The organism is Pseudomonas marginalis (assembly GCF_008692035.1).
Taxonomy (GTDB): Bacteria; Pseudomonadota; Gammaproteobacteria; order Pseudomonadales; family Pseudomonadaceae; genus Aquipseudomonas; species Aquipseudomonas marginalis.
On record NZ_VTFG01000001.1, the window covers coordinates 2,731,474 to 2,788,124 of the forward strand.

At 60.9% G+C, this 56,651-nt stretch carries 57 protein-coding genes and 1 tRNA gene (1 of these 58 running past the window's edge); 26 read left to right on the plus strand and 32 right to left on the minus strand.

All coding sequences use genetic code 11. The features are described 5' to 3' along the window. Together FX984_RS32475 and FX984_RS12810 are read left to right on the plus strand one after the other, a co-directional pair. Positions 1 to 174: a hypothetical protein gene (locus tag FX984_RS32475; protein ID WP_162844272.1), complete on the plus strand. Its 174-nt coding sequence runs from the start codon at positions 1 to 3 to the stop codon at positions 172 to 174. Between the two features lie 104 nt (positions 175 to 278). Then, positions 279 to 1,475 carry an MFS transporter gene (locus tag FX984_RS12810; protein WP_092358414.1) on the plus strand — a complete coding sequence of 399 codons (1,197 nt, stop codon included), beginning with the start codon at positions 279 to 281 and terminating at the stop codon, positions 1,473 to 1,475. On the opposite strand, the gene arfB is transcribed toward FX984_RS12810, so the two are convergent. After that, positions 1,472 to 1,885 (minus strand): alternative ribosome rescue aminoacyl-tRNA hydrolase ArfB, encoded by a 414-nt coding sequence (gene arfB / locus FX984_RS12815; RefSeq protein WP_017139168.1) that lies wholly within the window; start codon positions 1,883 to 1,885, stop codon positions 1,472 to 1,474. The genes FX984_RS12810 and arfB overlap by 4 nt on opposite strands. A gap of 70 nt (positions 1,886 to 1,955) precedes the next feature. On the opposite strand from arfB, the gene FX984_RS12820 reads away from it, so the two are divergent. Continuing rightward, the gene (locus FX984_RS12820) at positions 1,956 to 2,330 is read left to right on the plus strand and encodes a cytochrome c (RefSeq protein WP_027605578.1); all 375 of its coding nucleotides are present in this window, start codon (positions 1,956 to 1,958) and stop codon (positions 2,328 to 2,330) included. A 66-nt stretch (positions 2,331 to 2,396) separates the two neighbouring features. On the opposite strand, the gene FX984_RS12825 is transcribed toward FX984_RS12820, so the two are convergent. Further along, on the minus strand, positions 2,397 to 3,818 hold the full coding sequence (locus FX984_RS12825) for an amino acid permease (RefSeq protein WP_146477315.1): 1,422 nt from the start codon (positions 3,816 to 3,818) through the stop codon (positions 2,397 to 2,399). A gap of 638 nt (positions 3,819 to 4,456) precedes the next feature. Here FX984_RS12825 and FX984_RS32480 point away from each other — a divergent pair. Next, a complete protein-coding gene (locus tag FX984_RS32480) occupies positions 4,457 to 4,594 on the plus strand; it encodes a hypothetical protein (RefSeq protein WP_003175756.1) in 138 nt (45 codons plus the stop codon). 73 nt (positions 4,595 to 4,667) lie between these two features. Next, a complete protein-coding gene (locus FX984_RS12830) occupies positions 4,668 to 5,627 on the plus strand; it encodes a CgnE/CgnB domain-containing protein (protein WP_027605575.1) in 960 nt (319 codons plus the stop codon). Between the two features lie 125 nt (positions 5,628 to 5,752). On the opposite strand, the gene rluB is transcribed toward FX984_RS12830, so the two are convergent. From rluB to FX984_RS12855, 5 genes are all read right to left on the minus strand, one after another. Next, complete coding sequence (gene rluB, locus FX984_RS12835) at positions 5,753 to 7,000, minus strand: 23S rRNA pseudouridine(2605) synthase RluB (protein WP_027605574.1); 1,248 nt, start codon at positions 6,998 to 7,000, stop codon at positions 5,753 to 5,755. Positions 7,001 to 7,292: 292 nt separating this feature from the next. Further along, complete coding sequence (gene scpB, locus FX984_RS12840) at positions 7,293 to 8,207, minus strand: SMC-Scp complex subunit ScpB (protein ID WP_146477313.1); 915 nt, start codon at positions 8,205 to 8,207, stop codon at positions 7,293 to 7,295. A 12-nt stretch (positions 8,208 to 8,219) separates the two neighbouring features. Further along, on the minus strand, positions 8,220 to 9,038 hold the full coding sequence (locus tag FX984_RS12845; protein WP_065925916.1) for a segregation and condensation protein A: 819 nt from the start codon (positions 9,036 to 9,038) through the stop codon (positions 8,220 to 8,222). Next, a complete protein-coding gene (locus tag FX984_RS12850) occupies positions 9,039 to 9,668 on the minus strand; it encodes an L-threonylcarbamoyladenylate synthase (RefSeq protein WP_027605571.1) in 630 nt (209 codons plus the stop codon). Positions 9,669 to 9,681: 13 nt separating this feature from the next. Next, entirely contained in the window at positions 9,682 to 10,545 is an 864-nt protein-coding gene (locus FX984_RS12855; protein WP_027605570.1) for a PHP domain-containing protein, read from the minus strand. Between the two features lie 87 nt (positions 10,546 to 10,632). Here FX984_RS12855 and FX984_RS12860 point away from each other — a divergent pair, with 87 nt between their 5' ends. From FX984_RS12860 to FX984_RS12890, 7 genes are all read left to right on the plus strand, one after another. Next, a complete protein-coding gene (locus tag FX984_RS12860) occupies positions 10,633 to 11,229 on the plus strand; it encodes a septation protein A (RefSeq protein ID WP_027605569.1) in 597 nt (198 codons plus the stop codon). A gap of 1 nt (position 11,230) precedes the next feature. After that, complete coding sequence (locus FX984_RS12865) at positions 11,231 to 11,530, plus strand: YciI family protein (protein ID WP_027605568.1); 300 nt, start codon at positions 11,231 to 11,233, stop codon at positions 11,528 to 11,530. 106 nt (positions 11,531 to 11,636) lie between these two features. Then, entirely contained in the window at positions 11,637 to 12,044 is a 408-nt protein-coding gene (locus tag FX984_RS12870) for an SH3 domain-containing protein (RefSeq protein WP_027605567.1), read from the plus strand. Positions 12,045 to 12,051: 7 nt separating this feature from the next. Continuing rightward, positions 12,052 to 12,729 (plus strand): response regulator transcription factor, encoded by a 678-nt coding sequence (locus FX984_RS12875; protein ID WP_027605566.1) that lies wholly within the window; start codon positions 12,052 to 12,054, stop codon positions 12,727 to 12,729. 143 nt (positions 12,730 to 12,872) lie between these two features. After that, positions 12,873 to 13,337 (plus strand): LTXXQ domain protein, encoded by a 465-nt coding sequence (locus tag FX984_RS12880; RefSeq protein WP_027605565.1) that lies wholly within the window; start codon positions 12,873 to 12,875, stop codon positions 13,335 to 13,337. Between the two features lie 68 nt (positions 13,338 to 13,405). After that, on the plus strand, positions 13,406 to 14,749 hold the full coding sequence (locus FX984_RS12885) for a sensor histidine kinase (RefSeq protein ID WP_092358406.1): 1,344 nt from the start codon (positions 13,406 to 13,408) through the stop codon (positions 14,747 to 14,749). 40 nt (positions 14,750 to 14,789) lie between these two features. Further along, the gene (locus FX984_RS12890) at positions 14,790 to 16,139 is read left to right on the plus strand and encodes a CoA transferase (RefSeq protein WP_027605563.1); all 1,350 of its coding nucleotides are present in this window, start codon (positions 14,790 to 14,792) and stop codon (positions 16,137 to 16,139) included. 107 nt (positions 16,140 to 16,246) lie between these two features. Here the strand turns inward: FX984_RS12890 and arcD (FX984_RS12895) are convergent, their stop codons facing one another. Then, complete coding sequence (arcD, locus tag FX984_RS12895; protein ID WP_027605562.1) at positions 16,247 to 17,674, minus strand: arginine-ornithine antiporter; 1,428 nt, start codon at positions 17,672 to 17,674, stop codon at positions 16,247 to 16,249. 442 nt (positions 17,675 to 18,116) lie between these two features. Here arcD (FX984_RS12895) and arcD (FX984_RS12900) point away from each other — a divergent pair, with 442 nt between their 5' ends. From arcD (FX984_RS12900) to FX984_RS12925, 6 genes are all read left to right on the plus strand, one after another. Continuing rightward, on the plus strand, positions 18,117 to 19,544 hold the full coding sequence (gene arcD, locus FX984_RS12900) for an arginine-ornithine antiporter (protein ID WP_027605561.1): 1,428 nt from the start codon (positions 18,117 to 18,119) through the stop codon (positions 19,542 to 19,544). 24 nt (positions 19,545 to 19,568) lie between these two features. Then, positions 19,569 to 20,825, plus strand: coding sequence for an arginine deiminase (gene arcA, locus FX984_RS12905; protein WP_027605560.1), 1,257 nt, complete (start codon positions 19,569 to 19,571; stop codon positions 20,823 to 20,825). Between the two features lie 12 nt (positions 20,826 to 20,837). Further along, positions 20,838 to 21,848 (plus strand): ornithine carbamoyltransferase, encoded by a 1,011-nt coding sequence (locus FX984_RS12910; RefSeq protein ID WP_027605559.1) that lies wholly within the window; start codon positions 20,838 to 20,840, stop codon positions 21,846 to 21,848. 82 nt (positions 21,849 to 21,930) lie between these two features. Next, positions 21,931 to 22,860, plus strand: a complete 930-nt coding sequence (arcC, locus tag FX984_RS12915) for a carbamate kinase (RefSeq protein ID WP_065925908.1) — start codon at positions 21,931 to 21,933, stop codon at positions 22,858 to 22,860. A gap of 18 nt (positions 22,861 to 22,878) precedes the next feature. After that, positions 22,879 to 23,241 (plus strand): DUF5064 family protein, encoded by a 363-nt coding sequence (locus tag FX984_RS12920; protein ID WP_146477311.1) that lies wholly within the window; start codon positions 22,879 to 22,881, stop codon positions 23,239 to 23,241. 119 nt (positions 23,242 to 23,360) lie between these two features. Next, positions 23,361 to 24,869: a sigma-54-dependent transcriptional regulator gene (locus FX984_RS12925; RefSeq protein WP_146477309.1), complete on the plus strand. Its 1,509-nt coding sequence runs from the start codon at positions 23,361 to 23,363 to the stop codon at positions 24,867 to 24,869. An 8-nt stretch (positions 24,870 to 24,877) separates the two neighbouring features. Here the strand turns inward: FX984_RS12925 and FX984_RS12930 are convergent, their stop codons facing one another. Next, entirely contained in the window at positions 24,878 to 29,545 is a 4,668-nt protein-coding gene (locus FX984_RS12930; RefSeq protein ID WP_146477307.1) for a sbcc family protein, read from the minus strand. A gap of 347 nt (positions 29,546 to 29,892) precedes the next feature. On the opposite strand from FX984_RS12930, the gene gcvH reads away from it, so the two are divergent. The 6 genes from gcvH to FX984_RS12960 all read left to right on the plus strand — a co-directional run bounded on the left by gcvH (position 29,893) and on the right by FX984_RS12960 (position 37,034). After that, positions 29,893 to 30,276 (plus strand): glycine cleavage system protein GcvH, encoded by a 384-nt coding sequence (gcvH, locus tag FX984_RS12935; protein ID WP_027605554.1) that lies wholly within the window; start codon positions 29,893 to 29,895, stop codon positions 30,274 to 30,276. 10 nt (positions 30,277 to 30,286) lie between these two features. After that, the gene (gene gcvP, locus FX984_RS12940) at positions 30,287 to 33,127 is read left to right on the plus strand and encodes an aminomethyl-transferring glycine dehydrogenase (RefSeq protein ID WP_108574753.1); all 2,841 of its coding nucleotides are present in this window, start codon (positions 30,287 to 30,289) and stop codon (positions 33,125 to 33,127) included. A gap of 177 nt (positions 33,128 to 33,304) precedes the next feature. Next, complete coding sequence (locus FX984_RS12945) at positions 33,305 to 34,681, plus strand: L-serine ammonia-lyase (protein WP_154905348.1); 1,377 nt, start codon at positions 33,305 to 33,307, stop codon at positions 34,679 to 34,681. 39 nt (positions 34,682 to 34,720) lie between these two features. Next, positions 34,721 to 35,845: a glycine cleavage system aminomethyltransferase GcvT gene (gene gcvT / locus FX984_RS12950; RefSeq protein WP_027605551.1), complete on the plus strand. Its 1,125-nt coding sequence runs from the start codon at positions 34,721 to 34,723 to the stop codon at positions 35,843 to 35,845. A 393-nt stretch (positions 35,846 to 36,238) separates the two neighbouring features. Next, positions 36,239 to 36,451, plus strand: a complete 213-nt coding sequence (locus FX984_RS12955; protein ID WP_014339904.1) for a cold-shock protein — start codon at positions 36,239 to 36,241, stop codon at positions 36,449 to 36,451. 94 nt (positions 36,452 to 36,545) lie between these two features. Further along, a complete protein-coding gene (locus tag FX984_RS12960; RefSeq protein WP_027605550.1) occupies positions 36,546 to 37,034 on the plus strand; it encodes an RDD family protein in 489 nt (162 codons plus the stop codon). 75 nt (positions 37,035 to 37,109) lie between these two features. Here FX984_RS12960 and nadA read toward each other — a convergent pair whose 3' ends face one another. The 21 genes from nadA to FX984_RS13065 all read right to left on the minus strand — a co-directional run bounded on the left by nadA (position 37,110) and on the right by FX984_RS13065 (position 53,514). Continuing rightward, a complete protein-coding gene (nadA, locus tag FX984_RS12965) occupies positions 37,110 to 38,168 on the minus strand; it encodes a quinolinate synthase NadA (protein ID WP_027605549.1) in 1,059 nt (352 codons plus the stop codon). A gap of 281 nt (positions 38,169 to 38,449) precedes the next feature. After that, the gene (locus FX984_RS12970; protein WP_092358396.1) at positions 38,450 to 38,833 is read right to left on the minus strand and encodes a MerR family transcriptional regulator; all 384 of its coding nucleotides are present in this window, start codon (positions 38,831 to 38,833) and stop codon (positions 38,450 to 38,452) included. A gap of 162 nt (positions 38,834 to 38,995) precedes the next feature. After that, complete coding sequence (locus tag FX984_RS12975; protein WP_115487172.1) at positions 38,996 to 39,574, minus strand: NAD(P)H-dependent oxidoreductase; 579 nt, start codon at positions 39,572 to 39,574, stop codon at positions 38,996 to 38,998. A 192-nt stretch (positions 39,575 to 39,766) separates the two neighbouring features. Then, positions 39,767 to 39,842, minus strand: a tRNA-Lys gene (locus FX984_RS12980). 63 nt (positions 39,843 to 39,905) lie between these two features. Next, positions 39,906 to 40,583 carry a 7-cyano-7-deazaguanine synthase QueC gene (queC, locus tag FX984_RS12985; protein WP_098478853.1) on the minus strand — a complete coding sequence of 226 codons (678 nt, stop codon included), beginning with the start codon at positions 40,581 to 40,583 and terminating at the stop codon, positions 39,906 to 39,908. Between the two features lies 1 nt (position 40,584). After that, complete coding sequence (gene queE, locus FX984_RS12990) at positions 40,585 to 41,232, minus strand: 7-carboxy-7-deazaguanine synthase QueE (RefSeq protein ID WP_027605545.1); 648 nt, start codon at positions 41,230 to 41,232, stop codon at positions 40,585 to 40,587. A 163-nt stretch (positions 41,233 to 41,395) separates the two neighbouring features. Then, complete coding sequence (gene ybgF / locus FX984_RS12995) at positions 41,396 to 42,232, minus strand: tol-pal system protein YbgF (RefSeq protein ID WP_027605544.1); 837 nt, start codon at positions 42,230 to 42,232, stop codon at positions 41,396 to 41,398. A 6-nt stretch (positions 42,233 to 42,238) separates the two neighbouring features. Then, positions 42,239 to 42,739 carry a peptidoglycan-associated lipoprotein Pal gene (pal, locus tag FX984_RS13000; RefSeq protein WP_003209827.1) on the minus strand — a complete coding sequence of 167 codons (501 nt, stop codon included), beginning with the start codon at positions 42,737 to 42,739 and terminating at the stop codon, positions 42,239 to 42,241. Positions 42,740 to 42,794: 55 nt separating this feature from the next. Next, complete coding sequence (gene tolB, locus FX984_RS13005) at positions 42,795 to 44,075, minus strand: Tol-Pal system beta propeller repeat protein TolB (protein ID WP_043293513.1); 1,281 nt, start codon at positions 44,073 to 44,075, stop codon at positions 42,795 to 42,797. A 17-nt stretch (positions 44,076 to 44,092) separates the two neighbouring features. Beyond that, the gene (gene tolA / locus FX984_RS13010; protein ID WP_053135848.1) at positions 44,093 to 45,166 is read right to left on the minus strand and encodes a cell envelope integrity protein TolA; all 1,074 of its coding nucleotides are present in this window, start codon (positions 45,164 to 45,166) and stop codon (positions 44,093 to 44,095) included. Continuing rightward, positions 45,166 to 45,618 (minus strand): protein TolR, encoded by a 453-nt coding sequence (gene tolR / locus FX984_RS13015; RefSeq protein ID WP_161793227.1) that lies wholly within the window; start codon positions 45,616 to 45,618, stop codon positions 45,166 to 45,168. Before tolR ends, tolA begins: the two co-directional genes overlap by 1 nt. Positions 45,619 to 45,641: 23 nt before the next feature. Next, positions 45,642 to 46,337, minus strand: coding sequence for a protein TolQ (gene tolQ, locus FX984_RS13020; protein WP_015885609.1), 696 nt, complete (start codon positions 46,335 to 46,337; stop codon positions 45,642 to 45,644). 1 nt (position 46,338) lies between these two features. Continuing rightward, positions 46,339 to 46,794 carry a tol-pal system-associated acyl-CoA thioesterase gene (ybgC, locus tag FX984_RS13025; protein ID WP_032890914.1) on the minus strand — a complete coding sequence of 152 codons (456 nt, stop codon included), beginning with the start codon at positions 46,792 to 46,794 and terminating at the stop codon, positions 46,339 to 46,341. Positions 46,795 to 46,934: 140 nt separating this feature from the next. After that, positions 46,935 to 47,993, minus strand: coding sequence for a Holliday junction branch migration DNA helicase RuvB (gene ruvB / locus FX984_RS13030; protein WP_003175801.1), 1,059 nt, complete (start codon positions 47,991 to 47,993; stop codon positions 46,935 to 46,937). Then, positions 47,994 to 48,605 (minus strand): Holliday junction branch migration protein RuvA, encoded by a 612-nt coding sequence (ruvA, locus tag FX984_RS13035; protein WP_003175802.1) that lies wholly within the window; start codon positions 48,603 to 48,605, stop codon positions 47,994 to 47,996. Between the two features lie 67 nt (positions 48,606 to 48,672). Continuing rightward, positions 48,673 to 49,197 (minus strand): crossover junction endodeoxyribonuclease RuvC, encoded by a 525-nt coding sequence (ruvC, locus tag FX984_RS13040; protein WP_027605540.1) that lies wholly within the window; start codon positions 49,195 to 49,197, stop codon positions 48,673 to 48,675. Between the two features lie 157 nt (positions 49,198 to 49,354). Further along, positions 49,355 to 50,101: a YebC/PmpR family DNA-binding transcriptional regulator gene (locus FX984_RS13045; RefSeq protein WP_027605539.1), complete on the minus strand. Its 747-nt coding sequence runs from the start codon at positions 50,099 to 50,101 to the stop codon at positions 49,355 to 49,357. 135 nt (positions 50,102 to 50,236) lie between these two features. Continuing rightward, positions 50,237 to 52,012: an aspartate--tRNA ligase gene (aspS, locus tag FX984_RS13050; RefSeq protein ID WP_027605538.1), complete on the minus strand. Its 1,776-nt coding sequence runs from the start codon at positions 52,010 to 52,012 to the stop codon at positions 50,237 to 50,239. A 107-nt stretch (positions 52,013 to 52,119) separates the two neighbouring features. Then, positions 52,120 to 52,341: an FmdB family zinc ribbon protein gene (locus FX984_RS13055; protein ID WP_010208103.1), complete on the minus strand. Its 222-nt coding sequence runs from the start codon at positions 52,339 to 52,341 to the stop codon at positions 52,120 to 52,122. A 178-nt stretch (positions 52,342 to 52,519) separates the two neighbouring features. After that, complete coding sequence (locus FX984_RS13060; protein WP_027605537.1) at positions 52,520 to 52,861, minus strand: ribbon-helix-helix domain-containing protein; 342 nt, start codon at positions 52,859 to 52,861, stop codon at positions 52,520 to 52,522. A gap of 179 nt (positions 52,862 to 53,040) precedes the next feature. Continuing rightward, complete coding sequence (locus FX984_RS13065; RefSeq protein WP_027605536.1) at positions 53,041 to 53,514, minus strand: Dps family protein; 474 nt, start codon at positions 53,512 to 53,514, stop codon at positions 53,041 to 53,043. A 428-nt stretch (positions 53,515 to 53,942) separates the two neighbouring features. Between FX984_RS13065 and FX984_RS32955 the strand changes: the two genes are divergently transcribed. Next, a complete protein-coding gene (locus FX984_RS32955) occupies positions 53,943 to 54,545 on the plus strand; it encodes a cold-shock protein (RefSeq protein WP_005790922.1) in 603 nt (200 codons plus the stop codon). A gap of 70 nt (positions 54,546 to 54,615) precedes the next feature. Here FX984_RS32955 and FX984_RS13075 read toward each other — a convergent pair whose 3' ends face one another. Both FX984_RS13075 and FX984_RS13080 read right to left on the minus strand, forming a co-directional pair. Next, the gene (locus FX984_RS13075) at positions 54,616 to 54,822 is read right to left on the minus strand and encodes a SlyX family protein (protein ID WP_027605535.1); all 207 of its coding nucleotides are present in this window, start codon (positions 54,820 to 54,822) and stop codon (positions 54,616 to 54,618) included. 3 nt (positions 54,823 to 54,825) lie between these two features. Further along, positions 54,826 to 55,251, minus strand: a complete 426-nt coding sequence (locus tag FX984_RS13080) for an HIT domain-containing protein (RefSeq protein ID WP_092358470.1) — start codon at positions 55,249 to 55,251, stop codon at positions 54,826 to 54,828. A 745-nt stretch (positions 55,252 to 55,996) separates the two neighbouring features. Between FX984_RS13080 and FX984_RS13085 the strand changes: the two genes are divergently transcribed. After that, positions 55,997 to 56,651 carry the 5' portion of an OprD family porin gene (locus FX984_RS13085; protein WP_027605533.1) on the plus strand. Its footprint extends 638 nt past the window's final position, so the window shows 655 of its 1,293 coding nt (coding positions 1–655); the start codon lies at positions 55,997 to 55,999; its stop codon lies beyond the right edge, outside the window.

Consider the following 56,651-nt stretch of genomic DNA (forward strand, 5'->3'; position numbering starts at 1 on the left):
ATGACAGACACCCTCCCGGACACCGCCGTACTCGACACCGCCCTGCAGATGGTCGACGTGTGGAACCGCCTCAGCGCGGACAAACAAGCCTTGCTGCTCAAGCGCTTCGGCACCCAGGAAAACGCCCTGGCCGCCCTGGTCACCACCCAGTTACTCGCCCCCCTTCAAGCCTGACGTCTTTTTGATCTGACGTTTTTGCGTTTTACCGCCCTGCGCACGCCCAAGCCCCGGTATCATTAGCAGCCTATCTTTACCTGCTGCGACAGTGGACCTCTCCCATGCCAGATACCCAGCGCCCCCTGGCGGTAACGCTGCAAGTTGTTTCCATCGTGTTGTTCACCTTTATCGGCTACCTGAATATCGGCATTCCCCTGGCCGTGTTGCCGGGCTATGTCCACAGTGAACTGGGCTACGGCGCGGTGATCGCCGGCCTGGTGATCAGCGTGCAGTACCTGGCCACGCTGCTGAGCCGCCCGTATGCAGGCAAAATCATCGATAACCTGGGCAGCAAGCGGGCGGTGCTGATCGGCCTGGTGGGCTGCGGCGCGAGTGGCGTGTTCATGTTGCTTGCGGCGTGGTTTTCAAGCGTGCCGGCCGTCAGCCTGGCCAGCCTGCTCATTGGTCGATTGGTACTGGGCAGCGCAGAAAGCCTGGTGGGCTCAGGTGCCATCGGCTGGGGCATCGGCCGGGTGGGCGCGGCCAATACCGCCAAGGTCATTTCGTGGAACGGCATCGCCAGTTACGGCGCGCTGGCGGTCGGTGCGCCGTTGGGTGTGCTGCTGGTGCGGAATTTCGGACTGTGGAGCATGGGTGTCAGCATTATCCTGCTGGCGCTCGTCGGCGTGCTGCTGGCCTGGAACAAAGTGGCCGCCCCCATCGTCGCCGGCGTGCGCCTGCCGTTCATGAACGTACTGGGCCGAGTCCTGCCCCACGGCTGCGCGCTGGCCCTGGGCTCCATCGGCTTTGGCACCATCGCCACCTTTATCACCCTGTATTACACCACCCAGCACTGGGATAACGCGGTGTGGGCATTGAGCCTGTTCGGCGCCAGCTTTATCGGTGCGCGCCTGCTGTTCGGCAACTTGATCAACCGTATCGGCGGCTTTCGCGTGGCGATCGCCTGCCTGTCGGTGGAGATCCTCGGCCTGCTGCTGTTGTGGCTGGCGCCGGATGCCAACCTGGCCCTGGCCGGCGCGGCGTTGAGCGGTTTCGGCTTTTCCCTGGTGTTTCCGGCGCTGGGGGTGGAGGCGGTCAACCTGGTGCCCGCATCCAGCCGTGGTTCGGCGGTGGGCGCCTATTCGCTGTTTATCGACCTGTCGCTGGGCATTACCGGGCCGCTGGCCGGGGCCGTGGCGGCAGGTTTCGGTTTTGCGTCGATCTTCCTGTTCGCCGCCCTCGCCGCCCTCGGTGGGCTGCTGCTGAGTGTCTACCTGTACCGGCAAGCACCCAAGGCCCGCGAAGCGCGCGATGCCTAGAAGTCGACCTTGCCGCGCCCGGCCTTGATGCTGCCGCGCTTGGTCTTGGATTCCAGGCGCCGCTTTTTCGAGCCCAGGGTGGGCTTGGTCGGGCGGCGCTTCTTCTCGACCTTGGTGGCACTGAGGATCAGCTCCACCAGGCGCTCCAGCGCGTCGGCGCGGTTCTGTTCCTGGGTCCGGTACTGCTGGGCCTTGAGCACCAGCACGCCTTCGCTGGTGATACGGCTGTCACGCAGTGCCAGCAGTCGCTCCTTGTAGAACGCCGGCAGCGACGACGCCGGAATATCAAACCGCAGGTGCACCGCGCTCGACACCTTGTTGACGTTCTGCCCGCCGGCGCCCTGGGCGCGAATGGCGGTCAGCTCGATTTCGGCATCGGGCAGGTGCACGTTGTTGGAAATAACCAGCATCACTCAATAAACCCTAGGCAACAGACACACCCAATCAGGACAACAACCTCAACAACAAGGACGCATGACAATGAAAAGACTATTGATCACTTTGCTCGGCACCTTATCACTCATTCAAACGTCACTGTCCTTTGCAGATAACGCCAATGGCAAAAACCTCTATTCACAGCGCTGCGCCATGTGCCACGGGCCGGACCTCAAGGCAACGGGGCCGTTGGCCAATAAAAGCAACCCGCCTACACCTGACCTGACAACCCCAGCCTTCAAAAAACGGCTGGCGGCTTACCCGGGCGTTATTGTGTCGTCGGTCATACTTCGCCCGAATGGAGACCTGATCCCAAAAACGCTGCGCGAGAATGGGGTGAAGGTCGCGCCGCATGCCTGGAACGTTAAGGACTTTCGCGACTTGAATGAATACATGAGCGGTGTGATTTCAAAAAGTTGACGGCTTCAAACCGCAAAAAACCCCGCGCCCTATGCAGGATGCGGGGTTTTCCAGGTAGGCGCCTGTTTACTTCAACGCTGCACTCGCGGTGCTCAACGCCGCTTCAGCACTGCGCTTGTTCTTGATCCAATAACACACAGCCATAAACGCCACCCACAGCGGGATCGCGTACACCGACACCTGGATTCCCGGAATCATCAGCATGATCACCAGGATAAACACCACGAACGCCAGGCACACATAGTTGCCATACGGGTACCACAGCGCCTTGAACAGCGGCACCTGGCCGGTGCGGTTCATGTGCTGGCGGAACTTGAAGTGGGAGAAGCTGATCATCGCCCAGTTGATCACCAGCGTGGCCACCACCAGGGACATCAGCAATTCCAGCGCATGTTGCGGGATGAAGTAGTTCATCAACACCGCCACCAGCGTGACCGCCGCCGAAGCGAGGATCGAACGCACCGGCACGCCGCGCTTGTCGATCTTGGCCAGCGCCTTGGGCGCATCACCCTGCTCAGCCATGCCCAGCAGCATGCGGCTGTTGCAGTAGGTGCCGCTGTTGTACACCGACAACGCCGCCGTCAACACCACGAAGTTGAGGATATGCGCGGCGGTGTTGCTGCCCAGCATGGAGAACACCTGCACGAACGGGCTGCCACTGTAGGCATCGCCGGAGGCGTTGAGGGTGGCCAGCAGGCTGTCCCATGGCGTCAGCGACAGCAACACCACCAGGGCGCCGATGTAGAAGATCAGGATGCGGTAGATCACCTGGTTGATCGCCTTGGGGATCACGGTGCGTGGCTGGTCGGCTTCGGCGGCGGTAAAGCCGAGCATTTCCAGGCCGCCGAAGGAGAACATGATGATCGCCATGGCCATCACCAAGCCGCCCACGCCATGGGGGAAGAAGCCGCCGTGTTCCCACAGGTTGCTCACCGAGGCTTGCGGGCCGCCGCTGCCGCTGACCAGCAGGTAGCTGCCCAGGGCGATCATGCCGACGATGGCCACCACCTTGATGATGGCGAACCAGAACTCCGCTTCACCAAAGACTTTGACGTTGGCCAGGTTGATCAGGTTGATCAGCACGAAAAACGCCGCCGCCGACACCCAGGTCGGGATCTCCGGCCACCAGTAGTGCACGTATTTGCCGACGGCTGTCAGCTCGGACATGCCCACCAGGATGTACAGGATCCAGCAGTTCCAGCCCGACAGGAAGCCGGCGAAACCGCCCCAGTACTTGTGGGCAAAGTGGCTGAAGGAACCGGCGACCGGCTCTTCGACGATCATTTCGCCGAGCTGGCGCATGATCATGAAGGCAATGAAGCCGCAGATGGCATAACCCAGGATCATCGACGGGCCGGCGGATTTGAGCACGCCGGCCGAGCCCAGGAACAGGCCGGTGCCGATGGCGCCACCGAGGGCGATCAACTGGATATGCCGATTTTTCAGGCCGCGTTTCAGCTCGCCTGAAGAGGAATGGGGTTCACTCATGAAAAGGGTCTCACGCAAGGTTTGATAATGTTGAATGCAGGTTGCTGCCTTGAATTACCGACTCAAGCAGCGCCGCTCAAACCCCAGCGCAGGCACCAGGAGTACAGCGTCTTTCTAACCGTCATGCGTCACCTGTTTGTTTTTATCTGTGACGAAATCGAACCCGCCGGGCTCGTGGCCAGGCGGAGTGATCAGGGTGGGTAAACCCTGAGGTCTTGGCCTTTTGCGTGGTTACGCAAGGGGGTCACAGTAAAACGCGGCGCATTGTACACCGCTCGACAGCTTCAAGCCGTACCCGCAGAGCACGTGCGACGATCTGTCAGGTATTCCTTACGGCGGTAAATAGGGCAATCATGCCGCGAGCTACACGTAAATTAATCGTTACAGCCTGGAAAATCGGCGTTACAGCTGTAAGTTTTTGAAAAAATGGCGGTAGGAAAATTCATCACCATTAGCGACGCCAGCTCACTGTATTTGCTGAAGAAAAAAAGCCGGCGAAAAAACAGAAGAAAAAATCCAAATGAGACCGTGTCAATAAATTTTTTGCATTACCAAACACTCTCACCTAGGTTCTTTCACTTGCCCAGCGAAGCCCGCTGGCAAGCCGTTCTCAAACAACGTCCTCTAGGAGATACACCATGCAAGCACTGGAAAACGACCTGGAAACCGAACTGCAACTCGACGATTGGTTTGAAGCGCCGACCCACGAGGCCGCCGTTGAAATGATGCAAGCCGATGCCGTTGTGCCATTTGGCACGGCGATGTGGCCTTTCTGACACCCGGCACGTATTCGGCAGGTGCTGTGCACGGCACCTGCCTCCTTACCCAAGGCACACAAGGACATACGTCATGGACAAGGCCCGCGCCGTTGAACACTTTCTCTACTACCTTGCACACCATCCGGCCCTCGGCGGCCTGAACTGCCCCACCGTGCTGCTGGGCCACACCGAGCGCTACGACGCCATCGCCCAGGCGATCGCCCAGAGCAGCGCTGCCCGTTTCAACTTCCAGGTGCAGCGCCTGGACCTGGCCGACAGCGACAGCCTGGCGCAGGCCATCGAAGCCTGCGACCTGTACCTGTTCCTCTACGATTCCTCCACCCTGCCCAACCCGCGCGCCGAAGGCCCGGACTTTATCCGTGCCCTGCAAGGCGTGATGGCCGAACACTGGAAGAAATCCCTGCTGTTCAAGGATTACGGCGACTATTTCTACGACACCTTCAGCGTCGAGCCGCAGCGCATCGCCGACCTCAACGCCACACTGATCCGGCGCATGTCCCAAGCCGCTGTGCTGAGTTTTACCGACAAACACGGCTCACGCCTGCAGGCGCCCATGAGCAGCATCAAGAAGTGGACCAATATCAACGGCATCGGCAACCACGACCTGGCCCCCGGCGAAATCGCCACCCACAGCGAAGCCATCAATGGCCAGGTGCGGTTTGTCGGCACCTTTCTCAGCACCATCCCCTTCGCGCGCAAGTACGGCGTGCTGCAATCACCGCTGGAACTGTGGATCGAAAACTCGACCATCTGCAGCGTGGCCAGTGACGTGCCGGGGCTGGCCGACGACTTCAATAAATACCTGAATGCCAACCCGTCCAATCGCAGGGTGGAGGAACTGGGGATTGGCACCAATGAAGGGGTGAAGGACCTGTACGCGCGCAATGCCGGGTTCGAGGAGCGCCATTGCGGCTTGCACCTGGGCTTGGGTGGCGGGCAGAAAGGCAGCCATCACCTGGACCTGATCTTTGCCAGTGGGGTATTGGCGCTGGATGACAAACCGGTGTTTGACGGCACTTTTGCGTTCTGAACACCGAGCTTGAAAATGATGGAGATCCAGCGGTGGGAGCAAACCCTTTCCCACATGTTTTACCTCTATTCCAAGGCAAAAAAAAACGCCAACCCTAGGGTTGGCGTTTGTGTGCAGCGGTTACATCACTGCGGCTTCTTGCGACCAAAGCCTGGACGCTGACCCGAACCGGCCGGTGCGCCACGGCGCTTGCCCGATGGCTCGTCCGCCACCAGCTTCAGGCCTGGGCGCTTTTTCGGCGCTGGCTTGGCCGGGCGCTTGGTGTTGGCGCTGTCGGCTGGGTGATCGGATGCCGGAGCACCGCGACCGGCGTCACCACGGTTGCTGCGACCACCGCTTGGCGCGTCACCACGACCGGCTGGGCGTGGGGTGCGTGGCGCACGTTCGCCTTCCTGGCGCGATGGCGCGGTGGGGCGACGCTCGCCTTCGATATGCGGTTGACGCGAGATACGCCCGCCGGTCGCCGGTGCATCCAGCGCCGGGCGCAGGGTGCGGGCAACACGTTCGGTGCGGGCCACGGGGCGCGACGATTTACGCTGCATACGATCGAGCTTGTCTTTGCTCTTGGCGTTCATCTGCGGCATGGCGACCGGCGTCAGGCCGACTTCGGCGCTGAGGATGTCGACTTCGTACTGGCTCATTTCGCGCCAGCGGCCCATCGGCAGGTCGGAGTTGAGAAACACCGGGCCAAAACGAACGCGCTTCAGGCGGCTGACCACCAGGCCCTGGGATTCCCACAGGCGACGCACTTCACGGTTACGGCCTTCCATCACCACGCAGTGGTACCAGTGGTTGAAACCTTCACCGCCCGGCGCCTGCTTGATGTCGGTGAACTTGGCCGGGCCGTCTTCCAGCACCACGCCGGCCTTGAGGCGTTCGATCATCTCGTCATCGACTTCACCACGCACACGCACGGCGTATTCGCGGTCCATCTCGTAGGACGGGTGCATCAGGCGGTTGGCCAGTTCACCGTCGGTGGTGAACATCAGCAAGCCGGTGGTGTTGATGTCGAGACGACCGATGTTGATCCAACGGCCTTCCTTGGGCTTGGGCATCTTGTCGAACACGGTCGGACGGCCTTCCGGGTCGTCACGGGTGCAGATCTCGCCATCGGGCTTGTTGTACATGATCACGCGGCGCACCGATTCGGCGGCCTCTTCACGCTTGATGACCTTGCCATCAATGGTGATTGCATCGTGCAGGTCGACGCGCTGGCCAAGGGTGGCCTCGACGCCGTTGACCTTGATGCGCTTCTGGGTGATCCAGGCTTCGACGTCGCGGCGCGAGCCCACGCCGATACGCGCCAGCACCTTTTGCAGCTTTTCGCCTGCAGGGCCGATTTCCTGGCTGTCGTTCTGGTCTTTATCGTTCATCTTAAGCACCTCCCGGTGGGTCGATTCAGGCGTGGCCTGAAGAGTGTTGAAAGCGGGGCTTTGGCCGAATAGGTCGGCAAAGGGTCGCGAATCATACGCCCATGGCGCGCATTGCGCATCAGAGACTAGTCGATAAGCGCCAGGTCATTGCTTTTTCCGCCGACCGGCGATGCCCAGGGCACCACTGAACCCTTGTGGGAGGGGGCTTGCCCCCGATTGCGGTGTGTCAGTCTCAATCTCTTTAACTGAACCACCGCTATCGGGGGCAAGCCCCCTCCTACATTGGACTGCGTCAGTCTTCGAACTGGCGGCGTTCTGCCTCGATGGCCTCGGCCAGTGCCCGGGCTTCGTTTTCTTCGTCGCTCAGGGGCGGTTGTTCGAGGGCGGCGACGGCGGCCAGGAGTTTTTCGCGGGCTTCGGCCACGCCGAGGATATCGTCCTCAGGTTCAGGCTCGACCTCCACGCTCACCTGGGCGTCCGGCTCGGCCGCACCATCGCGCAGCAAGTCATCAAAGTCGGTCTTGATGCCCTGCTCCATGTCGTCCAGTTCCAGCAACAACGTATGGAAACTGGTTTCGTCCTTGGGCTCTTCCGGCTCGGCGGTGGCGTCGGCCAGTTCCTGCAGGCTCGCCGGGACCGGGGCGTCGTCGAAGTCAAGTACCGGCTCGGCTTCCATCTCGCGCAATTCGGCCAGGGGCGGCAGGTCGTCGAGGTTTTTCAGGTTGAAATGGTCGAGGAACACCTTGGTGGTGGCGAACATCGCCGGTTTGCCGGGCACGTCGCGGTAGCCGACGATGCGGATCCACTCACGCTCCAGCAGCGTCTTGACGATATGGCTGTTGACCGCCACGCCCCGCACGTCCTCGATTTCGCCACGGGTGATGGGCTGGCGATAGGCGATCAGCGCCATGGTCTCCAGCATCGCCCGTGAATAGCGCTGCGGGCGCTCTTCCCAGAGGCGGCCGACCCACGGGGAAAACTTCTCACGGATCTGCAGGCGATAACCCGACGCCACCTCGCGCAGTTCAAAGGCGCGGCCGTCGCAGGATTTGCGCAGGATTTCCAGTGCCTTCTTGAACACCGGCGGTTCAGGGCGCTCGGCTTCCTCAAACAGTTCGAACAGACGCTCCAGGGATTGCGGCTTACCCGAGGCCAGGAGAAAGGCCTCCAGTAACGGGGCCAGTTCGCGGGGTTCAGTCAGATTCATCGTTTCAGCTCTTTATTCGGCTCGCGCCCGCACGTGGATAGCCGCAAAAGGCTCATTCTGGACCAGCTCGACCAAGGACTCCTTGACCAGTTCGAGGACCGCCATAAAGGTCACCACCACTCCCAGGCGCCCTTCTTCCGCCGTGAACAGCTCCACAAACGGCACAAACCCGCCGCCCTTGAGGCGTTCGAGTACATCGCTCATGCGCTCGCGGGTGGACAGGGCCTCGCGGCTGACCTGGTGGTGCTCGAACATATCGCCACGGCGCAGCACCTCGGCCATGGACATCAGCAACTCTTCCAGGCTCACGTCCGGCAGCAGCTTGCGTGCACGGGCCTCGGGGGCGTCGAGCTTGGGTACCACCACGTCGCGACCGACGCGGCTCAGGCCGTCGATACCTTCGGCGGCGGCCTTGAAGCGCTCGTATTCCTGCAGCCGGCGGATCAGTTCGGCGCGCGGGTCGTCCTCTTCGGCCTCGACCGTCTCCGCGCGCGGCAACAGCATGCGCGACTTGATCTCGGCGAGCATGGCGGCCATCACCAGGTACTCGGCAGCCAGTTCCAGGCGTACCGACTGCATCAATTCGACATAGCCCATGTACTGGCGGGTGATTTCCGCCACCGGGATGTCGAGGATGTTGATGTTCTGCTTGCGGATCAGGTACAGCAGCAAGTCCAGCGGGCCCTCGAAAGCCTCAAGGAAGACCTCCAGGGCGTCCGGCGGAATGTACAGGTCCAGCGGCATTTCCAGCACCGCCTGGCCGTAGACCATGGCAAACGGCAGCTCCTGCTGGGCGCCCGCCTGGCTGTCGACGGTTTCCACGGCTGACATTCAGGCCTCGGCCATAAAGGGCGCAGGATCGCCGCAACCGACACGGATCACTTCAGGTTCGCCGTCGGCCAGGTTGATCACGGTGGAGGCCTTGTTGCCGCCGAAACCGCCGTCGATGATCAGGTCGACCTGTTTTTCCAGCAATTGGCGCATTTCGTATGGGTCTTCCAGGGGCTCGGTGTCGCCGGGCATGATCAGCGACACACTCATCAACGGCTCACCCAGCTCGGCCAGCAACGCCAGGGCGATGGGATGCTCCGGCACCCGCAGGCCAATGGTGCGTTTTTTCGGGTGCAGCAGCAGGCGCGGCACTTCGCGGGTCGCGTTGAGGATAAAGGTGTAGGGCCCTGGCGTGTGGGCCTTGAGCAGGCGGAAGGTGCCGGTGTCGACCTTGGCGAACAGGCCCAGCTGGGACAAGTCGCTGCAGATCAGCGCGAAGTTGTGCTTGTCATCCAGCTGGCGCAGACGTCTGACACGCTCGACAGCGCCCTTGTCACCGATCTGGCAACCGATGGCGTAGGACGAATCGGTCGGGTAGATCACCACACCGCCGGCGCGAATGATCTCTACGGCCTGCTTGATCAGGCGCGCCTGGGGGTTTTCCGGATGAATCTGGAAGAATTGACTCACGGGTTCTACCTGTTCAGACGGTGGCAATAATGGGGTCATGCTTGAATCTCCCCCACAACAGCGGCAAATCTTCCGGGACCGCGCGGTACTCGCCGATCTCGGACCAGCCGCCAGGGCCATGAAAGTCACTGCCGGCGCTGACCAGCAGACCAAATTCGCGAGCAAGGATCGACAGGCTGCCCACCTGTTCGGCGGGTTGAAAGCCGTTGACCACTTCAATCGCGTGACCGCCAGCTCCAATATAGTCGCCAATCAGCTTGCGACGCTTGCTGCGGGTGAAATCGTAATGCCAGGGATGGGCCAGGCTGACCCAGGCTCCGGAGGCCCGCAGGGTCTCGACGGTGTCTTCGAGGGTCGGCCAATGTTGCTTCACATCGCCCAACTTGCCGGCGCCCAGCCACTTGCGAAAGGCTTCGGCGCGGTCTTTGACAAAACCCTCACGCACCATCCAGTCGGCAAAGTGCGGACGGGCCGGCGCGTTGCCGCTGTCACCCAGTTCCTGCTGGATGGCGCGGGCGCCGTCGAGGGCGTTGGGCATGCCTTTGAGGCTGAGTTTTCGGCTTATTTCTTCGGACCGCAGCCAGCGGCCATCGTGCAATTGCGCGATAGCCTCCACCAGCGGCGGCGCTTTTTGATCGAAGCCGTAGCCGAGCACATGAATGGTGGCGCCGCCCCAGGTGCAGGACAATTCCACCCCGTTGACCAGCTGCATGCCCAGGGCATGGGCCGTTGTACGGGCTTCGTCGAGGCCTTCGAGGGTGTCGTGGTCGGTCAACGAGAGGACTCGCACGCCTTTTTCAAACGCACGCGCAACCAGTACCGCGGGCGCCAGGGCGCCGTCGGAGGCCGTGCTGTGGCAGTGCAAATCAACATTCACGGGGGGGTGTAACCTCAAGTCAGCTGGCGCTATCGCAACCAAGGATGTTTGTTATTATGCCGCCACATCCAGCTTCTGGCTCTTACTGTGAAACAATTCATCGACTTCATCCCGCTGTTGCTGTTTTTCATCGTTTACAAACTCGACCCCAGGGTCATCGACCTGGCCGGCCATGAGCTGACTGTCGGCGGCATCTACAGTGCCACCGCCGTGCTCATCATCAGCTCTGTGGTGGTCTACGGCGCCATCTTCATTTCCCAGCGCAAACTGGAAAAAAGCCAGTGGCTGACCCTGGTCGCCTGCCTGGTCTTCGGCAGCCTGACCCTGGCCTTCCACAGCGAAACCTTCCTGAAATGGAAAGCGCCGGTGGTGAACTGGCTGTTCGCCCTGGCGTTCATCGGCAGCCACTTCATCGGTGATCGCCTGCTGATCAAGCGGATCATGGGCCACGCGCTGACCCTGCCGGAACCGGTGTGGACACGCTTGAACCTGGCCTGGATCGCGTTTTTCATCTTCTGCGGCGCCGCCAACCTTTTCGTGGCGTTTACCTTCCAGGACTACTGGGTCGACTTCAAAGTGTTCGGCAGCCTGGGCATGACCGTGCTGTTCCTGGTCGCCCAGGGCATCTACCTGTCGCGCCACCTGCATGACACCGAGCCTACTACGCCGAAAACCGAGGACTGACATGCTCTACGCCATCATTGCCACCGACGTCGCCAACTCGCTGGAAAAACGCCTGTCCGTGCGCCCGGCCCACGTCGAGCGCCTGAAAGTCCTTCAAGCCGAAGGCCGCATCGTGCTGGCCGGCCCGCACCCGGCCGTGGACAGCAACGACCCGGGCGACGCCGGTTTTACCGGTAGCCTGATCGTCGCCGAGTTTGCCTCGCTGGCCGATGCCCAGGCCTGGGCCAAGGCCGATCCCTATGTCGCCGCAGGGGTCTACGCCGACGTAGTGATCAAACCCTTCAAGCAAGTCCTGCCCTGATCCCGATTGCGCCGAACCTATTGAGTACGGCGCACTCCTAATTGCTCATTATTTTCGGCAACCTGCCGACAACGTTCTGAATATTCGTGTGGAATCAGGAGTTCCGATGCGCTTACGTCAGTTGTGTCTGTTGGCAGTGTTAATGATCGGGGCTACGGCCCACGCTGAAGAAACCTCGAGCACCGGCAGTTCCACGCCCCTGTCCTTGAGCGCCGGCGCCCAGATCACCGAGTTGCAGCAACGTTTGAAAGAAAGCGAACGGCAACGTGAAGAACTGAGCAAGCAACTGCAAAGCGCGGATGCCACCCGCGAAAGCGCTCAATTGAGTCGCCTTCGCCAGGAGAACCAACGCCTGGCCCAGCAACTCAAAGATGCACAGGGCGGCGCCTTGACCCGCTGGCTGACCGAGCAGCAACAATGGTTCGTCACCGGTGGGGCCGTCGCACTGATCGCCCTGTTGTGCGGGATCTTCGCCAGCGGTGGGCACCGTCGCCGTCGACAATGGCTAAATTGAGTGAGTCATGAGCGAGCTGTTACTGATAGATGATGACCAGGAGCTCTGCGAGCTGCTGAGCAGTTGGCTGAGCCAGGAAGGTTTCCAGGTGCGCGCCTGCCACGACGGCTTGAGCGCACGCAAGGCCTTGGCCGACAGCGCCCCGGCAGCGGTAGTGCTGGATGTGATGCTGCCCGACGGCAGCGGCCTGGAGCTGCTCAAGCAATTGCGCAACGACCACCCGGAGCTGCCGGTGCTGATGCTTTCGGCGCGGGGCGAACCCCTGGACCGCATCCTCGGCCTGGAATTGGGCGCCGACGACTACCTGGCCAAGCCCTGCGACCCGCGCGAACTCACCGCGCGGCTGCGCGCGGTATTGCGCCGCAGCCACCCGGCCGCCGTGTCCAGCCAACTGGAACTGGGCGACCTGTGCTTCAGCCCGGTGCGCGGCGTGGTCAGCATCGATGAGCAGGAGTTCACCCTCACCGTCTCCGAAAGCCGCCTGCTGGAAGCATTATTGCGCCAGCCCGGCGAACCGCTGGACAAGCAGGAACTGGCGCAGATCGCCCTGGGCCGCAAGCTGACCCTTTACGATCGCAGCCTGGACATGCACGTCAGCAACCTGCGCAAGAAGATCGGCCCGCACCCCGATGGCCGGCCACGGATCGTGGCGTTGCGCAGCCGGGGCTACTACTACAGCCTCTAAGTCCCCTTCGCTCCTGCAGGGTTTTGTCAGTTCACAACAAAACCCTCTTTACCCAAGCTTTACCCACACCTGACCGCCGCTGACCTTGATCTCCGTAATCTACTCACATCCGGACTCACCGGAATAGAGACAGGAGAATCACCATGCGCAAGACCCTTATCGCTTTGATGTTCGCCGCCGCCCTGCCGACCGTTGCCATGGCCGCACTGCCTGAAGGCCCGGGCCCGATGGGCGGCCCTGAAGGGCACATGATGGGTGGCCCGGGCCACGGTGGTGAACACGGTCCGCGTGGCAAAGGCGGCCCTTTCAGCCAACTGGACCTGAGCCGCGAACAGCGCGAGCAGATCGGCAAGCTGATGGGTGACCAATGGCACGCTCGCAAAGACCTGGTCAAAAAGTACCTGGACAAGCTCCCGGCCGCCGACCAGAAAGCCATGCAGGATGAAATCGCCGCCGGCAAGCAGAAGACCCAGGCCGATATCCGTGCCGTGCTCAAGCCTGACCAGCAGAAGAAGTTCGACGAGATCGTCAAGAAGCAAGAACAGCGCCGTGCCGAATGGAAGGAATTCCAGGCCTGGAAAGCGCAACAGCCGCAAAAAGCGCAATAATGCCCCCGCGTTAACACTCCCAGCCCAGTGGCCACCGCCACTGGGCTTTTCCTGTTTGAGGGTTTCCTGTGCGTTCATTGTTCTGGCGCATCCTGGCCAGTTTCTGGCTGGCCATCGCCCTGGTTGCCGGGTTGTCGATCCTGCTTGGGCACATGCTTAACCAGGATGCCTGGATTCTCAGCCGCCACCCCGGCCTCAATAACCTCGCGCAAGAGTGGACCCAGCTCTACGAAGCCCAGGGCGAGGATGCTGCCCAGGACCTGCTGCAACAGCGCAAGCGCCAGTACCACATCGACGTGCAAGTGCTCAACGAAAGCGGCGAGCCGGTGGTGCGCGGCACTTTCCCGCGCCGCGCCGCTGCCTTTGAAGCCCGGCAGAACGACAGCAAGGAAGGCCATCTGCCCTGGCGACGCCTGACCGCCGAGTACACCAGCGAGAAGACCGGCGACACCTACCTGTTGATCTACCGCATCCCGCACCCGGAGCTGGACGAGTGGCACCGCAGCAGCCTGGCATGGCCCTTGAGCGCACTGGTGATTGCCCTGGTGGTGCTGACCTTGTTCAGCCTGTTCGTCACCTTGTCCATCACCCGTCCACTGAGCCGCCTGCGCGGCGCGGTGCATGACCTCGGCCAGGCCACCTACCAGCAGAACAGCCTGGCGCAACTGGCCAACCGCCGCGATGAGTTCGGCGTACTCGCCACCGACTTCAACCGCATGGGCGCACGCCTGCAAAGCCTGATCGGCAGTCAACGCCAGCTGCTGCGCGACGTGTCCCATGAGCTGCGCTCGCCCCTCGCGCGCCTGCGCATCGCCCTGGCCCTGGCCGAACGCGCCAGCCCCGAAGAACGGGAAAAACTCTGGCCACGCCTGACCCGCGAATGCGACCGCCTGGAAGCGCTGATCAGCGAGATCCTGGTACTGGCCCGCGTCGATGCCGACAATGCCAGCGCCGAAGACGTCGACCTCATCGCCCTGCTCAAAACCCTGCAAAAGGATGCCCAACTCAGCGCGCCGGACCAGGTGGTGCAACTGAGCACCGACGCCGACCTGCAACTGAAGGGCTGGCCGACCATGATCGAACGGGCTGTGGATAACCTGCTGCGCAATGCCCAGCGCTTCAACCCGCCGGGGCAACCGATCGATTTGCACGCCCAGCTCCAGGGCGAACGTATCCTGATCAGTGTGCGCGACCATGGCCCCGGTGTGGACGCCGAACACCTGAGTCAACTCGGTGAACCGTTCTACCGCGCTCCCGGCCAGACCGCCCAAGGCCACGGCCTGGGCCTGGCGATCGCGCGACGCGCGGCCGAACGCCACGGTGGCAGCCTGATCCTGGCCAATCACCCAGCCGGTGGTTTTATCGCCAGCATCGACCTGCCGTTGGAACCGGGAGTTGTCACGCCGGTGTGATGATCTTCTATAGTGGCCCTTCTCTTACGGAGGGCCTTTGATGACTGACCTGCTGACTCCCATCCAAGCCGCACTCGATCTACCCCACACCCCGCTGACCTTCACCGAGGCTGGCGCCCTGCCCTCGACCTTCGCCGTCACCGAACTGGCCAGTGCCAGCATCGGCGCCGCCGGGCAGGCCGTCGCCCAGTTGATCCGGCAACGGACCGGGCGCCTGCCCGACGTGAGTGTGGACCGGCGTCTCGCCTCTTTCTGGTTCTCGTCCTCGATCCGCCCGCTGGGCTGGCAAGTGCCACCGTTGTGGGATCCGGTGGCCGGCGATTACGCCAGCGCCGATGGCTGGATTCGCCTGCACACCAACGCGCCTCATCACCGTGCCGCCGCCGAACGGGTGCTGGGCACGGTCGCCGACCGCGCCGGAATGGCCGGCAAGGTCGCGGCGTGGAACGCGGCAGAACTGGAACAGGCGATTGTCGACCAAGGTGGCTGCGCCGCGCAGATGCGTGCCTGGCAAGCCTGGCAGCAGCACCCGCAGGGGTTGGCGGTGAACGCCGAGGCGTTGGTCCAACGCCAGACCTTCGAAACCACGACCGACAAACCCTGGCACGGTTCGCTGGCACGCCCGCTGGCCGGCCTCAAGGTGCTGGACCTGACCCGCGTATTGGCCGGCCCGGTGGCCAGTCGTTTCCTTGCCGGCCTCGGCGCGGATGTACTGCGCATCGACTCACCCACCTGGAACGAGCCCGGCGTAGTCCCGGAAATGACCCTGGGCAAACGCTGCGCGCGCCTGGACCTGAAAACGCCCGAAGGTCGGCGGGTTTTCGAGCATTTGCTCAGGGACGCCGACATCCTGTTCCACGGTTACCGCGCTGACGCCCTGGAGCATCTGGGCTACACCGCCCCCGAACTGCAACACCTCGCCCCAGGCCTGATCGACGTCAGCCTCAACGCCTACGGCTGGAGCGGCCCGTGGCGTAATCGCCGGGGCTTCGACAGCCTGGTGCAGATGAGCAGCGGGATCGCCGAGGCCGGCATGCTCTGGAAACACGCGGATAAACCGCTGCCACTGCCGTTGCAGGCGCTGGATCACGCGACCGGGTATCTGATGGCGGCCAGTGCGATTCAGGCGCTGGGCGAACGGTTGCAGTCGGGGCGCGGTGGTTCGGCGCGGTTGTCGTTGGCACGCACCGCAACGTTACTGGTGCAAGCAGGCCAAGTGCCCGACCAACCGGCGTTGCGCGAGGAAGAACCAGGGGATCAAGGCCTGGTCGTCGAACAGACCGCCTGGGGCCAGGCCTATCGGCTGCTGCCCCCGCTGACCATCAGCGGTACGCCATTGCAATGGGATTTGCCGGCGGGAGAATTGGGCTCCCACCGGCCTCAATGGTGACTTGACGGCCGCTATCGGGAGCAAGCCCCCTCCCACACTTTGATGGGTGAACATATTCAAAATGTGGGAGGGGGCTTGCTCCCGATGAGGCCAGTACCGTCATCCCATCACAACGACAACACCCCGCTGTACAACCCATACGCCGCCAGCCCCGCGCCGGCGATCACGCAGCTGAAAATGCCTTTCTCAACGTGGGTGAACAACGGCTGGCCCTGTTCGCGCTTGGCCAGGGCGAACAGGATCACGCCCGGCGCATACAGCAGCGCCGACAGCAGCAGGTATTTAAGGCCCCCGGCGTAGAGCAACCATACGGCGTAACCCAGGGCGATCAACCCCACCAGCAGGTCCTTGATGCGATGGCGGTGGGCACCTTCATAGGTTTCACCACGCCCGCTCAGCAACACCGCGTAGGCCGCCGACCACAGGTAAGGCACGAGGATCATCGACGACGCCAGGTAGATCAGGGTGGTGTAGGTGCTGTGGGAAAACAGCGTGATCACCAGGAAGACCTGGATCATCACATTGGTCAGCCACAAGGCGTTGACCGGCACCTGGTTGGCATTTTCCTTTTTCAGGAAGGCCGGCATGGTCTTGTCATGGGCGGTGGCATAGAGGATCTCGGCACACAGCAGCGCCCAGGACAGCAAGGCGCCCAGCAATGAAACCGCCAGGCCGATACTGATCAGCAACGCGCCCCAGGGCCCGACGATATGCTCGAGCACACCGGCCAGGGACGGGTTTTGCAGGCCGGCCAGCTCCGCCTGGCTCATGATGCCCAGGGACAACACATTCACCAGCACCAACAGCGCCAGCACGCCGAGAAAGCCGATCACCGTGGCCCGCCCTACGTCCGCGCGCTTCTCGGCCCGCGCCGAATACACACTGGCGCCTTCGATGCCGATAAACACAAATACCGTGACCAGCATCATATTGCGCACCTGGTCCACCACACTGCCGAATTGCGGCTTTTCCAGGCCCCAGATGTCAGCCGTGAAGATATCGGCCTTGAACGCCACGGCGGCGATCACCACGAACATCAACAGCGGTACCAGCTTGGCCACGGTGGTGATCTGGTTGATGAACGCGGCTTCCTTGATCCCGCGCATCACCAGGAAATGCACGGCCCACAGCAGCAACGATGCGCAGCCGATGGCCACCGGCGTATTGCCTTGGCCGAATACCGGGAAAAAATAGCCGAGGGTGCTGAACAGCAACACGAAATAACCGACGTTGCCCATCCACGCGCTGATCCAGTAACCCCAGGCCGATGAAAAACCCATGTAGTCGCCGAAACCCGCCTTGGCGTAGGCGTACACCCCGGAATCCAGTTCCGGCTTGCGATTGGCCAGGGTCTGGAAGACAAACGCCAGGGTCAGCATGCCCACGGCGGTGATCGCCCAACCGATCAACACCGCGCCCACCTCCGCGCGCGCGGCCATGTTCTGCGGCAACGAGAAAATCCCCCCGCCGATCATCGAGCCCACCACCAGGGCAATCAGGGCGCCAAGCCGAAGTTTCTGGGCCGGTTGAGACATGCAGACTCCTGAATAAGATTTGAGCGGACAACCGTGCACTCAACTAATTAACTCAGCGAGTGTAGCGTTTATTAAAGACAGCGATAAAACCGCCACGCTCATAACTCAGCGGCATGACAGTTTGCATAGTTTAGGCTTATTTAGATTTTAAATACGCCGAATACTTTGTCGCTTCCAAGCTATTTATTGTCGCCGTTGCGAAAAGTTTGCACATTCGGGAAAACGGGCTAGTTTCAAACGTCCATACGCAGCACTAAATGATTGACCAAACCGCAGAGATCGCTCTGGAAAGCGCCTTTGCGCGGAAAACTATTGCCCACGACTTTCCAGTCTAAGTCATTAATTCACAATGGAATGTGCCAATGAAGTGATCTGAGTCAGCTGTTTGATTAGCGCACGGAATTATTCTGTGGTCTCTCTTCTCCTGCATTGGAGTTATGCGATGTCTGAATCTCCCGGAAAACTTCGATTGGGTGCATTGGTTGCACTTGTCGTCGGCTCAATGATTGGCGGCGGGATCTTCTCTCTGCCGCAAAACATGGCCGCCAGTGCCGATGTTGGCGCGGTATTGATCGGCTGGGTGATCACCGCCGTGGGCATGCTGACCCTGGCGTTTGTCTTCCAGACCCTGGCCAATCGCAAACCTGATCTGGACGGCGGCGTCTACGCCTATGCCAAGGCCGGCTTCGGTGACTACATGGGCTTTTCGTCGGCCTGGGGTTACTGGATCAGCGCCTGGTTGGGCAACGTCGGTTACTTCGTCCTCCTGTTCAGCACCCTCGGTTACTTCTTCCCGATCTTCGGCGAAGGCAATACGCCTGCGGCGGTGATTGGCGCGTCGGTCTTGCTCTGGGCCGTGCACTTTCTGGTACTGCGCGGGATCAAGGAAGCGGCGTTCATCAACCTGGTGACCACCGTCGCCAAGGTGGTGCCCCTGGTGCTGTTCGTGTTGATCGCCGTGTTCGCCTTCAAGCTGGACATCTTCACCGCTGACATCTGGGGCGTGAAGAACCCGGACCTGGGCAGCGTGATGAACCAGGTGCGCAACATGATGCTGGTCACCGTGTGGGTGTTCATCGGCATCGAAGGCGCGAGCATCTTCTCGGCACGCGCCGAAAAACGCAGCGACGTCGGCAAGGCCACCGTGATCGGTTTTATCACCGTGCTGCTGTTCCTGATGCTGGTGAACGTGCTGTCCCTGGGCATCATGACTCAACCGGAGCTGGCCAAGCTGCAGAACCCGTCGATGGCCGCCGTGCTGGAGCATGTGGTGGGCCACTGGGGTGCGGTGCTGATCAGCGTCGGCTTGATCATCTCGTTGCTGGGTGCGCTGCTGTCGTGGGTGCTGCTGTGTGCGGAGATCATGTTCGCCGCCGCCAAGGACCACACCATGCCGGAGTTCCTGCGCAAGGAAAACGCCAACCATGTGCCGGCCAACGCCCTGTGGCTGACCAACGCCATGGTCCAGATATTCCTGGTGATCACGCTGTTTTCCGCCAGTACCTACCTGTCGCTGATCTACCTCGCCACCTCGATGATCCTGGTGCCTTACCTGTGGTCGGCGGCCTACGCGCTGCTACTGGCGGTACGCGGCGAAACCTACGAAAACGCCCTCAAGGAGCGCAGGAAAGACCTGTTTATCGGCGCGATCGCACTGATCTACGCGGTCTGGCTGCTCTATGCCGGCGGCACCAAGTACCTGCTGTTGTCCGCCCTGCTCTATGCCCCCGGCGCGATCCTGTTCGCCAAGGCCAAGCATGAACTGGGCAAACCGATTTTCACCAACGTCGAGAAGCTGATTTTCGCCGCAGTCGTCATTGGCGCCCTGGTGGCTGCCTATGGCCTCTACGACGGCTTCCTGACTCTGTAACTGATGTTCACTGGAGGATCTGTAATGACCACGGAAAAAGTGAAGTACGGTGTACATTCCGAAGCCGGCAAACTGCGCAAAGTCATGGTGTGCTCCCCAGGCTTGGCCCACCAGCGGCTGACCCCTAACAACTGCGATGAACTGCTGTTCGATGACGTGCTCTGGGTAGCCCAGGCCAAGCGCGACCATTTCGACTTCGTGACCAAGATGCGCGAACGGGACATCGATGTGCTGGAAATGCACAACCTGCTGACCGATATCGTTGCCAACCCCGAAGCCCTGGACTGGATCCTGGAACGCAAGATCACCTCCAACACCGTGGGCCTGGGCCTGGTCGAGGAGGTCAGCTCCTGGCTGCGCAGCCTGGAGCCACGCAAGATCGCCGAGTTCCTGATCGGTGGCGTGTCGGCCGATGACCTGCCGAGCAGCTTCGGTGGCAAGACCATCGAGATGTTCCGCGACTTCCTCGGCCACGCCAGTTTTATCCTGCCGCCGCTGCCCAACACCCAGTTCACCCGCGACACCACCTGCTGGATCTACGGCGGCGTGACGCTCAACCCGATGTACTGGCCGGCGCGACGCCAGGAAACCCTGCTGGCCAGCGCCATCTACAAATTCCACCCCGAGTTCACCAACGCGGACTTCCAGATCTGGTACGGCGACCCCGACCAGGAACACGGTGCCGCCACGCTGGAAGGCGGTGACGTCATGCCGATTGGCAATGGCGTGGTGTTGATCGGCATGGGCGAGCGCTCGTCCCACCAGGCCATCGGCCAACTGGCGCGCAACCTGTTCAAGAACAAAGCGGTGGAACGGGTGATCGTTGCCGGCCTGCCGAAATCCCGCGCGGCGATGCACCTGGACACCGTGTTCAGCTTCTGCGACCGCGACCTGGTGACCATCTTCCCCGAAGTGGTCAACCAGATCGTGCCCTTCACCCTGCGCCCTGACGAAAGCAAACCCCACGGCATCGACATTCAGCGGGAGAAAACCAACTTCCTCGAGACCGTGGCCGCCGCGCTCAACCTCAAGGCCCTGCGCGTGGTCGAGACCGGCGGCAACAGCTTCGCCGCCGAACGCGAGCAGTGGGACGACGGCAACAACGTGGTGGCCGTGGAGCCTGGCGTAGTGATCGGCTACGACCGCAACACCTACACCAACACCCTGCTGCGCAAGGCCGGCGTGGAAGTCATCACCATCAGCGCCGGTGAACTCGGCCGTGGCCGTGGCGGCGGCCACTGTATGACCTGCCCGATCATCCGCGACCCTATCGACTATTAAGGAGATCCCATCATGGCTTTCAATATGCGCAACCGCAGCCTACTGTCGCTGATGCACCACACCACCCGCGAGCTGCACTACCTGCTGGACCTGTCCCGCGACCTCAAGCGCGCCAAATACACCGGTACCGAGCGTCCGCACCTGCAAGGCAAGAACATCGCGCTGATCTTCGAAAAAACCTCGACCCGCACCCGTTGCGCCTTCGAAGTGGCGGCCCACGACCAGGGTGCCCACGTCACCTATATCGACCCGGTGTCGTCGCAGATCGGCCACAAAGAAAGCATGAAAGACACCGCCCGCGTGCTCGGCCGCATGTTCGACGCCATTGAATACCGTGGCTTCGAGCAGGAAATCGTCGAAGAACTGGCCAAGTTCGCCGGCGTGCCGGTGTTCAACGGCCTCACCGCCGAGTTCCACCCGACCCAAATGATCGCCGACACCCTGACCATGCGCGAGCACAGCGACAAGCCGCTGCATGACATCAGCTACGCCTACCTGGGCGACGCGCGCTACAACATGGGTAACTCGCTGCTGATGATCGGCGCCAAGCTCGGCATGGACGTGCGCATCGGCGCGCCGAAAGCCCTGTGGCCCCATGAAGACTTCATCAAACAGTGCCAGGCCTTCGCCGAGGAAAGCGGCGCACGCATTACCATCACTGAAGACCCGAAAGAAGCCGTCAAAGGCGTGGACTTCATCCACACCGATATCTGGGTGTCCATGGGTGAGCCGGTGGAAGCGTGGGACGAACGCATCGAGCAACTGCTGCCGTATCAGGTCAACGCCAAGATGATGAAAGCCTCGGGCAACCCTCGGGTGAAATTCATGCACTGCCTGCCGGCGTTCCACAACAGCGAAACCAAGGTCGGCAAGGACATCGCCGCACGTTATCCGAACCTGGCCAATGGTGTGGAAGTGACCGAGGAAGTCTTCGAGTCGCCGGCCAACATCGCCTTTGAGCAGGCGGAAAACCGCATGCACACCATCAAGGCGATCCTGGTGTCGGCACTCGCGGATATCTAAAGGCTACACGGTCAAATGTGGGAGGGGGCTTGCCCCCCTCCCACATTGGCCTCTGTGTTCACACCTATAGAAGGATTGCATTATGCGCATCGTCGTAGCCCTGGGCGGCAACGCCCTCCTGCGCCGTGGTGAACCCATGACCGCAGACAACCAACGCGCCAATATCCGCATTGCCACCGAACAGATCGCCAAGATCCATGCCGGCAACGAACTGGTCATCGCCCACGGCAATGGCCCGCAGGTCGGCCTGCTGTCGTTGCAGGCGGCGGCCTACACCAGCGTTTCGCCGTACCCGCTGGACGTGCTCGGTGCCGAAACCGAAGGCATGATCGGCTACATCATCGAACAGGAACTGGGCAACCTGCTGGACTTCGAAGTGCCGTTCGCCACCCTGCTCACCCAGGTGGAAGTGGATGCCAAGGACCCGGCCTTCCAAAACCCGACCAAGCCCATCGGCCCGGTGTACTCCAAGGCCGAAGCGGAAAAACTCGCCGCCGAGAAAGGCTGGGCCATCGCCCCGGATGGCGATAAATATCGCCGCGTCGTGGCCAGCCCACGGCCCAAACGCATCTTCGAGATTCGCCCGATCAAGTGGCTGCTGGAAAAAAGCGCCATCGTGATCTGCGCCGGTGGTGGCGGTATCCCGACCCTGTACGGTGAAGACGGTAAGCTCAAGGGCATCGAAGCCGTGATCGACAAAGACCTGTGCTCCTCGTTGCTGGCCACGCAACTGGACGCCGATTTGCTGGTGATCGCCACCGACGTCAACGCCGCTTTTATCGACTTCGGCAAGCCGACCCAGAAAGCCATCGGCCAGGCCCACCCCGACGACATGGAAAAACTCGGCTTCGCCGCCGGTTCCATGGGGCCCAAGGTGCAAGCCGCCTGCGAGTTCGCCCGCCAGACTGGCAAAACCGCGGTGATCGGTTCACTCTCGGACATCGAAGCCATCGTCCAGGGCAGCGCCGGCACACGCATCAGCACGGCGACACCTGGCATCACCTATCTGTGAAGTAGAGGAGATACGCCTATGGCCACCTTTGAACCCGGTCACCTGCACATCGAACGTCACGCGCTGAACAAGGACGACTACAGCTACAACCTGTGTATCGACTACGAAGTCAGCCAGGATCCAAAGGAAGGCAAGGGCATGCTGTTCAAGCTGCACGGCTCGGTGCAGGGCAAGGACCTCAAGGAAGAGTTCTTCTTGCCCAAGGACCAGGCATTCGACTTTGCCCGGCATGCGATGAACATCGCGCAGAAGTATGGGATGCCGAAGATTGCGGTGTTGAATGGCTCGATGCACAAACAGTACGACCTGATGTTCGAGGATGTGCGGCATCAACTGGATGTTAAATCCGGGGACCCGATCAAGCCTGAACACCTGGAATAACCCGACGCCCCCGACTCCAACCCTCATATGTGGGAGCAAGCCCGCTCCCACATTTTTGATCTCCATCACCTGTCAGGCATACTGGCCACCCTCAGTACGCCAGAACCAACATTCGCCCCATGCGTATCCACGTCAGCTTTATCGACCGCGTCGGTATCACCCAGGAAGTCCTGGCCTTGCTCGGTGGGCGCAATCTCAACCTGGATGCGGTGGAAATGGTGCCGCCCAACGTCTATATCGATGCGCCGACCCTCAGCGCCGACGTGCTCGAAGAGCTGCGTGACGCGCTGTTCAGCGTGCGCGGCGTACAAGCGGTGACGGTGGTGGACATTCTCCCCGGCCAACGCCGCCACCTGCAACTCGATGCCCTGCTGGCAGCCATGACCGACCCGGTGCTGGCCCTGGACAGTGCGGGCAAGATCCTGCTGGCCAACCCGGCGCTGATCGCGCTGTACGGTCGCGAACCGGCCGGGGAAAGTATCGCCGAGCTGTTCAATGATCCGGCCTTGCTGGACACCTTGCTGGAAAACGGCTTTCGCCTGCCCTTGCGTGAAATCAGCGTCAACGGCCAGACGTTTTTGCTCGACGCCACGCCGATCACCGATGCCGGCGCCCTGCTCACCCTGTACCAACCCAACCGCATCGGCGAACAACTGTCGGCGCTGCACCACGATCATGCCGAAGGCTTTGATGCGCTGCTGGGCGAATCCCCGGTGATCCGCACCCTCAAGGCACGCGCACAACGGGTTGCCGCACTCGATGCGCCGCTGTTGATCCAGGGCGAAACCGGCACCGGCAAGGAGTTGGTGGCGCGGGCCTGCCACGCCATCAGCGCACGTCACAGTGCGCCGTTTTTGGCGCTGAACTGCGCGGCGTTGCCGGAGAATCTCGCCGAGAGTGAATTGTTCGGTTACGCCCCCGGCGCCTTTACCGGTGCCCAACGCGGCGGCAAGCCGGGGCTGATGGAGCTGGCCAACCAGGGCACGGTGTTTCTCGATGAAATCGGCGAAATGTCGCCCTATTTGCAAGCCAAGCTGCTGCGTTTTCTCAACGACGGCAGCTTCCGCCGGGTCGGCGGCGACCGCGAGGTGAAGGTCAATGTGCGCATCCTCAGCGCCACCCACCGCGACCTGGAAAAAATGGTCAGCGAAGGCACCTTCCGCGAAGACCTGTTCTACCGCCTCAACGTGCTCAACGTCGAAGTGCCGCCCCTGCGCGAACGCGGCCAGGACATCCTGTTGCTGGCCCGCTACTTCATGCAGCAGGCCTGTGCGCAGATCCAGCGCCCGGTGTGCCGCCTGGCGCCCGGCACCTATCCGGCGCTGTTGGGCAACCGCTGGCCGGGCAATGTGCGCCAGTTGCAGAATGTGATCTTCCGCGCCGCCGCCATCTGCGAAAGCAGCCTGGTGGACATCGGTGACCTCGACATCGCCGGCACCTCCGTGGCCCGCCAGAACGACGGCGAAGTCAATAGCCTGGAACAGGCCGTCGAGGACTTCGAGCGCAGCCTGCTGGAGAAACTCTACGTCAGTTACCCCTCGACCCGGCAGTTGGCCAGCCGCCTGCAAACCTCACACACCGCCATCGCCCACCGCTTGCGCAAGTACGGCATTCCCGCAAAACCCTAGCGCCTGCCTCACCAGAACGCACGCCGGCCACGATGCTTGATAACGCCGGTGGCGCTGAAAAACAGTTGCGTGGCCATGGGCGGGCTGATGCGCGAATAGTAGATCGCGATGGCCTCGTTGTCGGTTTTGTCGAGCAGGCTGCGAAAACTCATGAAGCGCTGCTCCGGCCTTTTCAGATGGCCGGCGTTGTAGGGTAAATCGGGGTCCGTGGGCGACGAGTAATGAAAGTGCGCATAAGCCAGGACCTTGCCCTGCCTGTCCTTGACCACATACTCCTGCAGGAAATCATCCACCCGCTTGAGCGCAATACGCCCCTCGATGCGCAGTATCTGCACCTGGTCCTGGGCCTGGAGCCAGGCAATCCCATCCTCATCGGGCGGCAAGCGCTTGATCATCTCGATGCGCAACCCTCGCCCCTGCTCCAGAGAGTCGCTGGCGGCCTGTTCCAGTTCATCGAGCAGCGCCTGGGCCGCGGTATCCGGCGTTGACGGCAGCGCCTTGCGGATCTTTTCGGCAACCGCCTTGATGCCCTCGGACTGCCGCGTCAACCGGGCTTCGACGCTGGCCGGCAGCGTGGCACTGCGCGCTTCATCGCGGGCCTGCTGCAGCACCAGCGGTGCCCTGGCCAACAAGCGGCGCGCGTCGGCCTTGAGTTTTTCCAGGGAACGCGTCGGCCGCGGCATCACCGCGCCAGCCTCGGTGATCGCTTCGAACGTATCCGAACCCGGCTGCTGATGCAGGCTGACCACCACGGCCTGGTCAATCGGGTTGATGACATCAACGATGTCTTCGGTCGCTTCCGGCGTGCGGGCGCGAACCCGCCCCAATTGATAGCGCTTTTTCGAATCGCGGATCAGCCGTTGATCAGCTTCAAGGGGCCGTACCCGGCCAGGCTGAGGGTTGCGCTCGTGCTCGCGCAGCAGCTTTGCCAGGGCGATTCTCGACTCCTGTTCCAGGCTGAGGATCGTGGCTTGCACCGGCACCTCGGCATCCCCATGGATCAATTCCGGCGCGGCGGCACGGTATTCATCCAGGAGCGCCAGGGTTTTCGCGTATTCGTGCAGCACCGCCCGGGTGCCGTCGATGCGCTGTTGCACACTCAGCACGCCTGGCTCATCGATGGTTTTCTGGGACTGGGCCGACTGGATCGCCTCATCCATGGCCGCGTCGATCCGACTGTAATCATCCTGTTCTTCAGGCAGGGGCAGCCGGCGCCACAGCTGCTCCTTGAGCACCTGCAACTGCACGGTCCGCCAGTCCAATGGCAGCCCGTATGAGGACGGTTGCAACTCACCGATGTAGGACTTGTAGGCAGGAATGCTGAGCAACCGCTCGTAATTGACCCGCTCCCAGAAGCTCAGGTTGACCATCTTGTCGTGAAACTCGCCGATCCTGCGGCTCTCTTCGGTCAAGGTCCCAATCACCGCCTGGACTGCGGTCGCGTCCTCCCCCGCCACTCGCTCCGACAGTTGCGCGAGATGCGCTGCGGAAAACTGCTCCTCGCGGCGACTGAAGGTCAGCACGAACATCTGCCGGCGCATGTTCAGCACGATATCTTCCAACTGCAGGCACTGTTCCCGTTCAAAGCCGTCCAGGGGCTTGTTGGCGTTTCTGCGCATCAGCACATTGAGTTTTTTCTGTTGCGCATCGGCCTTTTTTTCCAACTCGCGCAGGTAACGCGCCCTGGCATCGCGCCGGTGCTGCTCGGTAAAGGCCGCCTCGGAGGTCAGGTGCGCCTTCTCACACAGGTCTTCGGCCGCGGTCACGACACGCTCGAGGCTCTGTAATTCGCGGCTTGCCGCGCTGTATTCGTGCTCAAGCTCAAGCTTTTGCCGCTCGATGTGGGCACGCCGCTGGGCCACCGTGCTCTTTGGCTGCCCGCCAACCAGGCGCAGGCCCAGGTCGACTTTCCACACCCCATGGGCATCCTTGTCCAGCCACGGGCCGAGACGCTGGGGTTGCCGCAGATCGACGACCCGCCAGCCATCCCTGACCGCCCTCACGCCATAGACTTTGCTGTCTATCAAGGTGTACTGCTCGTGACGGGCCGCGCTGCCGTCGCGCTGGACCAGCACCCGACCACGCACCGGGCTGGCCGCCGAGGCCAGTGTCGGCGAGTCGGGCCAGCGCTCGCCCTGCCTGGGTGACCATTGGAAAGTCTCGAGCTGGACACGCTGCCGGGTCGTAAGCCTGGACCTTGAGTTGGCCCAGGAAAAATCCATTGCCGTGACGTCGGCGAATGAACGCTGCCAGGCAAACGTCGACGCCGAGTGGCGCGTGTGGCTGGCCGGGATCAAGTCATGTGCCTGGGCAGCGCCCGAACTCAAGCGCAGTCGTTGATCCAGCGTGACCACCGGGCTCATCAGCAGGCCGGCCACGCTGCCGATCAGCTCGGCGAAGGCATTGGCGGAATCTTCGCGGCTCGTCTCGGCCGGCAGCGCCAGCACCGCCTGGAATGTCCTGAAGGTCTGGGACAACCAGCCCGCCACCGCCACCGGGCCCCTGACCATCGGCAAAAGCGCATTGAACACTTGCCACAGATCATTCTTGAACAGGGTCCAACGCAGCGCCTCGTTGGAAACCGACTGCTTGACCGCGCGCTGCCACAGGTCTCGGGCGTTTTCATCGAAGACGCTCTCAAGGAACTCGCCACGCACCGGTTCGTCACTCAGCAACGCCGGGCTCGATGCGGGCAGCACGTCGAACTCATCGCCCTGCAGCACACGCTGGACATGGGGACGCAGAAAACCGCCGTTGGCAAACAGGGCACGGCTGTCCTGCGGTAAACGCTGCAGCACCACGGGTTGAAGATCGCTGCCCACCGTTGCGATCGCGTCGAGCAACGCCTGGCGACTGGGGAATTGTTGCAGCATCGCGTCGGTTTGATCCGGCCGATAGAGAATATGCGGCAACGTGCTGTTGTCGCGGGGACCGATGACAAACAGGTTGTGCGCTTGATGAGCCAGCCCGCCTGCATGGGCCAGGAATGCCAGGGGCCTGGCGACGATCACCTCACCGTCGACCCCACGCTGGAGCGGATCTTCCCGCAGCAACGCGTGCACCACCCGAGCGCCGGAGCGGGTAAAGCCGTTGCGTTGGCGCAGGCTGTTTTCAAGGGCGCGCATCGGCAGTTGCAGCGCCATCTGATCGACAAACAAGCGACGCCGCCGTGCAGACTGCGTCGGGTCGGTGATCAGTGCGTGCTCCAGCAATGGCGGATAGTGCTTGCCCACGTCCACCCGTTCGATCAGCCCCTTGAGATAGGCCGGCGTGACCCAGCGCGGTACGTTACCTGGCGTGACCTGGTGGCTGATGTGCACACTGGCATAGGCGGTGGCGAAGGGGTTTTCCAGCGACCACTGGGTCAAGGTCCGGGTGGTCCGTTGCGTCCAGCCAACCGTGCCGCCCTGGGTGCGCTCGAAGGTCAGGAGGCAGTCGTCCGGGTTGATGGGAGCCTGCGCTGGATGATCCAGGCGCATTTGCCGTTGCAGCGCCTTGCGCGCATACACATCGATCGGCTCAAGGCCATCGAGGAACGTTGCACCGCCGGTACTGCGCTGCAGCTGCGCCAGGCGCTCCAGCCACTGCCCGTAAGCCAGGCGATCCGCGCTGCTGGCCCGCTGCAACCAGAGCGGCAGCTGTTCTTCATGGGGCTGTTCGAGAGCGTCCGGGTCGAACCAGGCCAGTGGCGAGGTGAGCGTGGTGAACAGCTGTTCATAGCTGCCGATGTCGGGCAATGCCGACCAGTCAACCCGCCGCACATCGCGAAGTTGGCGTTCGAGCAAGGCCTGGGCCAACGCATCGAACACATCGCCCTCGGGCTCGCGCAGTACCCATTGCAGCGGCGCCCCTGGCCGGTAACGGCCCATATAGCGCGGCAGCAGGTCACCCAAGGCGTCCAGGGACTCGAGCTGCACCAGGTTCATCGCCGGGATATAGACGAGGGTGACCTGTTGCCCCACGACCCGACGCTGCAAGACCAACAGCGGCAGCCATTCGCCCGTTGTCCCGGCCTGGGCCGCATAGACTTGATAGATATGCAGCGCATCGGCGCCACCCAAGGCCTCTCGATCCGCCCGATGCCCCCAAAGCTGCTGTGCCTGCTCATCGCCCAGCCCCAGAAGCAATCGCGCCTGCTCCGGCGTCAATGGCGGGTTCTGCCGCGCCGTGAGCAGGCATGCACGTAACTGGCTGCTGACCGCGTGCCAACGGCTGTCGGCCGAACCGTCCGACACGCGCGCGTTCCAGTATTGCACCAAGCGCTCGGCAAAACCCGCCAGCACATCGGGCGCCAGGGTGTTGAGCATCCACTCGATATCGTCCACGGTGATGGCGCCGCTCGCCGGTTCGAACACCTGCGGTGCAGACTGCACCAACAGCACATGATGGCCTGGCGTGTAGTTCAGCGCGTCACCCTTCATGCAGCGCTGGATCAGTGCGTCGCTCAAGGTCATAAGCGGCATGTGGCGGCGGCCGGTCGAGGTTGGCTGGATCACACCGATCCAGCTGTTACCGGCCTGCAGGCCGGAACCGGCAAACCACTGCCCGATCCATTCCTGGATCATTGCGCGGGCCACTTGGGTCAGGCCCAGGCGCCGGGCGAAGACCTTGGATAAATAGTCGCGAGACGTCCGCGCCTGGGAAATCTCTGGGGGAATAACCTTTGAAGCACTCATGGGGCGCATCCTGATGACGAAGTGCGCGAACGGTAAAACGCCGGCCGGCCTCCCGGACGGTAGATAAATCGCGAAAAACGACGTCCATGCGTACTGAAAGCGCTACAGTGGAACGATATCGCTACAACCTTGTTTTTTGCGCGCCATGCAAGGCTTTGATCCACATAGGCTTTTTTTCGACGGCCGGAGTGTAGCGAAATCGCTACACACAAAGGCGCTATCGTTATAACCGTTTTTATCAAGCCATTGATTAATAAAGGATTAATCACATTGGCCGCGATATTGCTAAGCAACTCCCCATTATTCCAATCCCGCCCACCAGACGATTCTGGCCCTGAGGAGTTTCCATGAGCGAGTTGCGTTTCACTGAAGATCACGAATGGCTGCGCGCCGAAGCTGACGGCAGCGTCACCGTGGGTATCACCGCTTTCGCGCAGAACGCGCTCGGTGATGTGGTGTTCGTGCAACTGCCGGAGTTGCAGGCCTATGACAAGGGCGCAGAAGCGTCCACGGTTGAATCGGTCAAGGCCGCCAGCGGCGTGTACATGCCGTTGGACGGTGAAGTGCTGGAAGTGAACGCCAAGCTCGATGGCAGCCCGGAACTGGTCAACGAAGACCCGCTGGGCGAAGGCTGGTTCTTCCGCTTTAAACCGGCCGATGCCGGGGCAGTCGCTAAACTGTTGGATCAGGACGCGTACGACCGTCTGATCAAAGCCAACGCCGAAGCCTGAGGAGCGCGCCATGACCATCAATCTCAGCACCGCCAATGAGTTCATCGCCCGCCACATCGGCCCGCGCCAGGAAGATGAGCAGCAGATGCTCGCCAGCCTGGGCTTCGATTCCCTGGAAGCCCTGAGCGCCAGCGTGATCCCGGAGAGCATCAAGGGCACCAGCGTGCTCGGCCTGGAAGACGGCCTGGGCGAAGCCGAGGCCCTGGCCAGGATCAAGGCCATCGCCAGCCAGAACCAACTGTTCAAGACCTACATCGGCCAGGGCTACTACAACTGCCATACGCCGTCGCCGATCCTGCGCAACCTTCTGGAAAACCCGGCCTGGTACACCGCCTACACACCTTATCAGCCAGAGATTTCCCAAGGCCGCCTGGAAGCGCTGCTGAACTTCCAGACCCTGATCAGCGACCTCACCGGCCTGCCGATCGCCAACGCCTCGCTGCTCGATGAAGCCACCGCCGCCGCCGAAGCCATGACCTTCTGCAAGCGCCTGAGCAAGAACAAGGGCAGCAACGCCTTCTTCGCCTCGGTCCACAGCCACCCGCAAACCCTCGACGTACTGCGCACCCGTGCCGAGCCGCTGGGCATCGACGTGGTGGTCGGCGATGAGCGCGAACTGACCGATGTCAGCCGGTTCTTCGGCGCCCTGCTGCAATACCCGGCCAGCAACGGTGACGTGTTCGACTACCGCGCGCTGACCGAGCGTTTCCATGCCGCCAACGCCCTGGTGGCCGTGGCTGCCGACCTGCTGGCCCTGACCCTGCTGGCCCCGCCGGGTGAGTTCGGCGCCGACGTGGCCATCGGCAGCGCGCAACGCTTCGGCGTGCCGCTGGGCTTCGGTGGCCCGCACGCGGCGTACTTCTCCACCAAGGATGCGTTCAAGCGCGACATGCCGGGGCGCCTGGTCGGCGTGTCGGTAGACCGCTTCGGCAAGCCGGCCCTGCGCCTGGCCATGCAGACCCGCGAGCAACATATCCGCCGCGAGAAAGCCACCAGCAACATCTGCACCGCGCAAGTGCTGCTCGCCAACATCGCCAGCATGTATGCCGTGTACCACGGGCCCCAGGGCCTGACCCAGATCGCCAAGCGCATTCACCAGCTGACCGCGATGCTCGCCAAGGGCCTGACCGCCCTGGGCCTCAAGGTCGAGCAGGCACACTTCTTCGACACCCTGACCCTGCACACCGGCGCCGACACCGCTGCGCTGCACGACAAGGCCCGCGCCCAGCGCATCAACCTGCGCGTGGTGGACGCCGAGCGGGTTGGGCTGTCGGTCGACGAAACCACCACCCAGGCCGATATCGAAACCCTGTGGGCGATCTTTGCCAATGGCAAAGCCCTGCCGGACGTCAACGCCACGGTGGACAGCCGCCTGCCCGACGCCTTGCTGCGCCAGTCACCGATCCTCAGCCATCCGGTGTTCAACCGTTATCACTCGGAAACCGAGCTGATGCGCTACCTGCGCAAGCTGGCGGACAAGGACCTGGCCCTGGACCGGACCATGATCCCGCTGGGCTCGTGCACCATGAAGCTCAACGCCGCCAGTGAAATGATCCCGGTGACCTGGGCCGAGTTCGGTGCCCTGCACCCGTTCGCCCCGGCCGAGCAAAGCGCCGGCTACCTGCAACTGACCTCCGACCTGGAAGCCATGCTCTGCGCGGCCACCGGGTATGACGCGATCTCCCTGCAGCCGAACGCCGGTTCCCAGGGCGAGTACGCCGGCCTGTTGGCCATCCGTGCCTATCACCAGAGCCGTGGCGAAGCACGTCGTGACATCTGCCTGATCCCATCGTCGGCCCACGGCACCAACCCCGCCACCGCCAACATGGCCGGCATGCGTGTGGTGGTTACCGCCTGCGACGCCCGTGGCAACGTCGACATCGAAGACCTGCGCGCCAAGGCCATCGAGCACCGTGAGCACCTCGCCGCGCTGATGATTACCTACCCGTCCACCCACGGCGTGTTCGAGGAAGGTATCCGCGAAATCTGCGGGATCATCCACGACAACGGCGGCCAGGTGTACATCGACGGCGCCAACATGAACGCGATGGTTGGCCTGTGCGCACCGGGCAAGTTCGGCGGCGATGTGTCCCACCTGAATTTGCACAAGACTTTCTGCATCCCCCATGGCGGTGGCGGCCCGGGTGTTGGCCCGATTGGCGTCAAGTCCCACCTCACGCCCTTCCTGCCCGGCCACGCGGCCATGGCGCGCAAGGAAGGCGCGGTGTGTGCGGCACCGTTCGGCAGTGCAAGCATCCTGCCGATCACCTGGATGTACATCAGCATGATGGGCGGCGCAGGCCTCAAGCGCGCGTCGCAGTTGGCGATACTGAATGCCAACTACATTTCCCGTCGCCTCGAAGAGCACTACCCCGTGCTGTACACCGGCAGCAATGGCCTGGTGGCGCACGAATGCATCCTCGACCTGCGCCCGCTGAAGGACAGCAGCGGCATCAGCGTGGATGACGTGGCCAAGCGCCTGATCGACTTTGGCTTCCACGCCCCGACCATGTCGTTCCCGGTGGCCGGCACGCTGATGATCGAGCCGACCGAAAGCGAGTCCAAGGAAGAACTGGACCGCTTCTGCGACGCGATGATCGCCATCCGCGAAGAAATCCGCGCGGTGGAAAACGGCACCCTGGACAAGGACGACAACCCGCTGAAAAACGCACCGCATACCGCGGCGGAACTGGTTGGCGAATGGAGCCACCCATACAGCCGTGAACAAGCGGTGTACCCGGTCGCTTCGTTGATCGAAGGCAAGTACTGGCCACCGGTTGGCCGGGTCGACAATGTGTTTGGTGATCGCAACCTGGTGTGTGCGTGCCCGTCGATCGAGAGCTACGCATAACCCGACTGGCTGAGCGCGGTCAAAAATGTGGGAGGGGGCTTGCCCCCGATAGCGGTGTGTCAGTCACCAGAACTTTCTACTGACCCACCGCTATCGGGGGCAAGTCGAATCGTCGCACCGCCCCTCCCACATTGACCGAGTACACCCAATACATAACAAGAAACCGGAGAACAACTCATGTCCTTAAGCGTGTTCGACCTGTTCAAGATTGGCATCGGCCCCTCCAGTTCCCACACCGTCGGCCCCATGCGCGCGGCCGCTCGATTCGTCGAAGGCCTCAAGCGTGACAATCTGCTGAGCGCCACCACCGGCATCAAGGTGGAACTCTATGGCTCCCTCGGCGCCACCGGCAAAGGCCACAGCAGCGACAAGGCCGTGCTGCTCGGCCTGGAAGGCGAACACCCGGACACCGTGAACACCGAAACCGTGGCCACGCGCCTGGCGCAGACGCGCGGCGATGGCCGCTTGAACCTGCTCGGCGAACACAGCATTGCGTTCAACGAGAAAGAACACCTGGCGATGATTCGCAAACCCCTGGCCTACCACCCCAACGGCATGATTTTTCGTGCCTTTGATGCGGCGGGCATCCAGATCCGCAGCCGCGAGTACTACTCGGTGGGCGGCGGTTTTGTGGTGGATGAAGACGCCGCCGGCGCCGACCGGATCGTCGAAGACGCCACCCCACTGACGTTCCCGTTCAAGCATGCCAAGGACTTGCTCGGCCATTGCACCACCTACGGTCTGTCCATCAGCCAGGTGATGCTGACCAATGAAAGCGCCTGGCGCCCGGAAGCGGAAACCCGTGCCGGCCTGTTGAAGATCTGGCAGGTGATGCAGGACTGCGTGGCAGCCGGCTGTCGCAACGAAGGCATCTTGCCCGGCGGCCTGAAGGTCAAGCGTCGTGCCGCCGCCTTGCATCGCCAGTTGTGCAAGAACCCGGAGTCGGCCCTGCGCGACCCGCTGTCGGTGCTGGACTGGGTCAACCTGTACGCCCTGGCCGTCAACGAAGAAAACGCCAACGGCGGGCGCGTGGTCACGGCGCCCACCAACGGCGCGGCCGGGATTGTGCCGGCGGTGCTGCATTACTACATGCGCTTTATCCCTGGCGCGAATGAAGACGGCGTGGTGCGCTTCCTGCTCACCGCCGCCGCCATCGGCATTCTCTACAAGGAAAACGCCTCCATCTCCGGTGCCGAAGTCGGTTGCCAGGGTGAAGTCGGCGTGGCCTGTTCCATGGCCGCTGGCGCGTTGTGCGAAGTATTGGGCGGTACGGTTTCCCAGGTGGAAAACGCCGCCGAGATCGGCATGGAACACAACCTCGGCCTGACCTGCGACCCGATTGGCGGCCTGGTGCAGGTGCCCTGCATCGAGCGCAATGCGATGGGCTCGGTGAAGGCCATCAATGCGGTGCGCATGGCCTTGCGTGGCGACGGGCAACACTTCGTCTCGCTGGACAAGGTCATCCGCACCATGCGCCAGACCGGCGCCGACATGAAAAGCAAATACAAGGAAACCGCCCGTGGCGGTTTAGCGGTCAACATTATCGAGTGCTGACGCCTAAAGGCGCGCCGGCACGTTTTTCAGGAGCTGAACATGTCCACCGAAACCCTGTTGAAAACCCCATTGCACGCCCTGCACCTCGAGCTGGGTGCACGCATGGTGCCCTTCGCCGGCTACGACATGCCGGTGCAATACCCACTGGGCGTGATGAAGGAGCACCTGCACACCCGTGAACAGGCCGGGCTGTTCGACGTGTCCCACATGGGCCAGATCCGCCTGACCGGCGCCAATGCCGCAAAGGCCCTGGAAACCCTGGTACCGGTCGACATCATCGACCTGCCGGTCGGCATGCAGCGCTACGCCATGTTCACCAATGACCAGGGCGGCATCCTCGACGACCTGATGGTGGCGAACCTGGGTAACGACGAACTGTTCCTGGTAGTCAACGCGGCCTGCAAGGACCAGGACCTGGCGCACCTGCGCCAGCATATCGGCGAGCAGTGCAGCATCGAGCCGCTGTTCGAAGAACGCGCGCTGCTGGCCCTGCAAGGCCCGGCTGCGGTGAAGGTACTGGCGCGCCTGGCCCCGGAAGTCACCCGGATGACCTTCATGCAATTCGCCCCGGTGCGCCTGCTGGGCGTGGACTGCTACGTCAGCCGCTCGGGCTACACCGGTGAAGACGGTTTTGAAATCTCCGTGCCTGCCGCCAGCGCCGAAAGCCTGGCGCGCAGCCTGCTGGCCGAGGACGAAGTGCAGGCCATCGGCCTGGGCGCCCGTGACTCGCTGCGCCTGGAAGCCGGCCTGTGCCTGTACGGCCACGACATGAACACCGAGACCACCCCGATCGAAGCCAGCCTCCTGTGGGCAATCTCCAAGGCCCGGCGCACCGACGGTGCGCGTGCCGGTGGCTTCCCGGGTGCCGACCGCATCTTCACCCAGCAGCAAACCGGTGTAAGCCGCAAGCGAGTAGGCCTGCTGCCCCAGGAACGCACACCTGTACGTGAAGGCGCAGAGATCGTCGACGAACACGGCAGCGTGATCGGCAGCGTGTGCAGCGGTGGCTTTGGCCCGAGCCTGGGTGGCCCACTGGCCATGGGTTACCTGGACAGCGCATTCACCGCACTGGACACCGAAGTCTCTGCGTTGGTGCGTGGGAAAAAAGTGCCACTTCGTGTAAGCAAAATGCCATTTGTGCCGCAACGTTACTATCGTGGCTGATTGACTGTTCCTATAAGTAACGCGGTTGCGTTAACGTGCACTAATCTGTAACGCAACCGCCATAAAACAGTGCAGCAACGATAGGCATTATTATAGGAATTAACCTATAACAAGTGACCCATTCTATCGAATAAGTCGGTTTCACATTATTCAACGAAGTGTCATGCGGCCGAGCAAAACCTGGGCTTTTGCCAGGGCTTGTTTTTTCTCCATTAGTTGGCGTAGAGTTTGCCCACTGTGTTTGCATGGGTCGCTTGGAACCTGGACCTGGGCAGTAGCTGAAGTAGTTGTGCTACAACCCGTTCGACGTCTCTTACTTTCCTGCAACCCAGCCCAGTACTCTTTCATGTGAAAGGGGCTGTCATTAATTTTTAGCGTCAAGGAAATAAGAAAATGGCTGATCGTCAGAGCGGTACCGTCAAGTGGTTTAACGACGAGAAAGGGTTTGGTTTTATCACTCCAGAAAGCGGTCCGGATCTGTTCGTGCATTTCCGCGCTATTCAAGGCAACGGCTTCAAAAGCCTGAAGGAAGGCCAGAAGGTCACCTTCGTTGCAGTTCAAGGCCAGAAAGGCATGCAGGCTGACGAAGTACAAGCAGAAGGCTGATCCTTCCTGCGACAAAAAGCCCCTGACATGACATCAGGGGCTTTTTTATGGGCGCTATTCCGTAAAATGATTTTTTTCCTCTGAGAGCCCTGCCATGTCCAAACCCTTGCTGAGTCCCCAAGGCGAGTTCCCCGCCGTTGGCCTGGGCCGTCGCCTGGCAGCGATGTTCTATGACTTCCTGTTGTGCACCGCGCTGCTGATCGTCACCGCGTTTATCTACAAGCTGGTGTGGATCGCGTTCGTGGGCGAAGCCAGGATGCGCACCCTCACCGAATCCGGCGCACTGGACGGTGACCCGCTGCTGTCGACGATTCTGTTGTTTGTGCTGTTTGGTTTCTTTGCCAAGTTCTGGACCCATTCCGGGCAAACCCTGGGCATGCAGGTCTGGGGCGTGCGCGTGCAAAACGCCGACGGCTCGCGGATCAGCCTGTGGCAGGCGCTGTTGCGCTTTGTAGTGTCGATTGCGTCGTGGTTATGCGTGGGGCTGGGGTTTGTCTGGTCGTTGTTCGACAAGCACAAACGCAGCTGGCATGACATCTACTCGGATACGCAGTTGGTGCGCATCCCGAAGCAAAAGAAATAAACCGCTGCCTGAACGAAATCAAAATGTGGGAGGGAGCTTGCCCCCTCCCACATTTTCAACCGAGCTCGCCTCGATTCAGGCGTTACCCGCCAGCTTCAGGCGCGCCGCCTGGGTGAAATCCAGCATGCGCTTGAGCGGTCGCACGGCGTGCGGAATCACCGACGGCTCGACGAATATCTCATTACTGCCCTCACGCAGGCACTGCAGCGTACGCTCCAGCGTATTCATTGCCATCCACGGGCAGTGCGCGCAACTGCGGCACGCAGCGCCGTTACCGGCCGTGGGCGCCTCGACGAAGACCTTGTCCGGGCACAGCTGCTGCATCTTGTAGAAGATGCCGCGGTCGGTCGCCACGATGAAGGTCTTGTTCGGCAGCCGCTGTGCCGCCGCAATCAACTGGCTGGTGGAGCCCACCGCGTCGGCCAGTTCGATTACCGAGGTCGGCGATTCCGGGTGCACCAGGATCGCTGCGTCCGGGTACAGCGCCTTCATGTCTTCCAACTGCTTGGACTTGAACTCCTCGTGGACGATGCACGCACCGTCCCACAGCAGCATGTCGGCACCGGTCTGGCGCTGGATGTAGGTACCCAGGTGCTTGTCCGGGCCCCAGATGATGGTCTCGCCGTTGTCCATCAGGCTTTCGACGATTTCCAGCGCACAGCTGGAGGTCACCACCCAATCGGCCCGGGCCTTGACCGCCGCCGAAGTGTTGGCATACACCACCACGGTGCGCTCGGGATGCTGGTCGCAGAACGCCGAAAACTCATCCACCGGACACCCCAGGTCCAGGGAGCACGTGGCTTCCAGGGTCGGCATGAGGATGCGTTTTTCGGGGGTGAGGATTTTGGCGGTCTCGCCCATGAAACGTACACCGGCGACCAGTACGGTCTTGGCCGGGTGGGCTGCGCCGAAGCGGGCCATTTCCAGGGAGTCGGAGACACAGCCGCCGGTTTCTTCGGCCAGGGCCTGGATCACCGGATCGCAATAGAAGTGGGCAACCAGCACCGCGTCCTGAGCCTTGAGCTCGGCAGCAATGGCGGCACGCAGGCTCGCCTCTTCCTCGGCGCTGAGGGCCTTGGGCTGCTTGGCGTCGAGGTGGGCTTGAACCAGTAGGCGTTCGGAAATGTGCGTCATGTTCGCAAGACCTGCAGGCGCAGTAGCGCGAAAGTCGAGTGTACCACCGGCTCTGGAGCCCTTCGGGCGCCGCCGGACGAAGTGATTGTGTTCATCAAGCACGGGTAAAGGTGAAGCTGCGCAAGGCTACAGAATATCCAATGGTTTCAAAAGCCTAATCTGGCTTTGACGCGTGCGCCTGTCGATTAAAAAACCGCAATAGTACCTTGGGTCTCCCCCGCCTTCAGAAATCACCTCAAGCACATAGCCGTCAGCGGGCAGAGTTCATGCAGCAAGTTCGTTCAGACCGTTTTGGAAAGAGGCTCAAACTGGCATTGGTACCGGGCGTCCTTGAGGTTGCTTTCGAACTGTTCAAGACCGTCGTAGATGTTTTGCAGCCCTTCGATCTGGGCTTTCAGCTCGAGCTTTTTATCGGCAATGGCCTGGTTGGCCAAATCCCACGGCAGCTCCAGGCCCCGGTGGTCCTGAAGAATCGCCTGCATTTCCTTAAGCTTGAAACCCAGCTGCTGAGCACACTTGATGAACGTCAACAGCTCAACGCCTTGCTGGTTATAGACCCGATACTTACCTTCGCGTACAGGCGGCGGCAGCAAGCCAATGTCTTCATAGTGGCGGATCGTCTTGACGGTAGTGCCCGATAGCTGGGCGGCTTTGCCGATATACATGAAAAGTCCTTTTTTGGCACAAGAGTGGGGAGAGCACTTTGGCGCGCCGCATCTTCACACATGTCTACGGGGTCGGAAACCCGAAGGTGGCAAAAGGCAGTGTACTTGGCAGGGATAAAGCCGGCATCGCCTGCTGCAAGGCGATGCTGTGCAACGGCTATGTCAGCGGCAAGCGATAGCCTGGGCTTGCTTGAGCCAGGCTTCGCGCTGGGAGTCGCCGGAACCGAGGATCGGCCCGAACGTGAGGGTCTTCAATGGTTTGATGCCGCAGAACTCCAGGGTAGTCTTGCGCATCTGGTGCAGGCCCGGCATGCAGTAGACCCACTTGTAGTACCACGGCGGGGTATCCATCGTGACCAGCAGGTGAGCCGTGCGCCCCTTCAAAAGCTTGTCGGGAAAGGCTTTGCCTTCGCGGTACTTGAAGGCAAATCCGGGAAGGAATATCCGATCGAAGAAGCCTTTCATCAGGGCCGGAATTCCGCCCCACCAGATGGGATAGATAAACGCCAGGTGCTCAGCCCAGGTGATATCGGCCTGGGCCTTGAGCAGATCGGGCTCCAGCAACTGAACCTGTTTATAGCCATCGTGCAGCACTGGATCAAACCGCAGTGCATCCAGGCGTAACAGACGCACATCGTGCCCGGCCTCCGTGGCCGCCTTCACATAGGTGTCGGTCAATGCCCCACAGAAACTGTCGGTTGAGGGGTGCCCCAGAATCACCAGTACTCGCTTGCTCATCATCACTTCATCCTGAAAAGTCGAGCGGGCAGGATAGGGTGTGCCCGTAACAGGAGAGTCAACAGGGAGGTTTGCCAAATGCTGGTATAGCTTGGGTGCATTGCGCACCGGCAGGTAAGCACCAAATCGCGGGCAAAAAAAAACCCGGAAATCCTCACTTGCGTGGGCCTTCCGGATTTTCTAAACCGCCAAAAATGGTGGGTCGTGTGGGATTCGAACCTACGACCAATTGGTTAAAAGCCAACTGCTCTACCAACTGAGCTAACGACCCGCTGTGTGGTGGCGCGTATAATACTGATTTCTAAGGATTATTCAACACCTTATTTGAAATAAATCAGAAATAACGCGTCGGGTCCGTAATTCCGGCCATTTGGAAGCCCTCTGCACGCAGTCGGCAGCTGTCGCATTTCCCACAGGCACGGCCGTCATCGTCTGCCTGATAGCAGGAAACTGTCAGCGCGTAATCGACACCAAGTCCTACGCCAGCCTTCACGATAGCGGCCTTGCTCAGGTTTTGCAGCGGTGCCTGGATCCGGAAACCCTGCCCTTCTACCCCGGCTTTTGTCGCCAAATTGGCCATGCGTTCGAACGACTCGACGTATTCCGGGCGGCAGTCCGGGTAGCCGTTGTAATCAAGGGCATTAACCCCGATGAAGATGTCCCGCGCATTCAGAACCTCCGCCCAGCCCAGGGCCAGGGACAGGAACACGGTGTTGCGTGCCGGTACGTAGGTGACCGGGATGCCTTGGGTGGGGGCCTCCGGGACGTCGATAGTGCTGTCGGTCAAGGCCGAGCCCCCCATGCCGTCGAGGTTCAGGCCAATCACCTTGTGTTCGACCACGCCCAGGTCTTGGGCAACACGGGCGGCGGCCTCCAGCTCGGCGCGGTGACGCTGGCCGTAGTCGAAGCTCATGGTGTAACAGCTGTAACCTTCGGCGCGAACCATGGCCACTAACGTCGCGGAGTCGAGGCCACCGGACAGCAGGATGACCGCGCGCTTTTGATCAGTCATCTCAGCGCCCCGGTTCGTCGTTCCACAGATATTTATGCAGCTGCAATTGCAGGCGTACGGGCAGGTTATCGGCAACCACCCAGTCGGCCAGATCGCGCGCGTTCAGGTCGTGGTGGCTGGGAGAGAACAACACCTCACCGGCACGGCGGTCAAGGCCGTACTGGATCAGCTTGGAATTGGCCCAGTCGTAGTCTTCACGGGAACAAATCACGAACTTGACCTGATCGTTGGGCGTCAGCAGTTCGATGTTCTCGTAGCGGTTGCGATGCACTTCCTTGGAGCCCGGCGTCTTGAGGTCAACCACTCGGCTGACACGCGGGTCTACAGCGGAAATATCCAGGGCCCCGCTGGTTTCCAGGGAGACCTCGTAACCGGCATCACACAGCTGTTTGAGCAAGGGGATGGCGTTGGGCTGGGCCAGGGGCTCGCCACCCGTTACACAGACGTAGCGGGGCCGGTAGCCGGCAACCTGTTCCAGGATGTCTTCGAGGGTGCGCACGGTGCCGCCACTGAAGGCGTAGGCGCTGTCACAGTATTGGCAACGCAAGGGGCAACCGGTCAGGCGCACAAAAACCGTGGGCAGGCCAGCGGTTCGCGTTTCACCCTGTAACGAGTAAAAAACTTCGGTGATGCGTAATGTGTCTTGCATAGTCGCCACGGGCGTAACAGCTAAACAGGCTGTCCGCCTCCGTCAGGCACTTCAAGGAACCCCGCCAACGCGTAGGCCCCAGGAAGCGTGTGTCATAAAAGGGCGTGGATTCTAACGAAAAAACCCGCGCCAGGCGCGGGTTTCTTCTAAACGGCTGCATCGCTTACAAGCGTTGCAGATCCCGTTGGGCCAACTGTGCAGCGGAGGTACCCGGATACTGGGCTACGACCTGCTGCAGAATGCCTTTGACCTTGTCGGTATGACCCAGGCGGCGTTCTACGTCAGCGAGTTTATACAGCGAGTCGGGCACCTTGGCGTGCTTGGGGTACAGTTGACTGACCTTGGCAAATGCCTGGCCCGCCCCCTGCAGATCACCCTTTGCCAGATTCACCTCGCCCAACCAGTATTGGGCATTGCCCGCGTACTGGCTGTTTGGGTAGCGGCCCAGGAAGGCGGTAAAGGCTTTGCTGGCCTTATCGAAATCCTTGGCCTTGATCAGGTCGAAGGCTGCATCGTAATACAGCTTTTCCTTCGCCGGATCACCCGGTTCACTGCTGGCGGCAGGGGCTTGGCTCGCAGCGGCGGCCCCTGCTGCTGCACCACCGATAGCCGCGCTGGGCGCGCCACCGGCAGAAGAATTATCAGGAGTAGCGGCAGGTGTAACACCGGCTCCTATACGTCGATCAAGATCCTGGTAACGCTCCAGGCCTTCCTGCTTCAGCTGACGCACCTCATTTTGCAGAACTTCAATGGTGCCTTGTTGCTGCGCCAATTGATCCTGCATGCGTTGCAGCTGGTTGAACAGTTCGCCCTGTGCCGAGGGAGCGGACGTAGCCGCCCCCCCAGCATAGGCGCCGTTCGTGCCATAACCCGCTGGCGGATAGCTGCTCCCGCTATTGTTATAGCCAGAGTTGCTGTCTTCCACAGGAACCGCAGCCCACACCGCAAGCGGGGCGAGGCTGAGAGCCAATACAGTTAGAGCACGACGGCACGTTCGCATGACGAATTACTTACGCAGTTCGACGCGACGGTTTTGAGCCCAGGACTGCTCGTCGTGGCCAGTAGCAACTGGACGCTCTTTACCGTAGGAAACCAGTTCCAGTTGGCCTGGAGCAACACCTTGCAGTACCAGGTAGCGCTGAACGGCTTTCGCACGACGCTCGCCCAGTGCCATGTTGTACTCACGAGTACCACGTTCGTCAGTGTTACCTTCCAGAACAACGCGAGCGCCGTTAGCTTTCAGGTCCTTCGCGTGAACGTCCAGAGCGCGCATGGCTTCTGGCTTCAGGTCCGAACTGTCGTATTCGAAGTAGAAAGTGGTGATAGCGCGCAGAGCAGCTTCTTCGCTCAGGGAGCCGTCAACTGCACCAGTGTTAGCGCCGTAACCAGCGTTTGGATCAACAGCTGCGCCTTCACCGGCATTGTCGCCGCCTTTAGACGAGCAACCAACGGCTACGGACAGAGCCAGAGCCAGAGCAGCAAACTTACCAAACTTCAGCATTTCCATCGTGAAACTCCTAATGAACCCCAGTGTGTTAAGTACTTCTTTTTGTAGCGCCGCGTCAGTTCAGGTAAGGGGACCAGGACGGTTCTCTGACTTCGCCTTGTGCGGTAGGAAGCGGGAGCCTTACGCGTCCATTAATGGACACGAGCATCAAGACTCCCCGGCCCTGCTGGCGGGTGGCGTAGATTACCATGGTGCCGTTGGGCGCAACAGTAGCTGACTCATCAAGGTTGGTATCTGTGAGGATTTTTACCGTTCCACGCTGCAAATCCTGGGCCGCAACCCGGAAATTAGTGAAACCATCCTGACGGTGAATCATCACCAACGTCTTTTCATCAGCCGAAAGCTTAGGATTGGCGTTGTAGTTACCGATAAAGGTCACGCGTTCCGCGCCCCCACCGCCAACGCTGGTCTTGTAGATCTGTGGCTTGCCGCCGCGGTCCGAGGTGAAGTAGATGGTCGAACCATCCTTGCCCCAGAACGGTTCGGTGTTGATACCAGGACCGCTGGTCACACGGCTGATCTGACGCGAAGCCATGTTCATCACGTAGATGTCCGGGTTGCCGTCCTTGGACAGTACGAATGCCAGGCGCGAACCATCCGGCGACCAGGCCGGTGCACCGTTGAGGCCTTCGAAGTTGGTGATCTGCTCACGACGGCCAGTATCGATGTGCTGGACGAAGATACGCGGACGCTTCTGTTCGAAAGACACGTAGGCAATACGCTTGCCGTCCGGCGCGAAGCGCGGCGACAGGATTGGCTCACGGGACTGCAGCAAGGTCACTGCCCGCGCACCGTCGTAGTCCGAACGCTGCAGGGTGTAGCGAGTGTTGTCTACGGAGAAACGCTCAGCCGTTACATAAAGCAGGCGTGTCGAGAACGCGCCCTTGATACCGGTGAGCTTTTCAAACGACTGGTCCGAGATGTAGTGGGCCATGTCGCGCAGTTGTTCGGCGGTACCCGATACGCTGCCGGTCAGGACCTGCTGCTCGGTGGCCACGTTGAACAAGGTGTACTGGATCTGCAGGCGACCGCCGGCCGGCGTGATGCTGCCGACCATCAGGTACTGCGCGCCCACCGCTTTCCAATCACGGAAGATGACTTCGCTGGCCTGGGTCGGCTGGCTGATCATGTTGCCTTTCGGAATCGGTGCGTAGTAACCGGAGTTGCGCAGGTCGTCGCTGACGATCTGGGCCATGTCGTCCGGCAGCACGCTGCCGCCCTGCCAGCCAAACGGCACTACCGCGATCGGGGTAGCCCGATCGCTGCCGCTGGTGACCAGGATGTTCTTTTCATCCGCCGCCGCTATCCCTGCCATACAGCAAATAACGACAAGCATTCCTCGAAGAAGGTTTCTCACAAGGCTAGATCCTCAGGTGTGAATGTCATCTTGAATGAACGATAGGGAGCGAAGTCGCTTGGTTTCATTCCCTGCATCTCGGTCAACCGGCCAATATTCTTGACCGCGGCAACCGCCGAACTGTCGAACGAACCGTCACCACTGGACTTGGCCACGCTGACCGAAGTCACCGTACCGTCCGGCAACATGCCGATCTGCAGCACTACTGTCATGCCTTTGCGTGCCGAAGGTGGACGTGTCCAGCCTTCTGCTGCCCGCGCCCGAATCAGGTCGTCGAAACTGCCCGCGACTTCATCACCACGTTCATCGGCCAAGGCTTGCTGACGCTGCGGCGTGTCGGAGAGCAAATCTGCCAAGGCCTGGGCCTTTTTCTCTTCGGCGGATTTACGCGCTGCTTCCTGGGCCTTTTTCTTGGTGGCATCGGCGGCAGCTTTCTTCTTCGCGTCGTCGGCGATTTTCTTCTTCGCCTCGTCTGCTTCAGCTTTTTTCTTGGCGTCTTCGGCGGCTTTCTTCTTCGCGTCTTCGACTATTTTCTTCTTGGCGTCTTCAGCGGCCTTTTTCTTGGCCTCTTCTTCGGCAGCCTTCTTGGCTTCTTCTTCAGATTTCTTCTTGGCTATATCAGCCAATTGTTTCTCTTCAGCTTTTTTAGCTTCGGCAGCTTTCTCGGCTTTCTTGGCTTCATCAGCCTTTTTCGCCTCGTCGGCCTTCTTGGCTTCGTCAGCCTTTTTCGATTCCTCGGCCTTTTGAGCCGCCTCTTCTTTCTTTTGTTCCGCAGCAGCCTTCACCGCTTCCTGCTCGACCTTCTTCTGTTCCATCTGTTCGACTTCAGTCTGGCGCGCAGCCGACTTCTGGGCCTCACCCGCAATCTTCTGATTGGTCTGGGTGGTGGCCTGGCTTTTCGATTTCAGCTGATACAGGGTCGCCTGCACGATCGGCTTGGCTGGCGGCAGGTCCGGGGTCATGGCAAAGCTGACGAACAGCATGCCAAAGACCAGGACGTGCAGGGCAATTGCCCAGACGCTAGGCCAGAAGAAGCTTTCCGAGGCGGACGGCTCTCGCTGTTGGTGCATCAGGGCGCCTCGGTAATCAAGCCAACGTTACCGACGCCGGCCTTCTGCAGCCCGCCCATGGCGCCCATGACGGAACCGTAGTCGACCGACTTGTCGCCGCGGATGAACACCTGGGTGTGCTTGCCGCCTTCGTTGCCGGAGCGAATGATCTTGGTCACCGCATCGGTCATCGCCGGCAGGGTCAAGGCCTTGTCCTGCTGTTTCTGCGTGTCGACTTCGCTGCCAAGGTTCCAGTAATAGGTCTTGTCAGCCTTGATCGAAATGGTCAGGACCTGAGTGTTGTTGTCCTGCGGCAAGGCTTCACTGGAAACCTTGGGCAGATCAACCTTCACGCCCTGGTTGAGCATCGGCGCGGTCACCATGAAGATCACCAGCAGCACCAGCATCACGTCGATGTAGGGCACTACGTTCATCTCGGCGACCGGCTTGCGCTTTTTGCGAGCTCGAGCGATTAAAGCCATTGGGAATTACCTGCTTATTCTTCGCTGGTGTGCACTTTACGGTGCAGGATCGCCTGGAACTCATCGGCGAAGGTGTAGTAACGGCCGATCAACGTTTCGCTGGTGGCAGCAAAGCGGTTGTAGGCAATTACTGCGGGGATAGCGGCGAACAGGCCGATCGCGGTGGCGATCAGGGCTTCGGCAATACCCGGGGCCACGGTGGCCAGGGTCGCTTGCTGGGCCTGGGCCAGGCCGCGGAACGAGTTCATGATCCCCCACACGGTACCGAACAGGCCGATGTACGGGCTGACGGAACCGACGGTAGCGAGGAACGGCAGGCTCTGCTCCAGCTTCTCTTCTTCACGGGAAATGGCGACGCGCATGGCACGGGCCACGCCTTCCATGACCGCTTCCGGATCAACACCGGGCTGCTGGCGCAGGCGCGAGAATTCCTTGAAGCCGGCGCGGAAGATCTGCTCGACGCCCGAGTCCGGGTCCGGGTTGCTGCCGGCCTGGCGGTACAGCTTGGACAGGTCGATACCCGACCAGAAGCGCTCTTCAAAGCTCTCCAGGGCACGTCGACCGGCACGCAGCAGGTTGCTGCGCTGAAAAATCATGACCCAAGAGGTAACCGATGCGGCTACCAGGGTCAGCATCACCAGTTGAACCACGACACTGGCATTGCTGACCAGGCTCCACATGGAGGAATGGTCGACGACGGTAGGTTCCACGCTAAATCTCCTGCTTTGATTGTTTACCCGCGCCGCTCACGGCGGCAAAGGCCGCACGTAGAGTTTCGGGAATGGCCCGAGGTTTCAAACTGTTGGTGCGCACACACGCCACCAGGAACTGCCCCTCACAGAGCAGCGTTGCATCCGTTGCCCGCCTGACCTGCTGCTTGAAACGCAGGCTGGCACGGTTCAATTCGATTACTTCAGCGCTGACCAGCAACTCGTCGTCCAGTCGCGCCGGTGCGTGGTAGCGCGCCTCGCTGGAATGCACGACGAATAACAGGTCCTCCCCTGCCAGCTGGGATTGGGCAAAGCCCAGCTCCCGTAGCCGCTCGGTACGAGCCCGCTCCATGAACTTGAGATAATTGACGTAATACACGATGCCGCCGGCATCGGTGTCCTCGTAATAAACGCGACAGCGATGTGCGAACGACTGATCCCCGTTTTGCGCGCGCATACTCTAGTGCTTACTCCTCAGGTTGCCAATCCGCTGGGGCAACTGTTTTTTCATTCTCGAAAAACATATCCAGTGACTGAATGACGACGCCAGCCACTAGGACAGCACAAACATCGAATAAATCGACTGGCGTGAAGCTTTTAATCGTCCACTGCATCAAGGAATTCGTCTACCACGGGCATCTCACCCAATCGTGACGGAATGTTTAACCCGAAGTGCAGATAGGCATGGCGCGTCACCACCCGCCCCCTTGGCGTGCGCATGATATAGCCCTGCTGGATCAGGTACGGCTCCAGCACATCCTCGATGGTATGGCGCTCTTCACTGATGGCCGCCGCCAGGCTGTCGACACCTACCGGACCGCCGTCGAACTTCTCGATCATGGTCAAGAGCAGGCGTCGATCCTGATGATCGAAGCCGTGCTCGTCCACATCCAGCAGGTTCAGGGCCAGGTCCGCCACGGCCTTGGTGATATGCCCCTTGGCCCGGACTTCGGCAAAGTCACGCACGCGACGCAGCAGGCGGTTGGCAATCCGTGGCGTGCCCCGGGCCCGACGGGCAATTTCGAACGCGCCTTCCGGGTCCAGGGGCAAGCCGAGAATACTGGCCGAACGGCTGACGATGGTCGCCAGATCGGCGGTGCTGTAGAACTCAAGACGTTGAACAATGCCGAAACGGTCTCGCAGCGGGTTGGTCAACATGCCCGCGCGCGTGGTCGCGCCCACCAGCGTAAACGGTGGCAGGTCGAGCTTGATCGAGCGCGCCGCCGGGCCTTCGCCGATCATGATGTCGAGCTGGAAATCTTCCATCGCCGGGTACAGGACTTCCTCGACGATTGGCGAGAGCCGGTGGATCTCGTCGATGAACAGCACATCATGGGGCTCGAGGTTGGTGAGCAACGCCGCCAAATCACCTGGCCGCTCCAGCACCGGGCCGGAGGTGGACTTGATCGACACACCCATTTCCTGGGCAATGATGTTGGCCAGGGTGGTTTTACCCAGCCCCGGCGGGCCGAAGATCAAGGTATGGTCCAAGGACTCACTGCGCCCGCGCGCGGCCTGAATAAACAACTCCATCTGCTCGCGCACGGTGGGCTGGCCGATGTAGTCGGCAAGGCTAAGGGGGCGGATGGCGCGGTCCTGGACTTCTTCACGATCACGAGGCCCGGTGGCCGCGATCAGACGATCAGCTTCAATCACTTAAATCATTCCCTTCAGGGCTCGGCGGATCATGTCTTCGCTGCTCAGGTTCTTGTCCTTGATGGCCGAGACGGCCTTGCTGGCCTCCTGGGGTTTGTAGCCCAGGGAGATCAGCGCACTGACGGCGTCGCTTTCAGCACTCGCGACCTGGCCCGCCGGCATGTCCGGCTGGTTCGGCACCAGGGCGAACATGCTCGGCACCACCTCCCAGGCCTTGAAGCGGTCCTTGAGTTCTACCAGCAGGCGCTCGGCGGTTTTCTTGCCCACGCCCGGTACCTTGGTCAGCGCGGAGGTGTCCTGGGCCGACACGGCACGTACCAGCTCATCCACTTCCAGGCTCGACATCAACGCCAGGGCCAATTTAGGCCCCACGCCATTGAGGCGAATCAACTCGCGGAAGAAGTCGCGGTCACGCTTGCCAATGAAACCATAGAGTAGTTGCGCATCTTCGCGCACCACCAGATGGGTATGCAGCGTTATGGGTTCACCGACCGACGGCAGGCGGTACAGGGTGGTCATGGGCACTTCCAGCTCATACCCCAGCCCGTTTACATCCAGAATCAGGTGCGGCGGCTGTTTCTCAGCCAGGGTGCCGCGCAAGCGTCCAATCACGGTTCAGATCCTTAAAGCTTGGGGTCAGAGCGAGGCCTGACCGGAAATAACGATTGCGCTGATGCTATCAGAGACGCAGGCGCCCGCCACGACTGCGTGCCGTGCCCAGGCCGTGAGGCAGCAGGCTGGAGCGCGTGTGTGCATGGCAAATGGCAATGGCCAGGGCGTCGGAGGCATCGATCTGCGGCTTTGAGGTGAGCTTGAGCATGTGCATGACCATCATCTGCACCTGCTCTTTATTGGCCGCGCCGGTGCCGACCACGGACTGCTTGACCTGGGTCGCGGTGTACTCGGCGATCTCCATGCCCTCCTCGGCGCCGGCGACGATGGCGGCGCCACGAGCCTGGCCGAGCTTCAACGCCGAATCTGCGTTTTTTGCCATGAACACCTTTTCGATGCCCATGGTCACCGGTCCGTAGGTCTGGATCACTTCACGCACGCCGCGATAGACGATCTGCAGGCGCTCAGCCAACTCGCCTGCGCCGGTACGGATACAGCCCGAAGCGACGTAGACGCAGCCGCGCGGGGTGTGTTGCACCACACCAAAACCGGTGATGCGCGAACCGGGGTCGATACCTAGGATTAAAGTCATAACGCCTGCAGGTCGGATAAACACATTTTTTGATACACCGTAGTTCTAATGTGGGAGGGGGCTTGCTCCCGATGGCGATCGTCCAGTTAGACATAGGCTGACTGATACACCGCCATCGGGAGCAAGCCCCCTCCCACATTTGGATCTACTTCATTCTTCAGCCTAGCTGTTCGGCCACGGATTCCGGGATGTCGGCGTTGGAATACACGTTTTGTACATCATCCAGGTCTTCGAGCATATCGAGCATCTTCAGCACTTTCTGCGCACCGTCCAGGTCCAGCTCGGCACTGGTGGTCGGCAGCATCACAATCTCGGCGTCGGAGCCTTTGAAACCGGCCGCTTCCAGGGCGTTACGCACGGCGTAGAAACCGGCGAACGAGGTAAACACGTCGATGGAGCCATCTTCATTGGTCACCACGTCGTCGGCATCCGCCTCCATCGCCGCTTCCATCAGTGCATCTTCATCCACACCCGGCGCGAAGGAGATCTGCCCCTTGCGTTCGAACAGGTAGGCCACCGAACCGTCAGTCCCGAGGTTGCCGCCACACTTGCTGAACGCATGACGCACGGCGGCGGCAGTACGGTTGCGGTTATCGGTCATGCATTCGACCATCACCGCCACGCCACCCGGGCCGTAGCCTTCGTAGGTCAACTCGACCATGTCGTCGGTGTCGGCAGCGCCGGCCCCACGGGCCACGGCACGGTCGATAATGTCACGACTCATGTTGGCGCCGAGGGCCTTGTCCAGGGCCAGGCGCAGACGCGGGTTGGAGCCCGGGTCACCACCACCCTGGCGGGCAGCGACCGTCAGCTCACGGATCCACTTGGTGAAGATCTTGCCTTTCTTGGCATCCTGACGCTCTTTGCGGTGCTTGATGTTCGCCCACTTGGAATGGCCAGCCATAACACAACTCCGAAATTCTCTAGAAACCTTATCAACCCCACCCGGGGTGGGATACAACCCTTGTAACGCAAAGGCGCATCCGAAGATGCGCCTTTTTAGACTGCGTAAACCTCAGTGCGCTTTCACGCAGCAGCCTTACTCAGCCTTCGGCGTCTCGCGCAGGCGAATATGCAGCTCGCGCAATGCCTTGGCATCCACCACACCCGGAGCCTGGGTCATGACGTCCGCAGCACTCTGGGTTTTCGGGAAGGCGATCACTTCACGGATCGACTGGGCGCCGGTCATCAGCATCACCAGGCGGTCGAGGCCGAAAGCCAGGCCACCGTGGGGTGGCGCGCCGTATTTCAGGGCGTCGAGCAGGAAACCGAACTTCTCTTCCTGTTCCGCTTCGTTGATGCCCAGCAGGCGGAAGACCGCTTGTTGCATCTCTTTGCGGTGGATACGGATCGAACCGCCACCCAGCTCAGTACCGTTCAACACCATGTCATACGCGCGGGACAGCGCGCCTGCCGGGTTGGCTTCCAGCTCTTCGGGCGAGCACTTCGGCGCGGTGAACGGGTGGTGCAAGGCGCTGAAGCTACCGTCATCATTCTCTTCGAACATCGGGAAGTCGACGACCCACATCGGTGCCCACTTGCAGGTCAGCAGGTCCAGGTCGTGGCCCAGCTTGATCCGCAGCGCGCCCAGGGCTTCGCTGACGATCTTGGCTTTGTCGGCGCCGAAGAACACGATGTCGCCGTCGACCGCGCCCACGCGATCCAGGATCACATTGAGGTTGGCTTCCGGGATGTTCTTCACGATTGGCGACTGCAGGCCTTCAACACCCTTGGCGCGCTCGTTGACCTTGATGTACGCCAGGCCCTTGGCACCGTAGATGCCGACGAACTTGGTGTAGTCGTCGATCTGCTTGCGCGGCATGCTCGCGCCGCCAGGCACGCGCAGGGCGGCGATGCGGCATTTCGGGTCGTTGGCCGGGCCGCTGAACACCTTGAAATCAACTTCGGTGAGCTGGTCGGCCACGTCCACCAGTTCCAGCGGGTTACGCAGGTCGGGCTTGTCCGAACCGTAGCGGCGCATGGCCTCTTCGAAGGTCATGTGCGGGAATTCACCGAACTCCAGGTCCAGCACTTCCTTGAACAGGTTGCGGATCATCTGCTCGGTGATGCCCATGATCTCTTTCTCATCGAGGAAGCTGGTCTCGATGTCGATCTGGGTGAATTCCGGCTGACGGTCGGCGCGCAGGTCTTCGTCGCGGAAGCACTTGGCGATCTGGTAGTAACGGTCGAAACCGGCCACCATCAGCAGCTGCTTGAACAGCTGCGGCGATTGCGGCAAGGCGAAGAAACTGCCGGCGTGGGTACGGCTAGGCACCAGGTAGTCCCGCGCGCCTTCCGGGGTGGCCCGGGTCAGGATAGGCGTTTCGACGTCAAGGAAGCCGTTCTCGTCGAGGAAGCGGCGGATGCTGGTGGTCATGCGCGAACGCAGGCGCAGCTTCTCGGCCATTTCCGGACGACGCAGGTCCAGGAAACGGTAGCGCAGGCGGGTTTCTTCGCCGACGTCGGAGTATTCGTTCAGCGGGAACGGCGGGGTTTCCGATTCGTTGAGTACTTCCAGCTCGTAGCCCAGCACTTCGATCGCACCGGACGCCATGTTCGCGTTCACGGCACCGGCAGGACGCAGGCGAACCTTGCCGGTGATCTTCACGACGTACTCGCTGCGCACACGGTCAGCAGCGGCGAAGCTTTCGGCGCGGTCCGGATCGAACACCACCTGGGCCAGGCCATCACGATCACGGATATCGAGGAAGATCACCCCGCCGTGGTCGCGGCGACGGTGAACCCATCCGCAAAGGGTGATTTCCTGACCATCCAGGGTCTCGTTCAGTTGGCCGCAATAGTGGCTGCGCATCATGGTAGTGGTTTCACTTCTCGTAATTCGAAATTCGGTGGAGGCCTGCCTCGTCACCGTACATTAAAGCAGGGGACGGATAATGCAGGAGCCTGCGCATGGAGTTCAACTCAGTCTGCTTTGTCGCCGCCCGCAAGGTTCTTCTTCGAACCGGTCTTGAAATCGGTCTCGTACCAGCCGCTGCCGCTCAGGCGGAAGCCCGGCATGGACAACATCTTCTTGAGCTCGGGTGCCTGGCAGGCCGGGCAATCGACCAGCGGCGCTGCGCTGATCTTCTGGATGGCTTCCAACTGATGTCCACAGGAAGCACATTGATAGTCGTACATGGGCATGGCGATGTCTCGGCGGTCGATCGTTACTGTGCCGCGCCCGCTCTTGATAGAGAGCAGAGGGAGAAAGCCCCGGCAGCAGCAAAGCGCGGGATTATATCTGGTAAATCAAGGCAGCGCAGCCGGCTTTCTGCCCGGGGCAGGCCCACCTCGACAGCGGACCAGCCCCGAGGCCTGCCGATTACTCAGGGCTTGGCGAGACAGCACGGCCCTTTAACAGATGAACCACACACACTACCCTGACCAACCCACTGAAGTTCTTCACTCCTCCATACCGCAAGTGCACTTCCCGATCGACATAGGACAGCAATGCGCTGACAGAGCAGGCATTGATCCTGGCTATTTCCGTGAGGATATTCCAATAGATCTGCTCAAGCCGAAGACAAGTGGAAAACCCATTGAGCCTTACCGATCGGGACAATGGCTTGGCCAGCCCCATATCGAACCCCTTGGCGAAGGGGTCGACGCTTATCTTGTGGAAACCACCGGTTTCCATCACTCCCACATCCACTCCACGTGACATACACCTGACACTCCATTGCCAAACAACAGCCCATGGGTTCTCCCATTGGACAGTGGCCCTATAAGACAGCAGGACGAAGCAGGCAGCCAGAAGACGGGGCGTTGATAGGCGTAGGACAACGCCAGGAAATGCGTGGAAACAAGCAAGTGGCGCCACAACGGCGCCACTGTGGGTGACGGTTACTGGTTTTCGAGCAGGGAGCGCAGCATCCACGCGGTTTTCTCGTGAACCTGCATGCGCTGGGTCAGCAGGTCCGCGGTCGGCTCATCGCTGACCTTGTCGAGCAACGGGAAAATACCGCGTGCGGTACGCGTGACCGCCTCCTGGCCCGCCACCAGTTGCTTGATCATCTCTTCTGCGCTGGGAACGCCCTCTTCTTCCTTGATGGAGGAAAGACGGGCGTAGATCGAATAGGCGCCCGGTGCCGGGAAACCCAGGGCACGGATACGCTCGGCTATGGCGTCCACCGCCAGCGCCAGCTCGTTGTACTGCTCTTCGAACATCAGGTGCAGCGTACGGAACATGGGGCCCGTGACGTTCCAATGGAAGTTGTGGGTCTTCAGGTACAGTACATAGGTATCGGAGAGCAGTCGTGAAAGCCCATCGACGATGGATTTACGATCTTCTTCACTGATACCGATATCGATTGCCATGTTTATCCCCTTCAATTGACAAGCATTCATTGATCAGGTGCACGACCACTCTAGCAAGAGCGCCGCGTAGACGCAGCCCGACACCCTCGGGCGACATGCGACAAATCGCCCCTGCACGACCTTTCAGCCCGTGCAGTACAAGCCTTTGAACACGTCGGAAATTTCCTTTAGGGCCGCCAGAAACACCTGCACATGTCTAGGACAAGCGTTTCACGCAGAAATGCCACGCCCCTTTCAACCGCGGAAAATGCTCGATTTGAGTAGGCACGGCCTTTGCTGTTAAATAGGCAGCGTGTCGCCGTCGTTAATTTCCACGGCAAGCGGCATAGGCTGATACCCGCGCACGTGCCCAACGCCTCCCATTGTTCAGAAGCGAACCGTGCCAGTCAGCTCTTCCTTGTGATCCGTCTTAACGTGAGTTAATCAAAATGTTGAAAATCGTCCACCTGCTAACGGGCGTTGCAGCGTTGCTGCTGTCCTTTATCCCGAGCCTGCAGCCTGAAAGCCTGCCCTACCTGCAACAACACGACGCTCTGTACCTGGCCTTGTTCGGCCTTCTTAACCTGACGCTCGCTCCCGTAATCCCTTACTGGAACAAAGGCACACGTCATCAACTGCAAAACCTGGTCAGCGCACTGCTGGTACTGACCGTTGTCGTACAAACCCTCACCCTCCTGGCACCTATGCCTGAAGTGGGCGGCCATCCGGCCATCCTGCTCAGCCTGGTGATTGCTGTGGTCGCTATCGTTCTTCACCTGGCCATCAGCTTCTACCGTTCGTCCCCGGCGGCCGCGTCGCAAAACTACGACATGACCAATCGGGATACCGGTACCGTCAAGTGGTTCAACACCTCCAAAGGCTTCGGCTTTATTTCCCGCGATTCGGGCGACGACATCTTCGTCCACTTCCGGGCTATCCGTGGCGAAGGCCATCGCGTCCTGGTGGAAGGCCAGCGCGTGGAGTTCTCCGTGATGAATCGCGACAAAGGCCTGCAAGCCGAAGACGTGATCGCTGCCCTGCCGCGTCGCTGATTCCAGCCGTCGCAGCAAAAAAAACCGCGATCCAGCCTTGGCTGGGTCGCGGTTTTTTATTGCACTCGGATTAATAGTGCGGTGGCGGCGCCTCTTCTTCGGACGTCTCGAACTGGCCGCCCATTTCTTCCTGACGCTTGAGCAGCGCGGTCATCTGCAGCTGCAGGCGTTCAACCGCGCGCTGCTGGGCGACCAGGATGTCATTGAGGGTCTCGATGGTGTCGTCCTGAAAAGCCAGGCGGCTTTCCAGATCGGTAACGCGGTCTTGCAAGTCCATGGTTCAACCCTGGGTAAAGATAAAGTCGGCAGGCAGCAACGCGCGCAGGCGCACACGAATGACCGCCACTTGTTCGTCAGTGTACGGCCGGGCCGGATGCTTGCCCCACACCGGCGCAGGCCACGCAGCATCATCACGCTTGCGTACGATCACATGCACGTGCAATTGGCTGACGACATTGCCCAGCGCACCGATATTCATCTTGTCGGCGCCCAGGCCTTCGTTGAGTAACTGCGCCAGCAACGTAGTTTCCTTCCAGAGGATCTGTTGATCTGCGACATCCAGCTGAAACACTTCGCTGATACCGTTGATGCGCGGTACCAGGATGAACCACGGGTAATTCGAGTCATCGGACAGCAGCAGGCGGCACAACGGGAAGTCCCCGATCACCAGTGTGTCTTGTTGCAGGCGTTGGTCTAAGGCGAACACCACGGGCACTCCGTTTGGCAGGTCAGGTTCTGGCGCCCAGCATACCTTTGAATGCGGGCGGCTTCACGGCGAATGCGGGAGAGCCCCGGCGCATCCGGAGAAAAAAACCGCACCCTTTCGATGCAGGCGAATAATTGAGCTACGCTAACTCGGGCCTCACCGGGATGCACCAAAATGACCCACTTGTGCCTCAAAGAGATCCGCCAACTACCCACCCATGGGGGTGGACCGGTAACGTTTTTCTCGGGCAAGGTTTTTTTGCACCCCCCAACAGCGGTAACACACGGGCGTCAAGCCCAAACCAAACGGCGTAAAAAGCCCGTGCTTATGCGGTTTTTACCACGTCGTAACGTTTTTCACGAAAAAATGACATTCAGTTACCGATTTGGGCGCGCTTGTTGCATTCACCCCCCTATCGTCGACAACGGCACCTGCAGGGAAGTGAGTGTTTCGCGATAAATAACAGTGGCGTTTCAATGTATACCAAGGAAGACGACAAACGCTGAAAGGCGTTTGAAAACAGCATTGAAGTTGTCAGTCCCGTTACATTCGGACTGTGAATTTGCGACATGGAACTAGCAATTTACGACAGCCTCGTAAAGAAGCTGAAAGGAAAGATGGGTAAGTATCGTCAATAGAGTCTGCGTGATATAACTTTGCGCCGACACAAAAAAGAAAGAGCCGCCCAGATAAAAATACAGGTGGGACGGCAGTACTCTTCCTAAAACCAAAGGAGCAAATCACGATGCGCGTGATGAAGTGGAGCATGATCGCCCTGGCTGTTTCAGCAGGCACCTCGCAGTTCGCAATGGCGTCCGCCCAGGACGATTCCAAGGGCTTTATCGAGGACAGTACAGCCAGCATTCTGACACGGGCCCTGTATTTCAGCCGTGACCGCCGTAACCACGGTGCAGAACAAAGCCGTATCGAAGAAACCGGCCTCGGCTTCCACGGCCTCTTCAGCTCGGGTTACACCCAAGGCACCATCGGTGTCGGTGTCGACGTGATCGGTCTGCTGGGCGTCAAGCTGGACAGCGGCAAAGGCCGTGCCGGCACCGGTCTGTTCCCAGAGGGTTCCGACGGCCGTTCGCAGGATGACTACTCCAAAGGCGGCGCAGCCATCAAGTTCCGTATGTCCAATACGGTCCTGAAGATCGGTGATCAGTACACCACCGCTCCAGTGTTCGCTTCCGATGACAGCCGTTTGCTGCCGGAACTGCCGCAAGGCATCTCCATCACCAGCAACGAAATCAAAGATCTGAAACTGGAAGCCGGTCACTTCACCTCGATCGTTGCCCAGGATCAAACCTACCGCGACAGTATCGCCAGCTCCGAACCAGGCTCGAGCCGTGGCCTGCGAGACGCCAACTTCGTCGGCGGTGTGTACTCCTGGACCCCAG

Coding starts and splice junctions, on each gene's coding strand:
- arcC (WP_065925908.1), top strand. CDS start 21,931: ATGCGCATCGTCGTAGCCCTGGGCGGCAACGCCCTCCTGCGCCGTGGT.
- FX984_RS12880 (WP_027605565.1), top strand. CDS start 12,873: ATGCGCAAGACCCTTATCGCTTTGATGTTCGCCGCCGCCCTGCCGACC.
- FX984_RS13065 (WP_027605536.1), bottom strand. CDS start 53,514: ATGGCAATCGATATCGGTATCAGTGAAGAAGATCGTAAATCCATCGTC.
- FX984_RS12875 (WP_027605566.1), top strand. CDS start 12,052: ATGAGCGAGCTGTTACTGATAGATGATGACCAGGAGCTCTGCGAGCTG.
- FX984_RS12925 (WP_146477309.1), top strand. CDS start 23,361: ATGCGTATCCACGTCAGCTTTATCGACCGCGTCGGTATCACCCAGGAA.
- FX984_RS12975 (WP_115487172.1), bottom strand. CDS start 39,574: ATGATGAGCAAGCGAGTACTGGTGATTCTGGGGCACCCCTCAACCGAC.
- arcD (WP_027605561.1), top strand. CDS start 18,117: ATGTCTGAATCTCCCGGAAAACTTCGATTGGGTGCATTGGTTGCACTT.
- ybgF (WP_027605544.1), bottom strand. CDS start 42,232: ATGCGAACGTGCCGTCGTGCTCTAACTGTATTGGCTCTCAGCCTCGCC.
- FX984_RS13060 (WP_027605537.1), bottom strand. CDS start 52,861: ATGTCACGTGGAGTGGATGTGGGAGTGATGGAAACCGGTGGTTTCCAC.
- FX984_RS12930 (WP_146477307.1), bottom strand. CDS start 29,545: ATGAGTGCTTCAAAGGTTATTCCCCCAGAGATTTCCCAGGCGCGGACG.
- nadA (WP_027605549.1), bottom strand. CDS start 38,168: ATGACGCACATTTCCGAACGCCTACTGGTTCAAGCCCACCTCGACGCC.
- FX984_RS12830 (WP_027605575.1), top strand. CDS start 4,668: ATGGACAAGGCCCGCGCCGTTGAACACTTTCTCTACTACCTTGCACAC.
- FX984_RS12945 (WP_154905348.1), top strand. CDS start 33,305: ATGTCCTTAAGCGTGTTCGACCTGTTCAAGATTGGCATCGGCCCCTCC.
- gcvP (WP_108574753.1), top strand. CDS start 30,287: ATGACCATCAATCTCAGCACCGCCAATGAGTTCATCGCCCGCCACATC.
- ybgC (WP_032890914.1), bottom strand. CDS start 46,794: ATGCGCGCGCAAAACGGGGATCAGTCGTTCGCACATCGCTGTCGCGTT.
- tolB (WP_043293513.1), bottom strand. CDS start 44,075: ATGCTTGTCGTTATTTGCTGTATGGCAGGGATAGCGGCGGCGGATGAA.
- FX984_RS12970 (WP_092358396.1), bottom strand. CDS start 38,833: ATGTATATCGGCAAAGCCGCCCAGCTATCGGGCACTACCGTCAAGACG.
- arfB (WP_017139168.1), bottom strand. CDS start 1,885: ATGCTGGTTATTTCCAACAACGTGCACCTGCCCGATGCCGAAATCGAG.
- pal (WP_003209827.1), bottom strand. CDS start 42,739: ATGGAAATGCTGAAGTTTGGTAAGTTTGCTGCTCTGGCTCTGGCTCTG.
- FX984_RS13075 (WP_027605535.1), bottom strand. CDS start 54,822: ATGGACTTGCAAGACCGCGTTACCGATCTGGAAAGCCGCCTGGCTTTT.
- gcvH (WP_027605554.1), top strand. CDS start 29,893: ATGAGCGAGTTGCGTTTCACTGAAGATCACGAATGGCTGCGCGCCGAA.
- arcA (WP_027605560.1), top strand. CDS start 19,569: ATGACCACGGAAAAAGTGAAGTACGGTGTACATTCCGAAGCCGGCAAA.
- FX984_RS12825 (WP_146477315.1), bottom strand. CDS start 3,818: ATGAGTGAACCCCATTCCTCTTCAGGCGAGCTGAAACGCGGCCTGAAA.
- FX984_RS13045 (WP_027605539.1), bottom strand. CDS start 50,101: ATGGCTGGCCATTCCAAGTGGGCGAACATCAAGCACCGCAAAGAGCGT.
- aspS (WP_027605538.1), bottom strand. CDS start 52,012: ATGATGCGCAGCCACTATTGCGGCCAACTGAACGAGACCCTGGATGGT.
- FX984_RS32475 (WP_162844272.1), top strand. CDS start 1: ATGACAGACACCCTCCCGGACACCGCCGTACTCGACACCGCCCTGCAG.
- FX984_RS32955 (WP_005790922.1), top strand. CDS start 53,943: ATGTTGAAAATCGTCCACCTGCTAACGGGCGTTGCAGCGTTGCTGCTG.
- FX984_RS12820 (WP_027605578.1), top strand. CDS start 1,956: ATGAAAAGACTATTGATCACTTTGCTCGGCACCTTATCACTCATTCAA.
- FX984_RS32480 (WP_003175756.1), top strand. CDS start 4,457: ATGCAAGCACTGGAAAACGACCTGGAAACCGAACTGCAACTCGACGAT.
- FX984_RS12865 (WP_027605568.1), top strand. CDS start 11,231: ATGCTCTACGCCATCATTGCCACCGACGTCGCCAACTCGCTGGAAAAA.
- queE (WP_027605545.1), bottom strand. CDS start 41,232: ATGCAAGACACATTACGCATCACCGAAGTTTTTTACTCGTTACAGGGT.
- queC (WP_098478853.1), bottom strand. CDS start 40,583: ATGACTGATCAAAAGCGCGCGGTCATCCTGCTGTCCGGTGGCCTCGAC.
- FX984_RS13055 (WP_010208103.1), bottom strand. CDS start 52,341: ATGCCCATGTACGACTATCAATGTGCTTCCTGTGGACATCAGTTGGAA.
- FX984_RS12960 (WP_027605550.1), top strand. CDS start 36,546: ATGTCCAAACCCTTGCTGAGTCCCCAAGGCGAGTTCCCCGCCGTTGGC.
- FX984_RS12810 (WP_092358414.1), top strand. CDS start 279: ATGCCAGATACCCAGCGCCCCCTGGCGGTAACGCTGCAAGTTGTTTCC.
- gcvT (WP_027605551.1), top strand. CDS start 34,721: ATGTCCACCGAAACCCTGTTGAAAACCCCATTGCACGCCCTGCACCTC.
- tolA (WP_053135848.1), bottom strand. CDS start 45,166: ATGCACCAACAGCGAGAGCCGTCCGCCTCGGAAAGCTTCTTCTGGCCT.
- FX984_RS12920 (WP_146477311.1), top strand. CDS start 22,879: ATGGCCACCTTTGAACCCGGTCACCTGCACATCGAACGTCACGCGCTG.
- FX984_RS12890 (WP_027605563.1), top strand. CDS start 14,790: ATGACTGACCTGCTGACTCCCATCCAAGCCGCACTCGATCTACCCCAC.
- arcD (WP_027605562.1), bottom strand. CDS start 17,674: ATGTCTCAACCGGCCCAGAAACTTCGGCTTGGCGCCCTGATTGCCCTG.
- scpB (WP_146477313.1), bottom strand. CDS start 8,207: ATGAATCTGACTGAACCCCGCGAACTGGCCCCGTTACTGGAGGCCTTT.
- ruvC (WP_027605540.1), bottom strand. CDS start 49,197: ATGACTTTAATCCTAGGTATCGACCCCGGTTCGCGCATCACCGGTTTT.
- FX984_RS12910 (WP_027605559.1), top strand. CDS start 20,838: ATGGCTTTCAATATGCGCAACCGCAGCCTACTGTCGCTGATGCACCAC.
- FX984_RS12955 (WP_014339904.1), top strand. CDS start 36,239: ATGGCTGATCGTCAGAGCGGTACCGTCAAGTGGTTTAACGACGAGAAA.
- FX984_RS12845 (WP_065925916.1), bottom strand. CDS start 9,038: ATGTCAGCCGTGGAAACCGTCGACAGCCAGGCGGGCGCCCAGCAGGAG.
- rluB (WP_027605574.1), bottom strand. CDS start 7,000: ATGAACGATAAAGACCAGAACGACAGCCAGGAAATCGGCCCTGCAGGC.
- FX984_RS12870 (WP_027605567.1), top strand. CDS start 11,637: ATGCGCTTACGTCAGTTGTGTCTGTTGGCAGTGTTAATGATCGGGGCT.